Annotated in this window: 58 protein-coding genes (1 of these 58 running past the window's edge); 25 read left to right on the forward strand and 33 right to left on the reverse strand. The window is 63.2% G+C overall.

Features of this window, described 5'->3' with window-relative positions; all coding sequences use genetic code 11:
- Positions 1-106: 106 nt before the first annotated feature.
- From ACMV8A_RS11510 to ACMV8A_RS11600, 19 genes are all read right to left on the reverse strand, one after another.
- The gene (locus ACMV8A_RS11510) at positions 107-682 is read right to left on the reverse strand and encodes a hypothetical protein (protein WP_495325942.1); all 576 of its coding nucleotides are present in this window, start codon (positions 680-682) and stop codon (positions 107-109) included.
- Positions 683-763: 81 nt separating this feature from the next.
- Entirely contained in the window at positions 764-949 is a 186-nt protein-coding gene (locus ACMV8A_RS11515; RefSeq protein WP_495325943.1) for a hypothetical protein, read from the reverse strand.
- A gap of 97 nt (positions 950-1,046) precedes the next feature.
- On the reverse strand, positions 1,047-1,484 hold the full coding sequence (locus ACMV8A_RS11520) for a gp16 family protein (RefSeq protein ID WP_495325944.1): 438 nt from the start codon (positions 1,482-1,484) through the stop codon (positions 1,047-1,049).
- Positions 1,471-1,968 (reverse strand): hypothetical protein, encoded by a 498-nt coding sequence (locus tag ACMV8A_RS11525; protein ID WP_495325945.1) that lies wholly within the window; start codon positions 1,966-1,968, stop codon positions 1,471-1,473. Before ACMV8A_RS11525 ends, ACMV8A_RS11520 begins: the two co-directional genes overlap by 14 nt.
- A 33-nt stretch (positions 1,969-2,001) precedes the next feature.
- On the reverse strand, positions 2,002-2,655 hold the full coding sequence (locus ACMV8A_RS11530; RefSeq protein ID WP_495325946.1) for a hypothetical protein: 654 nt from the start codon (positions 2,653-2,655) through the stop codon (positions 2,002-2,004).
- Positions 2,656-2,731: 76 nt separating this feature from the next.
- Positions 2,732-3,001: a hypothetical protein gene (locus ACMV8A_RS11535; protein WP_495325947.1), complete on the reverse strand. Its 270-nt coding sequence runs from the start codon at positions 2,999-3,001 to the stop codon at positions 2,732-2,734.
- On the reverse strand, positions 2,998-3,237 hold the full coding sequence (locus ACMV8A_RS11540) for a hypothetical protein (protein WP_495325948.1): 240 nt from the start codon (positions 3,235-3,237) through the stop codon (positions 2,998-3,000). Before ACMV8A_RS11540 ends, ACMV8A_RS11535 begins: the two co-directional genes overlap by 4 nt.
- Positions 3,234-3,764 carry a host-nuclease inhibitor Gam family protein gene (locus ACMV8A_RS11545; protein ID WP_495325949.1) on the reverse strand — a complete coding sequence of 177 codons (531 nt, stop codon included), beginning with the start codon at positions 3,762-3,764 and terminating at the stop codon, positions 3,234-3,236. Before ACMV8A_RS11545 ends, ACMV8A_RS11540 begins: the two co-directional genes overlap by 4 nt.
- Position 3,765: 1 nt before the next feature.
- Entirely contained in the window at positions 3,766-3,993 is a 228-nt protein-coding gene (locus ACMV8A_RS11550; protein ID WP_495325950.1) for a hypothetical protein, read from the reverse strand.
- Positions 3,994-4,005: 12 nt separating this feature from the next.
- Positions 4,006-4,341 carry a hypothetical protein gene (locus ACMV8A_RS11555; RefSeq protein ID WP_495325951.1) on the reverse strand — a complete coding sequence of 112 codons (336 nt, stop codon included), beginning with the start codon at positions 4,339-4,341 and terminating at the stop codon, positions 4,006-4,008.
- Positions 4,341-4,544, reverse strand: a complete 204-nt coding sequence (locus ACMV8A_RS11560) for a hypothetical protein (protein ID WP_495325952.1) — start codon at positions 4,542-4,544, stop codon at positions 4,341-4,343. The genes ACMV8A_RS11555 and ACMV8A_RS11560 overlap by 1 nt, the downstream gene beginning before the upstream one ends.
- The gene (locus ACMV8A_RS11565; protein ID WP_495325953.1) at positions 4,544-4,834 is read right to left on the reverse strand and encodes a Kil protein family; all 291 of its coding nucleotides are present in this window, start codon (positions 4,832-4,834) and stop codon (positions 4,544-4,546) included. Before ACMV8A_RS11565 ends, ACMV8A_RS11560 begins: the two co-directional genes overlap by 1 nt.
- A gap of 2 nt (positions 4,835-4,836) precedes the next feature.
- Positions 4,837-5,193 carry a transcriptional regulator gene (locus tag ACMV8A_RS11570; protein WP_495325954.1) on the reverse strand — a complete coding sequence of 119 codons (357 nt, stop codon included), beginning with the start codon at positions 5,191-5,193 and terminating at the stop codon, positions 4,837-4,839.
- 8 nt (positions 5,194-5,201) lie between these two features.
- Entirely contained in the window at positions 5,202-5,801 is a 600-nt protein-coding gene (locus ACMV8A_RS11575; protein ID WP_495325955.1) for a hypothetical protein, read from the reverse strand.
- A gap of 2 nt (positions 5,802-5,803) precedes the next feature.
- Complete coding sequence (locus ACMV8A_RS11580) at positions 5,804-6,544, reverse strand: AAA family ATPase (RefSeq protein WP_495325956.1); 741 nt, start codon at positions 6,542-6,544, stop codon at positions 5,804-5,806.
- 52 nt (positions 6,545-6,596) lie between these two features.
- Positions 6,597-8,783, reverse strand: a complete 2,187-nt coding sequence (locus ACMV8A_RS11585; protein WP_495325957.1) for a Mu transposase C-terminal domain-containing protein — start codon at positions 8,781-8,783, stop codon at positions 6,597-6,599.
- Entirely contained in the window at positions 8,780-9,076 is a 297-nt protein-coding gene (locus ACMV8A_RS11590; protein ID WP_495325958.1) for a DNA-binding protein, read from the reverse strand. The genes ACMV8A_RS11585 and ACMV8A_RS11590 overlap by 4 nt, the downstream gene beginning before the upstream one ends.
- On the reverse strand, positions 9,073-9,513 hold the full coding sequence (locus tag ACMV8A_RS11595; RefSeq protein WP_495325959.1) for a hypothetical protein: 441 nt from the start codon (positions 9,511-9,513) through the stop codon (positions 9,073-9,075). Before ACMV8A_RS11595 ends, ACMV8A_RS11590 begins: the two co-directional genes overlap by 4 nt.
- A complete protein-coding gene (locus ACMV8A_RS11600; protein ID WP_495325960.1) occupies positions 9,510-9,881 on the reverse strand; it encodes a helix-turn-helix domain-containing protein in 372 nt (123 codons plus the stop codon). Before ACMV8A_RS11600 ends, ACMV8A_RS11595 begins: the two co-directional genes overlap by 4 nt.
- A gap of 104 nt (positions 9,882-9,985) precedes the next feature.
- Here ACMV8A_RS11600 and ACMV8A_RS11605 point away from each other — a divergent pair, with 104 nt between their 5' ends.
- The 5 genes from ACMV8A_RS11605 to ACMV8A_RS11625 all read left to right on the forward strand — a co-directional run bounded on the left by ACMV8A_RS11605 (position 9,986) and on the right by ACMV8A_RS11625 (position 16,381).
- Positions 9,986-10,750 (forward strand): helix-turn-helix domain-containing protein, encoded by a 765-nt coding sequence (locus ACMV8A_RS11605; RefSeq protein ID WP_495325961.1) that lies wholly within the window; start codon positions 9,986-9,988, stop codon positions 10,748-10,750.
- 661 nt (positions 10,751-11,411) lie between these two features.
- Positions 11,412-12,551, forward strand: coding sequence for a peptidase C39 family protein (locus tag ACMV8A_RS11610; RefSeq protein WP_495325962.1), 1,140 nt, complete (start codon positions 11,412-11,414; stop codon positions 12,549-12,551).
- The gene (locus ACMV8A_RS11615; RefSeq protein ID WP_495325963.1) at positions 12,548-14,029 is read left to right on the forward strand and encodes a RimK family ATP-grasp domain-containing protein; all 1,482 of its coding nucleotides are present in this window, start codon (positions 12,548-12,550) and stop codon (positions 14,027-14,029) included. The genes ACMV8A_RS11610 and ACMV8A_RS11615 overlap by 4 nt, the downstream gene beginning before the upstream one ends.
- A 90-nt stretch (positions 14,030-14,119) precedes the next feature.
- On the forward strand, positions 14,120-15,970 hold the full coding sequence (gene ilvD, locus ACMV8A_RS11620; protein ID WP_495325964.1) for a dihydroxy-acid dehydratase: 1,851 nt from the start codon (positions 14,120-14,122) through the stop codon (positions 15,968-15,970).
- 66 nt (positions 15,971-16,036) lie between these two features.
- Complete coding sequence (locus tag ACMV8A_RS11625) at positions 16,037-16,381, forward strand: hypothetical protein (RefSeq protein WP_495325965.1); 345 nt, start codon at positions 16,037-16,039, stop codon at positions 16,379-16,381.
- On the opposite strand, the gene ACMV8A_RS11630 is transcribed toward ACMV8A_RS11625, so the two are convergent.
- Entirely contained in the window at positions 16,370-16,999 is a 630-nt protein-coding gene (locus tag ACMV8A_RS11630; RefSeq protein WP_495326015.1) for a riboflavin synthase subunit alpha, read from the reverse strand. The genes ACMV8A_RS11625 and ACMV8A_RS11630 overlap by 12 nt on opposite strands.
- A 158-nt stretch (positions 17,000-17,157) precedes the next feature.
- Between ACMV8A_RS11630 and phoB the strand changes: the two genes are divergently transcribed.
- Entirely contained in the window at positions 17,158-17,850 is a 693-nt protein-coding gene (phoB, locus tag ACMV8A_RS11635) for a phosphate regulon transcriptional regulator PhoB (RefSeq protein WP_495325966.1), read from the forward strand.
- A 308-nt stretch (positions 17,851-18,158) separates the two neighbouring features.
- A complete protein-coding gene (gene phoR / locus ACMV8A_RS11640) occupies positions 18,159-19,472 on the forward strand; it encodes a phosphate regulon sensor histidine kinase PhoR (protein ID WP_495325968.1) in 1,314 nt (437 codons plus the stop codon).
- Positions 19,473-19,776: 304 nt separating this feature from the next.
- Here phoR and ACMV8A_RS11645 read toward each other — a convergent pair whose 3' ends face one another.
- Positions 19,777-20,172 carry a hypothetical protein gene (locus ACMV8A_RS11645; protein ID WP_495325969.1) on the reverse strand — a complete coding sequence of 132 codons (396 nt, stop codon included), beginning with the start codon at positions 20,170-20,172 and terminating at the stop codon, positions 19,777-19,779.
- Positions 20,173-20,462: 290 nt separating this feature from the next.
- Between ACMV8A_RS11645 and ACMV8A_RS11650 the strand changes: the two genes are divergently transcribed.
- Positions 20,463-21,746 (forward strand): thioredoxin family protein, encoded by a 1,284-nt coding sequence (locus tag ACMV8A_RS11650; protein ID WP_495325971.1) that lies wholly within the window; start codon positions 20,463-20,465, stop codon positions 21,744-21,746.
- Positions 21,747-21,765: 19 nt separating this feature from the next.
- Here the strand turns inward: ACMV8A_RS11650 and ACMV8A_RS11655 are convergent, their stop codons facing one another.
- Positions 21,766-22,551, reverse strand: a complete 786-nt coding sequence (locus ACMV8A_RS11655; protein ID WP_495325972.1) for a spermine/spermidine synthase domain-containing protein — start codon at positions 22,549-22,551, stop codon at positions 21,766-21,768.
- A 62-nt stretch (positions 22,552-22,613) separates the two neighbouring features.
- On the opposite strand from ACMV8A_RS11655, the gene ACMV8A_RS11660 reads away from it, so the two are divergent.
- A complete protein-coding gene (locus ACMV8A_RS11660) occupies positions 22,614-23,057 on the forward strand; it encodes a putative iron-sulfur cluster-binding metallochaperone (protein ID WP_495325973.1) in 444 nt (147 codons plus the stop codon).
- Positions 23,050-23,769: a M48 family metallopeptidase gene (locus ACMV8A_RS11665; RefSeq protein WP_495325974.1), complete on the forward strand. Its 720-nt coding sequence runs from the start codon at positions 23,050-23,052 to the stop codon at positions 23,767-23,769. The genes ACMV8A_RS11660 and ACMV8A_RS11665 overlap by 8 nt, the downstream gene beginning before the upstream one ends.
- A 45-nt stretch (positions 23,770-23,814) precedes the next feature.
- On the opposite strand, the gene ACMV8A_RS11670 is transcribed toward ACMV8A_RS11665, so the two are convergent.
- Both ACMV8A_RS11670 and ACMV8A_RS11675 read right to left on the reverse strand, forming a co-directional pair.
- Entirely contained in the window at positions 23,815-24,564 is a 750-nt protein-coding gene (locus ACMV8A_RS11670) for a cyclic nucleotide-binding domain-containing protein (protein WP_495325975.1), read from the reverse strand.
- Positions 24,561-24,866 (reverse strand): hypothetical protein, encoded by a 306-nt coding sequence (locus tag ACMV8A_RS11675; RefSeq protein ID WP_495325976.1) that lies wholly within the window; start codon positions 24,864-24,866, stop codon positions 24,561-24,563. Before ACMV8A_RS11675 ends, ACMV8A_RS11670 begins: the two co-directional genes overlap by 4 nt.
- 153 nt (positions 24,867-25,019) lie before the next feature.
- On the opposite strand from ACMV8A_RS11675, the gene ACMV8A_RS11680 reads away from it, so the two are divergent.
- From ACMV8A_RS11680 to phoU, 6 genes are all read left to right on the forward strand, one after another.
- Positions 25,020-25,997, forward strand: a complete 978-nt coding sequence (locus ACMV8A_RS11680) for a PstS family phosphate ABC transporter substrate-binding protein (RefSeq protein ID WP_495325977.1) — start codon at positions 25,020-25,022, stop codon at positions 25,995-25,997.
- Between the two features lie 64 nt (positions 25,998-26,061).
- Positions 26,062-26,661: a hypothetical protein gene (locus ACMV8A_RS11685; RefSeq protein ID WP_495325978.1), complete on the forward strand. Its 600-nt coding sequence runs from the start codon at positions 26,062-26,064 to the stop codon at positions 26,659-26,661.
- Between the two features lie 133 nt (positions 26,662-26,794).
- Entirely contained in the window at positions 26,795-29,092 is a 2,298-nt protein-coding gene (locus ACMV8A_RS11690; RefSeq protein ID WP_495325979.1) for an ABC transporter permease subunit, read from the forward strand.
- 17 nt (positions 29,093-29,109) lie between these two features.
- Positions 29,110-30,789, forward strand: coding sequence for a phosphate ABC transporter permease PstA (gene pstA, locus ACMV8A_RS11695; protein ID WP_495325980.1), 1,680 nt, complete (start codon positions 29,110-29,112; stop codon positions 30,787-30,789).
- A gap of 58 nt (positions 30,790-30,847) precedes the next feature.
- Positions 30,848-31,696 (forward strand): phosphate ABC transporter ATP-binding protein PstB, encoded by an 849-nt coding sequence (gene pstB, locus ACMV8A_RS11700; protein WP_495326016.1) that lies wholly within the window; start codon positions 30,848-30,850, stop codon positions 31,694-31,696.
- Positions 31,697-31,869: 173 nt separating this feature from the next.
- Positions 31,870-32,589, forward strand: a complete 720-nt coding sequence (gene phoU / locus ACMV8A_RS11705) for a phosphate signaling complex protein PhoU (RefSeq protein ID WP_495325981.1) — start codon at positions 31,870-31,872, stop codon at positions 32,587-32,589.
- Positions 32,590-32,697: 108 nt separating this feature from the next.
- On the opposite strand, the gene ACMV8A_RS11710 is transcribed toward phoU, so the two are convergent.
- A complete protein-coding gene (locus ACMV8A_RS11710) occupies positions 32,698-33,435 on the reverse strand; it encodes a class I SAM-dependent methyltransferase (protein WP_495325982.1) in 738 nt (245 codons plus the stop codon).
- A gap of 457 nt (positions 33,436-33,892) precedes the next feature.
- Here ACMV8A_RS11710 and ACMV8A_RS11715 point away from each other — a divergent pair, with 457 nt between their 5' ends.
- From ACMV8A_RS11715 to ACMV8A_RS11725, 3 genes are all read left to right on the forward strand, one after another.
- A complete protein-coding gene (locus tag ACMV8A_RS11715) occupies positions 33,893-35,596 on the forward strand; it encodes a hypothetical protein (protein ID WP_495325983.1) in 1,704 nt (567 codons plus the stop codon).
- 102 nt (positions 35,597-35,698) lie between these two features.
- Positions 35,699-37,963: a hypothetical protein gene (locus tag ACMV8A_RS11720; RefSeq protein ID WP_495325984.1), complete on the forward strand. Its 2,265-nt coding sequence runs from the start codon at positions 35,699-35,701 to the stop codon at positions 37,961-37,963.
- Positions 37,964-37,977: 14 nt separating this feature from the next.
- Entirely contained in the window at positions 37,978-38,625 is a 648-nt protein-coding gene (locus ACMV8A_RS11725) for a response regulator (RefSeq protein ID WP_495325985.1), read from the forward strand.
- A 28-nt stretch (positions 38,626-38,653) separates the two neighbouring features.
- Here the strand turns inward: ACMV8A_RS11725 and ACMV8A_RS11730 are convergent, their stop codons facing one another.
- The 4 genes from ACMV8A_RS11730 to ACMV8A_RS11745 form a co-directional block, all read right to left on the reverse strand.
- Complete coding sequence (locus tag ACMV8A_RS11730; RefSeq protein ID WP_495325987.1) at positions 38,654-39,838, reverse strand: efflux RND transporter periplasmic adaptor subunit; 1,185 nt, start codon at positions 39,836-39,838, stop codon at positions 38,654-38,656.
- Between the two features lie 2 nt (positions 39,839-39,840).
- Positions 39,841-42,204: an ABC transporter permease gene (locus tag ACMV8A_RS11735; protein ID WP_495325988.1), complete on the reverse strand. Its 2,364-nt coding sequence runs from the start codon at positions 42,202-42,204 to the stop codon at positions 39,841-39,843.
- Between the two features lie 7 nt (positions 42,205-42,211).
- Positions 42,212-42,934, reverse strand: a complete 723-nt coding sequence (locus tag ACMV8A_RS11740; RefSeq protein WP_495325990.1) for an ABC transporter ATP-binding protein — start codon at positions 42,932-42,934, stop codon at positions 42,212-42,214.
- A 279-nt stretch (positions 42,935-43,213) separates the two neighbouring features.
- On the reverse strand, positions 43,214-43,783 hold the full coding sequence (locus ACMV8A_RS11745; protein ID WP_495325991.1) for a tetratricopeptide repeat protein: 570 nt from the start codon (positions 43,781-43,783) through the stop codon (positions 43,214-43,216).
- 178 nt (positions 43,784-43,961) lie between these two features.
- On the opposite strand from ACMV8A_RS11745, the gene ycaO reads away from it, so the two are divergent.
- Positions 43,962-45,677: a 30S ribosomal protein S12 methylthiotransferase accessory factor YcaO gene (ycaO, locus tag ACMV8A_RS11750; protein ID WP_495325992.1), complete on the forward strand. Its 1,716-nt coding sequence runs from the start codon at positions 43,962-43,964 to the stop codon at positions 45,675-45,677.
- A gap of 14 nt (positions 45,678-45,691) precedes the next feature.
- Complete coding sequence (locus ACMV8A_RS11755; protein ID WP_495325993.1) at positions 45,692-46,180, forward strand: DUF5615 family PIN-like protein; 489 nt, start codon at positions 45,692-45,694, stop codon at positions 46,178-46,180.
- 26 nt (positions 46,181-46,206) lie between these two features.
- Here the strand turns inward: ACMV8A_RS11755 and ACMV8A_RS11760 are convergent, their stop codons facing one another.
- From ACMV8A_RS11760 to ACMV8A_RS11770, 3 genes are all read right to left on the reverse strand, one after another.
- A complete protein-coding gene (locus ACMV8A_RS11760; protein ID WP_495325994.1) occupies positions 46,207-48,330 on the reverse strand; it encodes a SulP family inorganic anion transporter in 2,124 nt (707 codons plus the stop codon).
- A 123-nt stretch (positions 48,331-48,453) separates the two neighbouring features.
- Entirely contained in the window at positions 48,454-49,806 is a 1,353-nt protein-coding gene (locus tag ACMV8A_RS11765; protein WP_495325995.1) for a sigma-54-dependent transcriptional regulator, read from the reverse strand.
- On the reverse strand, positions 49,803-51,245 hold the full coding sequence (locus tag ACMV8A_RS11770; RefSeq protein WP_495325996.1) for a sensor histidine kinase: 1,443 nt from the start codon (positions 51,243-51,245) through the stop codon (positions 49,803-49,805). Before ACMV8A_RS11770 ends, ACMV8A_RS11765 begins: the two co-directional genes overlap by 4 nt.
- Before the next feature lie 228 nt (positions 51,246-51,473).
- Here ACMV8A_RS11770 and ACMV8A_RS11775 point away from each other — a divergent pair, with 228 nt between their 5' ends.
- From ACMV8A_RS11775 to ACMV8A_RS11790, 4 genes are read left to right on the forward strand one after another with little or no spacing between them, the layout of a single operon-like run.
- Entirely contained in the window at positions 51,474-51,998 is a 525-nt protein-coding gene (locus tag ACMV8A_RS11775; RefSeq protein ID WP_495325998.1) for a hypothetical protein, read from the forward strand.
- A gap of 44 nt (positions 51,999-52,042) precedes the next feature.
- Positions 52,043-52,288, forward strand: coding sequence for a hypothetical protein (locus ACMV8A_RS11780; protein ID WP_495326000.1), 246 nt, complete (start codon positions 52,043-52,045; stop codon positions 52,286-52,288).
- A gap of 18 nt (positions 52,289-52,306) precedes the next feature.
- Complete coding sequence (locus ACMV8A_RS11785; protein WP_495326017.1) at positions 52,307-53,368, forward strand: sulfite exporter TauE/SafE family protein; 1,062 nt, start codon at positions 52,307-52,309, stop codon at positions 53,366-53,368.
- Positions 53,365-54,192, forward strand: coding sequence for a universal stress protein (locus ACMV8A_RS11790; RefSeq protein WP_495326001.1), 828 nt, complete (start codon positions 53,365-53,367; stop codon positions 54,190-54,192). The genes ACMV8A_RS11785 and ACMV8A_RS11790 overlap by 4 nt, the downstream gene beginning before the upstream one ends.
- 185 nt (positions 54,193-54,377) lie before the next feature.
- On the opposite strand, the gene argF is transcribed toward ACMV8A_RS11790, so the two are convergent.
- On the reverse strand, positions 54,378-54,698 hold the 3' end of the coding sequence (argF, locus tag ACMV8A_RS11795) for an ornithine carbamoyltransferase (protein WP_495326002.1). It continues 585 nt past the right edge of the window; 321 of the gene's 906 nt are visible here — the last part of the coding sequence; the start codon falls outside the window, past its right edge; the stop codon is at positions 54,378-54,380.

A 54,698-nucleotide genomic window follows, 5' to 3' on the forward strand; every position in this document is an offset into this window, starting at 1 on the left:
CGCCAGATCACGGGCCAGCACGTCCAAGTACATCTCATTTAGGTCTTTCATTTTCTTCTCCTTGCGCCGAAGCGCATAACAAGTCAATGCAGCGGATTCGCTGCGCTCACCGCTGATTTCCAGCGTTGTGCGCCTTACAGCGCGCTGCCAGTTCTGCAAGCCACTTCGCCAGCTCGGGCGGGGTGTGCTCGCGCTCTGCCTTCGTTATGTGCGGACGGTAGTCGGTGCGCTTCCGGCTCTGCACTACATAGTCCGCCTCGCCCATCGTGTAGGGCATGTCCGGTATTTGGCCGGGTTCGCAGCCCACCACATAAAACCATGTGTCCTTCTCTGCCTTGTGGCCCCACCACTTCTGCGGCGCGGCCAGCGTCCAACCGCCAAAGGAATCCCGGCTGCCAGGTGCAGGCAGGCCCTGTGCGCTCCACAGCGTCGAGCCGGCCGGGTGTTCCAGCACGCCGCCAAACTCGCGCACCAGGGCCACAGCCAGGCGGGCAAGGTTGCGCTCGTCGGGCCTCGGGTTCGCAAAGGCCCGCAGCCGTCCCCATGCGCGGCAGGGCGGGTGCGCCACAACCGGGTGCGGCCCGTCGTAGGTTCTGGCGTCCCGCTCCATGTCGTACACGTCACAGTCCGGCAGCGCCTTGTAATGGCTGTCGGCGCGTGCAAAAAGCACAGCTACGGTCATCTCGTTTCTCCAACGTCGGCGCACAACCCGGCGGTCGTGCGGGACTGGCCGCCTGCGGCGTCCAGCCCCACACCTTTGTCGTTATGCGGCTCGCTTGTTCGGGTCGAGCCAGTAGGCTACCAGCAGCCAAAGTGCCACGTTCGCATCGCTCACCAGAAGCCAGTACCAATCCGGGTTTTTGGTCAGCGCAGCCATGATCGTTCCGGCCATGCAAAATGCAAAAGCCATCAGGTAATTCGGTGCTGCAAAAAACATCTTGGTTAACATTCGTTCCTCCATTTAGTCCGCCGCATAACACGGCGTGCAAGCGGGACCTGCTTTCAGCCGGCCCCTTCACTCAGCGTTATGCGTCAGTTGATGGGTTTCACTTCGTTCCACCCATCCTACGTTTGGCGTCGTAGTTCAGCGCCGCGACGATGCGCCTGAGTTGTTCCGGGGTGGCCCATTCATACCTGTCCACCGTGAACATCTTCCGGGCCATGCCATCGGCGTATTCGTCCGGCCTGTTGGCGGCGGCGAGCTGCGCGCGGACCTTCGCCACCAGCGCCTGCTTGTCCGCCGCTGGCGTGGGCCGGCCGGGCCGCTTGAAGGTGGCGCCGCAGCGTGCCAGGTGCTGGATGACCTTTTGCCGGCCATAGCCGTCCAGATCGGAGGATGACCGCACGCGGGCAATGACCCACAGCATGTCGCGGTAAGCGCTGTTCGGGTTCTTGTCCGCCGGGTCCATGCCGAGCTGCTTGGCGCCCATATGGATCTTCGCCAGCTCGGTGCGCCGGGCCTGCTGGGCGTCAGGCTTTGGCATCGTTCACCATCTCCACAAAGGCTTCCTGCTGGCTGCCCTTGGCCGCCACTTCGCGGTCGTGGGTTTCCCGGTCGATAACTTGGATGTGGTCGTTGTGCTTTTTCAAATGGCGGATGAAGGCGGCAGGCGTGCCCCAGGTGGTCATGTAGTAGCGCCTCTTGTCGTAATATCCATCGGCCCGACAGCGACGCTTGCCGATAGCCTTCTCCATTGCCTTCACAAATTTCGGCGGGTAGCGCGTCTTGTCGACGGGCCGATAAAACCGCACCGCCTGTTCTGGGTAGGTGCCGTCTTCCGCTGACAGGAACCACGCACCGGCCAGCACGCCGTCCACAAAGAGCCGAATACCCAGCCTGTTTATTGACGCGCGCACCAGGCTGGCGTAGACCACGAAGCCATCGCAGCGCAGATAGACGCCATCGAACAGGCGGGACAGCTGCTTCTCCACCTCCTGCCATTGCTCTTTCGTCGGGTGCTGTTTCATCGCGTCGTCTCCGTTCGTCCAGGCTGATAACCGTCAGGCCGCCCGCGCCAGCCTGGTGTGGCGTGCGGCCGGGGTGGGGTTGCGCTGCGGCTCCTGCGGATCGCTGGCCTTGGCCTGGTGGGCCACGGCCAGGGTGCGGATGGCGATCACGCCCATGATCTGGAACAGCACCAGGGCGATGGCCTGCATGGCGATCACCGCCTGCCGCTGCCAGCTCATGCGCACCGGCTCGGCGGCTGCGGCGATCACCGCCGTCAGCTCGCTGCGCGCGGTGTCAAGGCGGGCCTGGGTGGCGTCGATGCGCTGCGCCCAGCCGACGCGGGCCGCGGAGTTTTTGAGATAGGCATTAAGGGCCGTTTCAAGGCTGGTTATCTCGGCGGCCAAGGCGGCGCGGCGCTCGACGTTGGCAACGGCGCTGCGATCAGTGGCCTGCCATTCGGCGATGAGCGGCGCGCTGACCTGGTACAGCGGGCCGGCCAGCACCAACACGGTGGCAACAAGGGCCAGGGCGCGCTGGGCGGCGTGACGGCTGGACCAGAGCCACAGGGCGGCGCCTTCGAGCAGCAGGGACCAGGCCCAGCCGGTGGCCCGGTCGACGTGCTCCGACCAGAACAGGATGGCGTGGTACTGCATCAGGCCGATGGCGGCCACCAGCAGGATCAGGGCTGTGATGTTGCGTGTGTTCATGATGTACCCCCGTTGCGTTGGTTGTGCACGTCTGCCCGTGCTGCCTCACCACTTGGCAGGTGACGCACCCCGGCGATTACGCTTTGCGCTTTTTGGCGCGGGCGACACGCTGAGGGGCTGAACTCTTTACCGCCGCCTCGGCGGCCTTGCAGATCGCGGCGCTGAGCGGCCCGGTGGCGGACAAGCTGGAGCCAAGGTGGCGCTGCATGGCATCCTCCGGGCGCGGCGCGCTGTGGACGGCGACGGAGATGCCCAGCGGATTGATCCAGATGCTCACCCAGTTGCCGGCATCCACCTGCTCGGCGATGCGCTGCGCAGCCTCGGCATCGATCTCGTAGCGGTTCATGCGACGGCCTTGATGACGAAGTTGCGCCAGGCGTCGGGCTGGCCACGACGCTCGCGCTTGAGGCGCTCGGCGAGCTTTTTGACTGACTTGGTGACCGCGTCACGGTCACCCCGCGTGGCGCCGGCCATCACCTCATTGCCCGGCAGCATCACCCGGTAGGCGTACCGGGCACCTTCCAGCCGTGGCGCCCAAGGCGCGTCGGCGTAGGGAACGATCTCGATCTCTGCGGTGTTCATGCTGCCTTCTCCGCCACGTTCTCGGCCTCGGCCAGCAGAGCGTTGACCAGTTTGTCCACCTCGCCATCCACCGGCTTGATCACCACGGCCTCGCCGTCGTCGGTGATGGTGATGCCGAGCCGCTTGAGATCGCCGGCGCTGAGGTCGTACACGGATGGCTTATGTACGCTCTCGGTGATTCGGATCAGAAGTTCGACCTGGTCTTTCGGCAGCAGCTTGCGCATGCGGGCGATCACGGCCTCTTCGTCCTCGATCACCACCTTGCCCTTTTGCTTCATGTAACCGACACGGACGCCGGCGATAGTGATGGTCTTGGGTTTGGTGAACAGCTCCGGCGCTGCCTCGACGGCCGCATAGAGCTTGCTGTGGGCCTCGCTGGTCTTGCCAACCGCCTCGCGTATCAGCGGCAGGGCCGGGTGCTTGACGCGCTCCAGCTCCTCCTGGAGGCGGCTGACGACGCCGGAGAGATAGGCCCGCGCCTCGGCGTAGTCGCGGGTAAGTTGTTCTATTTCGGTCATGGTGGCCATGTCAGATTGCCTCTTCATTCAACGCGGCCTTGCCGGCATCGGTCAGAATCGCGCCGAAGTACGGCACCTGATCCGTTCCATCGCCGTGATAGGCCTGTGGGTCGCAGATATCAACCAAACCGGGGCGACGCTGATCGATGATCCGCAGCGTTCGAGCCAAGGCGTAGCTATACACATCAGCTCCATCCTCAACGGCGCGCAGCGCCGCCTTTTCGTCTTCAGTAAGCATCGCTGTATCCTCTTACGTCGGTAGTCTGAGCTGCCCGCGCAGATCGGGCAGGCTGGTGTTCTTCATGCGGCTGACCTGGGTGAGCGAGGTCATGGCGCGCTCGTACAAAAAGACGCAGGTGTCGTTCAGCTCGGCTTCGCTCTCGGCGATGAAGTAGCCATCGCGCGGGTGGGCGCAGACGTGGTGCCCAGCCATGCGCAGCTCTACCACCAGATCACGCAGCCGCCGTTCTGCCACCGGGCCGCTGGCCCGGCCGGTGATCTCCATCACCAGCACGTCGGCGCGGGCGCCGTTGCCCTGGCCGATGTGGCGCGATAACGCCTTGAGTACGTCGTCGGTGCTGAACATCACTTCACCTCCTTGGCTGTAAACGTCGGCCGGCGCCGGCCCTCAAACTCACACCATCCCACCTGCACCACCAGCCCAGCGTTGTGCATGAGCAGCATTTCCGTGCGCACCTTCTCTCGCCTTTGTCCGATGCGGTAGGCCACCTCTGGAGTGGTCAGCGGCGTCACGCTGCAACGCAGGCAGGCGAGGATGGCGTCACGCATCAGCGGCTCTCTACCCATTGCACCTGGGCGCCACGCACCCGCGCAGCCATCACCTGTTCGCGGCCGTCTGCCGTGCCACGGGTGACGGTGGCCACGCCACGCAGCGAGGCGCAGCGGCGGCAGGGGGTGATCCAGATGCGCGGGTTGCGCGCGGCGATCTCGACCTTCTCGACCGTGAATCCGTCTTCGGCCAGCTGCAGCGCGGCCTGGTAGGCGACGGTGAGTGTGTCCAGCACGTGGCGGTTGCCCTCGCCGAGGGTACCGGGGTGTTCGATTTGCGGACGGCTCATGGTTATCCCCTCTTGTTGGGGCAGCCGCTGCGGCATGCCCGGTAGAGTTTCACGCGCTGCGCGTTGGTGCTGCGGAACGGCTGGCGCTGGTAGTCGAGACAGACGTGGGCGGGCAGTTCACCGGCCACCGGGCAGATCACGGTGGCGTCGAGCAGCGCACCACGCACGGCCTGTTCAACGGCGGTCAAATCGCCCTTGTAGGTGTGTTTGAGCACGGTGTTGACGACGGCCGGCGAGTAGCCGATACGCTCGGCAGCGGCCTTCTGGCTGCTCGCGTCGCACTGCTCAGCGAGCACCAGCACCCAGTTGGGGATGTCGTCGCCCCAGGCGGCACGTGCGGCGTCGGCGTTGGTTTTCATGACGGCGCTCATGCCGCACCTGCCTTGCCGGTCCAGACGACCTTTCCAGTATTCGGATCGAACACCTGGGGGATCTGTTGGATCACCGGCGGACGCGGGCCGGTATTTTTCACCAGGCGCCAGGCGCCGCCGCGCTGGCGCTGGACGATGTAGCCGGCCTTGGCCAGGTACTTGAGGTACTCGCGGGCGGAACCGAGCTTGATGGCGCAGTCTTCGGTGGTGGCGTGGACGATGAGGTCTTGCGTGGCGAAGCTGCCGAGGATGCGCATGGTCCGCCACAGCTGTTCGCGGATGCAGCCCTGGCGCGATTCCTCGCCCTTGGCATTGATACGCGGGGCATCAACACCGATGTCGTTGATCAGGGCGTAGCGGGCCTTGGCGATGTGGCCGCCCTGGCGCTGGCTGGCGTTGACGCGCTCCACGTAGCCGCCCTTGGTCAGGGCGGCGACATAGCCGTGGATGGTCGCGTCGCAGACGCGGGTGCGGTCTTCCAGCTCGCTGATCCCGAACTCGCGCAGTTCGCGCATCACGGTCCACAGCGCCTGGCGCATGTCGTGCTGGCCGTTGACGCTGACCAGGTGGACGGGTTTGCCTCCGGTGCGTCCCATCGTCAGACCCTCCGCTTCTGCGCGTGGCCGGTGAAGAAGCCCCGGTTGCCCCAGGCGGCGCGGGTGACCTTGTCCAGGCCCTCGGTGACGGCCAGGTTGTTGAAACGGTCGAGGTTGACGACGATGCGGCGCAGCTCGTGCTTGGAGGCGAGCAGGACCTCCTGCATCAGTTCCTGCTCCACCTGCAGGGCGGGGTAGTACAGGGCGCGCATGTGCTCGGCGTCGTTGAGGTCGGCCGGCTCGGCGGCCACCCATTCCAGGAAGCGGTTGTGCAGGCGCTCCAGGTCGGGGTCGCGGGCGATGTTGGCCTCCAGCAGCTCTTCGCCGATGACCATGATCCCGGTGTGAGAACCTTCGTAGATGTCCTTGACGGTGTTCGGGTAGCCCTTCTTCACGACGTGGTCAAACTCGTCGATGATCAGCGGGCGGCCGGACAGGGCCAGCTGCTGGGAAATCTGATCGACCATGTCGTAGTTGCGGCGCTCGGGCTTGATGCCCATCTCGGACAGGACGGCCTTGAGGAAGGCACCTTCCGGCCAGTTGCTTTTGACCTCGACGTAGTAGGCCTGGTAGCGGTTGGCGACGTAGGCGGCGGCGGTGGATTTGCCGAAGCCTGACGGGCCGTAGAAGCCGATCAGGCCAGGCAGGTGATCACGGCGCTCCATGACACGGCGCATGGCCTGCATGCAGTGGTGCACGTTCTGGAGCGGTGCTACGGTGTTGACGGTCGGTGGTTGGGTCATTATTCTTCCCTCTGTTGTTTACACACTTCTTAAGCCCGCTTCGGCGGGTTTTTTATTGGGCCTCCCGCCACTCGGGCGGGTGACCAAAATCGCTGTAAAAATCCTTCATGGCGCGGTATTCGGATGACTGCTGATAGCCCTCCAGCCAGCGCCGCTCGTTTTCCGTCAGCAGCGTCCCGCGCTCGATGCGCTGTTCCAGGCCGAAGGCGCGGCCGTAGCGCTGCTGCGGTGTTTCGCGCAGCGGCACCACCGGCGCGGCAGCCATGTCGCGCGCCAGTTCGGCGCGGTCGGTTTCGCTGATCGGGGCGGCGCGTTCCGGGGCGCGGCCGTGGCGTGCGGCGGCGGCGAGACCGGCCTGTTCCAGGGCGGGCGTGGTGTGGTTTTCGGTCGGGCGCGGCAGGCTGGTGACGTTGGCGGACTGTTCGATGCGGTGGCGCAGGATGGCACCGGGCACGTCGGCCGTGAGCGCCTTCTTGAAGCGGCGCATCTCCTCGGCCTGCTCGGCGATGAAGCGCTTCTGTTCCTTCTTGGCGACGGTGGCCCACTCGGCGCGGTCGATGCCGGTCAGTTCCGGGGCCTCGGCCCAGCAGATGAAGGTGCCATCGACGTAAACCGCGACACGACCCAGGTCTTGTTCGTCCAGGCGCAGGTGAGCCTTCTGGCCGACGTAGCGGCCCAGGTCCGGGTGGATGTAGTGGCGGTTGTTGTAGCGGATGCCCTTCTTTTCGATGTCGCGCGCGCCGGCGATCTCCAGCAGCAGCATGTCGAGGGCGCGTTCGTCGCCGACGGTGTAGACCCTGCCGGTCCACTCGTTGGCCATCTGCCAGGGCGTCTTGCCGTTGAGGCCGCCGTGTTCGTCGTGGGCGTAGACGTGATCGGCCCACTGGTCCAGCTTCTCCTGCAGCTCGGCGCTGGATAGCTGTACCTCGACCACCTCGCCGGGGGTCATGATGCGGTCGGCAAAGCTCTTGCGGGCCTCGATCACCTTGCGCTCGGCGACGTTGTGGCCGATGAATCCGGGCAGCAGGTCGAGGATGCCGTGGCTCATGGTGCGCATGGCGCGCTCGATGGTGCCCTTCTCCTCGGACGCGAAGGGCATGCAGACCGGATGCTCGATTTCCAGGTCGTTCAACACCCCGTCAAACAGCTCGGAAACGTAGTCCTTGCCGTTGTCTGTCAGCACGGCCTCGGGCTTGCCCCAGGCCAGCAGCGCCCGCCGGAACACCTGGCAGACGGCGGTGGCCTTGGAAGTCTTCGAGACGTAGAACTTGAGGCGGCGGGAATAGCGGTCGATGACGCCCAGGACACTGTGGCGGCCGTCGGTCAGCATCCAGTCACCCGGCGTGGAGTCCATTTCCCACACCTGGTTCAGGCGGGTGATGCCGTCGAAGTGGCTGCCGTGGGCCACCATGTAGACGTTTTTCCAGCGGTCGGGATGGGTCAGGTAGGTCCAGAGCTGGGCGTTTTCCTCGCGGAACACCTTGATGTAGCGCTCCAAGCCGCGCTCGCTGACGATGTCGAGATCAGGGTGGGCCGCTTCCAGGAAGGCCTTGAGCTTTTTGCCGGTGATGTTGGGATGCTTGACCATGCAGCCGAGCACGACCTTGCGCAGCTCGGGGTGGGTGTCGACCTTGCTCTTTCCCTTGTGCTGGCCGTAGTTGTCGACCAGGGCCATGATGCCGCGCAGGCGGTAGTCGTCGTCCCAGCGCTGCAGCGAGGCCTCGGAAAGGTTGCGCAGGCCGCGATAGCGCGGCATGTGATCCATCACGCTTGCGGGGATGGCAAAGCTGCCCTGGTTGAACGCCTCGACGAAGGCCAGACGCGCCCGCTCGCGTGCGCCGCCGTGGCTGCGCAGGTACAGCCAGAACGCCTCCACCACCCACTTCCGCGCCCGTGCCCGCGCCTTGCTGGCGCTTTCCGGCAGGGCGGCAAAGGTTTTGAGCCCCTCTTCCTTGAGGCGCAGCCGCGCTTCGCGCTCGGCCTCTTCCTGGCCAACCGCCGCATCGATGATGGACTGTCGCAAGTCATCTGACGCCGCGACCGTGGCCACGGTCTGCGCGGCAAAGTGCTGCCGGGTTTGCTGGGGGAGGCTGCTGATGTGGTATTCCCAACCCTTGCCGACCGGGCGCTTACGACGCTGCAGCTTCCCTGCATCACCCCACAGATTTACCACGCGGGCGTGGGTCGGCATGCCAGGTAGCCCAGCCAGTTCGGCGGCGCTGTACCACTCCTTGGTCATGATCTGGCCTCCGTGCGCAGTGCTTCCTTGATGACAGGACGGAGAAAGCTGGCCAGCCAGCGCACCAGCGGTGACGCCGGCCCGGCAGGAATGCGAATCACAACCACCCCGCGCAGATGCGCCTGGGTCTCGAAGGGGAGGCTGCTGATGTGGTATTCGTTGCCGCCGCCGCGTCCTGTACGCGGGCGGACGCGCCAATTTCCACGCTTCGCGGCGATATTCACTCCCTGAACTGTGCCCTGCATGCCGGGCAGCCCGGCCAGTTCGGCGGCGCTATACCATTCCTTGGTCATTCCATCTCTCCCATGACCTGCTTGAGCTGCTTGATCTTCTTGGCAGCCTCATCCCGCAGGCGCTCAAGCTTGCCCAGTTCGGCGTTCAGCGCCTCGCGCCCGATGAGCAGCCGACCGCCGCGCACGCCGGTCAGCCAGTTGGTCAGCAGGTGGCTATGGGCGGACTCTTCCAAGGCGGGGACTAGCCAGAACGGCAGGTTGAAGGTGTCGCGCGCCTCGCTTGAGTAGGCGTCGAGCATGTACTTGGTCACATCCGTACCGGTCAGCCGACTCATGCGGCCAGCCAATTCGTAGCGGTCGCCGTCGGCGTCCTTAAGCATCTGGCTGACCAGCCCGGACACCTGCGCCCGGTAATCCAGTCCGGCAGGTATCGGTGCCGCAGCCTGCGGCACCTCAAAGAGGTCCAGGGTCGCTGTGTCACGGGGGCGCCGGGTCATGCCGCCTTCTCCTGTCCATCATTTATGCGGCAATTGACATTGCGGCATCGCGTTTTTGCTGTATCTTTGGCGATAGACTTTTTCCGGTTTCCAGTAGGCCGCCCCATGCGGATCAGGCGCTCGCCGTTCGGTGCGTAGCGGTCTGGAAACAACTCATGCACCGGCACGCCTACAGCCTCCGCCAGAAGCCGCTCCATGCGCGGGTAGGGCCTTGCCAGGGCCGCCTGGGGAGATGAGCGAACCAGGCCAAGATCGCGCCCAAGGGAGGCGAGCGAGCGCCCCTGTAGACCGAGTTGATAAATGACCCATGCGCGCCTCTTGGCGGGGTCTTTGAAGAGCTTCTTCGTGGCGGCATCTATCTTCGTCATGGCGATAGATACTAGCCGCAGTTATTCGGGTTCGTCAAGCATGTATTCGTGATCCGATTCCTGCGTCACGAATATATGCAGATAAAAAACGGTAACTATCTGATATGGCAAGAAAAAAGAGGGAATCAGATCAGCGCGTGGAGAATCGGATCGGCGATCCGATTCCAGCCCCAGGAATCGGATCGCGCATAACTGCCGCAGCCAATCTGTTTACATCACGCATTGATGCGGCATCTTACTGCGGCATATCTTCTGACACCCTGCGGCGGTGGGAGAGGGACGAAACTGTGCCGTCTTTCGATGGGCTTGCGCGCCTTGCCCACGGGGCGAACGTATCTCTTGACTGGCTCGCCACAGGGAAAGGCCCTATGCGTGGTGGCTCAACCACACGTGAAGATGACGGAGATGACTGGGGCGATGGTTCGATCAGCGAGGAACTGACCCGATATGAGGGTGAGCTTGAAAGACTGGACAGGGTTCCTGTCACATCGAAAGATATTCAGGAAAACCAGTCGCTTGCTGACATGCGGAAACAGCTGCAGAGGATTGTTGGCGATCCGTACGTATTCACCAACCTCAGAAATCGCGCCAATCTCATCCTGCGCCTTGCCTTTGTAGACCAAGAGGCTGAGAAGCGCCACGAAGAGCAGCTGCATGAGGCGTTCGGCAAGGTTAAGGATGCTGCCAAGGTAGTCACTGATGCTGCTGACATCCTCGGCTGGCGCCCACCCAGCAGCTTCAGGGAGGCCCTAAAGTCCGCTATCATCGACCACCAGCTTTCGCCGGAAGCGGTATTGCGGCTCATGATGGCTGTCCGCGAGGACTGCGCACCCAGGCCAGATGGCGACAAATCTCCCTACGCTTGGTGAGGCCCTGCGGACTGGCGCTGTCTCCGCCTCAACTTAACTGTCGCTCACGCGTAACCGGCCATTTATGTACTGTCGGCTCACCGTGCATTCAATTCTAATTGAATCGCCGTTAACTCGTTGATTGACGCGACCTTCCCACGATAGCCCGCCCATTCCCATTTAATCCCGGATACCTCAACATAACTGACGGGTCACAGAATGCGCGCCATCCATGGCGCGCCCCCTGCGGGCAATTCCGCCCCGGGCTGCGTTGCTCGGCGAGACAAAGGGGTTTGAAAATCAAAGGCAGGCTCGCCTGCGGTATCGCGCTGGACAGTGTGCGCTGCACGCACACGATTTTGGGTTTTGATTTTGACTTTTGGGGTTCCCCCCGTCTGCCGCGCCGAGCATCGCAGCCCGAATCGGGAGAAGCCCGCAGGGGAGCCGCCAGGGAAGGCGGCTCCTCGCCTTCGTGTCAGGAAGACGCGTAGGCGAGCGCCGATTCGGGCGAGAAGCGCAGGGGACCCGCAGGGCGCGGGAGTCGGGCGGCCTTTCTTTTCGTTAGTTTTCTTTGGCCGAACAAAGAAAAGTAACACGTCGTACGGGGGCGGAACCCCGACTCAAATAATCCGCGCGCAGCGCACAAACCGTTGTGCTGTAACAGCATGATCGAGGCCACGACATGATCCGCCCCGCCACCCCCGAAGACATCGACGCCCTGGTGGCCATCGAAAACCTTTGCTTCGAAACCGACCGCCTGTCGCGGCGCAGCTTCCGCCACATGATCACCAAGGCCCATGCCGCCCTGCTGCTCGACGAAGAGGTGGGTGCGGTGCGCGGTTATGTGCTGCTGCTGTTCAACGCCGGCACCTCGCTGGCGCGCATGTATTCCATCGCCGTACACCCGGAGTTCCGCAGCCGCGGCATCGGCCGCCAGTTGATGATCGCCGCGGAGCAGGCAGCGCTGGCGCAGGATTGTGTCACGCTGCGGCTGGAGGTGCGCATGGATAATGCCTCGTCCATTGCCCTGTACGAATCCATGGGCTATCGCCGCTTCGGTTTTTACGACGACTACTATGAAGATCACATGGACGCGCTGCGCTACGAAAAGCGCCTGGTGCCGTCGCTGCGGCCGGACATGGCGCGGGTGCCCTATTACGAGCAGACTCTGGAGTTTACCTGCGGGCCGGCGGCCCTGATGATGGCCATGGGGGCGCTGGACCCGACCATCGAGCTGAACCGTCGCCTGGAGCTGCGCCTGTGGCGCGAGTCCACCACGGTATTCATGACCTCCGGCCACGGCGGCTGCGGCCCGTTCGGCCTGGCCCTGGCGGCCCACCACCGCGGCTTCGAGGTGGAGGCCTATGTCAATGACGAGGGTGCCCTGTTCGTCGACTCGGTGCGGGCGGAGGAAAAAAAGGAGGTCATTCGTCTGGTGCAGGATGACTTTACCGAGGAGATGGCGCAGGTCGGTGTGCCGCTGCACTACCGTCGTATCTCGGTCAGCGAGATGAAACAGGAATTCGCGCACGGTGCCATCCCGCTGGTGCTGATAAGCTCCTACCGCATCTACCAGGAGAAATTTCCGCACTGGGTGGTGGTGACCGGCTTCGATGACCATTTTATCTATGTGCATGACTCCTTCGTCGATCACGAGAAGGGCAAGACCGTCACCGATTGCGTGAATATGCCCATCCCGCACAAGGATTTCGAGCGCATGGCGCGTTACGGCAAGTCCGGCCAGCGTGCCGTGTTGATTATCCGCAAACCCAAGACAGCCGCGCGCAAACGGACGGCGCGCAAGAGGTCCGCAGCAGCATGACTACACAGATCATCGTGGTGGAGGACACCGCGGACTGGAAATTCGACGGTCTGGACTATCCGGTGGTCAACGTCGATGACTACTTCACCGGCAAGGAATACTTCAATCTCAAGCATGTACAGGTGATCAACCTGTGCCGCAGCTACAAGTATCTCAGTGTGGCCTATTACTGCTCGCTATTGGCCGAGGCGCGCAACCACAAGGTGATACCGTCGGTGAAGAGCATGCTGGATCTGTCCAGCAAGGCCATGTACAGCCTCAATGCCGTCAACCTGGACGAGGAAGTGGCAAAGAGCTTCCGCAAGTACCGCAAGGACAGTCCCGAGCGCGTGTTCGAGATGGATGTGTTCTTCGGCAAGTGCCTGTTCGAGCCCATGGCCGACCTGGCGCGGCAGATCTTCGAGACCTTTCCCTGCCCGCTGTTACGCGTCGGTTTCCGCCGTTCCGAGAGCGTCTGGCACATCGAGTCCATCAAGCCGCTGTCACTGCACAAGCTGGACAGCGAGAACCGCGCCTTTTTCTCCGAGCACCTGCATGGCTATCTGAAGAAGCGCTGGCGCTCGCCCAAGTCGCGCAGCCAGGCGCGTTACGACATGGCGATTCTGTACAACGACGACGACCCCTTGCCGCCGTCCAATCGCAAGGCGCTGCAGCGCTTCATCAAGGCCGGACAGAAGCTGGATGTCGATATCGAGATCATCGATCGCAAGGACTATTCGCGTCTGGCCGAGTACGACGCGCTGTTCATCCGCGAGACCACCAACATCAACCACTACACCTACCGTTTCGCCAAGAAGGCGGAGAGCGAGGGACTGGTGGTGATGGACGACCCGCAGTCGATCCTGCGCTGCACCAACAAGGTCTATCTGGCCGAGCTGCTGCGCGCCAACAAGGTGCCGACGCCGCGCACGGTGATCGCCGGGCGTGGCGACCTCAAGGCGGCGGAGGAGGCCATAGGTTACCCGATGGTGCTCAAGGTACCGGACGGCTCCTTCTCCCGCGGCGTGGTCAAGGCGGAGACGCCGGAGCAGATGCGGCAGGAGGCAGAGTTGTTGTTCAAGAGTTCGGAGCTGATCCTGGCGCAGGAGTATCTCTACACCGAATTCGACTGGCGCATCGGCATCCTCAACCGCAAGGCGATCTTCGCCTGCAAGTACTTCATGTCGAAGAAGCACTGGCAGATCGTGCACCACGAGTCCGACGGCACCTTCGAGGAGGGCGGCTGGAAGACCCTGGCCGTCGAGCAGGCGCCGGCCGAGGTGGTGGCCATTGCCCTCAAGGCGGCCAACCTCATCGGCGATGGCCTCTACGGCGTGGACCTCAAGCAGACCGAACGCGGCATCCATGTCATCGAGGTGAACGATAACCCCAATATCGATGCGGGTGTCGAGGACCAGGTGCTGAAGGAGGACCTGTACCGTCAGATCCTGGCGGAGTTCGTGCGCCGCCTGGAGTTGCAGCACCTGCGCCAGCGCTGAGGCCGAAAGTTTTGCCCGCCGTGATCCCCGAATGCCGGGGCCATCGTATAATGGCCGCCATTGACCCCGCCTTTGTTTCCGGAGAGACCGATGCCCGCTTACCGTTCCTGGACCACCACCCGCGGCCGCAACATGGCCGGCGCCCGCTCCCTGTGGCGCGCCACCGGCATGAAGGACGATGATTTCAACAAGCCGATCATCGCCATCGCCAACTCCTTCACCCAGTTCGTGCCGGGTCATGTGCACCTCAAGGACATGGGCCAGCTGGTGGCGCGCGAGATCGAGGCGGCGGGCGGTGTGGCCAAGGAATTCAATACCATCGCCATCGACGACGGCATCGCCATGGGCCATGGCGGCATGCTCTATTCGTTGCCCAGCCGCGAAATCATCGCCGACAGCGTCGAGTACATGGTGAATGCCCATTGCGCCGACGCGCTGGTGTGCATCAGTAATTGCGACAAGATCACCCCGGGCATGCTCAATGCCGCCCTGCGCCTGAACATCCCCGTCATCTTCGTCTCCGGCGGGCCGATGGAGGCGGGCAAGGCGGTGGTGCACGAAAAGACCCTGGCGCTGGACCTGGTCGATGCCATGATCATGGCCGCCGACTCCAAGGAGAGCGATGCCGACGTGGCGACGGTGGAGCGCAGCGCCTGCCCCACCTGCGGCTCCTGCTCCGGTATGTTCACCGCCAATTCCATGAACTGCCTCACCGAGGCGCTGGGCCTGTCGCTGCCCGGCAACGGCTCGCTGGTGGCGACCCATGCCGATCGCGAGCGTCTGTTCAAGGAGGCCGGCCGCATGATCGTGGCTCTGGCCAAGCGCTGGTACGAGCAGGATGACGCTGCGGTGCTGCCGCGTTCCATCGCCAGCTTCGAGGCCTTCGAGAACGCCATGTGCCTGGACATCGCCATGGGCGGCTCCACCAACACCATCCTGCATCTGCTCGCCGCGGCGGAAGAGGCTGGTGTCAAGTTCACCATGGCCGACATCGATCGCCTGTCGCGCAAGGTGCCGCACCTGTGCAAGGTGGCGCCCTCGATCCAGACCTACCACATGGAAGACGTGCACCGTGCCGGCGGCGTCATTGGCATCCTCGGCGAACTGGACCGTGCCGGTCTGCTGCACAACCAGTGCAAGACGGTGCATGCCGCCACCATGGCCGAGGCCATCGCGCTGTGGGATGTGCGTCTGACCACGGATCAGAAGCGCAAGGATTTCTTTCGTGCTGCCCCCGGCGGCGTGCCCACCACCGTCGCCTTCAGCCAGAGCAAGCGCTATGAAAGCCTGGACGTGGATCGCGAAAAGGGCTGCATCCGCGACGCCGCCCATGCCTACAGCCAGGACGGCGGCCTCGCCGTGCTCTACGGCAATATTGCGTTGGATGGCTGCGTGGTGAAGACCGCCGGCGTCGATGCCTCGATCCTCAAGTTCTCCGGGCCGGCGCGCATCTTCGAAAGCCAGGACAGTGCGGTGGAGGCGATCCTGGCCGATCGCATCAAGGCCGGCGATGTGGTGATCATCCGCTACGAAGGGCCGCGCGGCGGCCCCGGCATGCAGGAGATGCTGTATCCCACCAGCTATCTGAAATCCAAGGGGCTGGGCAAGGCCTGTGCCCTGATCACCGACGGCCGCTTCTCCGGCGGCACCTCCGGCCTGTCCATCGGCCACGTCTCGCCCGAGGCGGCGGAAGGCGGCGCCATCGGCCTCATCGTGGAAGGCGACACCATTGAGATCGACATCCCCAACCGCTCCATCCGCGTCGCCCTCAGCGACGACGAACTGGCCCAGCGCCGCGCGGCGATGGAGGCCAAGGGCAAGGCGGCGTGGAAGCCCGCCAACCGCGAGCGCCCTGTCTCTGCCGCCCTCAAGGCCTATGCCGCGATGACCACCTCCGCCGCGCGCGGTGCGGTGCGCGACGTATCGCAGCTGGATAAGTAAGGCGTCGTGCAGGCCGGACCGGCCCGGCCTGCACGGTCTGTGTCCTTTGCCCTTGGATGTGATGCGATGATCGTACTGAGCAAGTCTTTGGCGGCCTGGACTTCGCCGGCCTTCACCTCGGTATTGAAGGCGGAGATCGAGTCGCTGGACGGTAACAGCCTGCCCCTGCAACAGGGACTGGCGCGTACCAGCTATGCCATCCCCGAGGGCTTTAGCGCCATCATCCTCAACACCACCGAGCTGCCCGACGCGATTCGGGTCAAGGTGGGCCTGTCTTACCGCGGCATCATTCCCGGCTGCAGCTGTGCCGATGACCCGACCCCCGTCGATGAAGTGCCGGAGTATTGCGTGGTGCAGATGGAGATCGACAAGAAGACCGCCGTGACGACGGTGGTATTGCTAGCGGATTAGGCCGCCGCTTCCCAGCCGCTCCGCCAACACCCGCTCCACCGTATCGACGATGGCCTGGGTCTGCGGGTCGATCTCGATGTTGATGCGAGCGCCGGACCGACGTGTGGAGATGTTGGTGCGGGCCAGGGTCTCCGGGATCAGATTGACGCAGAATTCATCGCCGCGCACCTCGCCGATGGTGAGGCTGATGCCGTCGATGCCGATGTAGCCCTTGGTGAAGATATATTTGCGCAGAGCCTCCGGCACGCGGAACCACACCTGACGGTTGTTCTCGCTCTCCAGCACCTGGGTGACCTCCGCCGTGCCCATGATGTGGCCGGACATGGCGTGGCCGCCAATGTCGTCGCCGAAGCGGGCAGCGCGCTCCACGTTGACCCGGTCGCCCACCTGTAACATTCCCAGATTGGTGAGACGCAGGGTTTCGCCCATCAGATCGAAGGAAACCAGTTCGCCGTCGATGGCGGTGACGGTGAGGCAGCAGCCGTTGTGGGCCACCGAGGCACCCGTCTGCAGGCCGGGCAGCAACGCCGCCGGCAGGCGCACGGTATGGGTGCGGAAGTCCTGCTTTTCGACGATGGCGACGATTTCGGCGGTGCCTTGGATGATGCCGGTGAACATGGGATGCTCCGGGTCGATGCGATGCAAGTGGATGATACCACTGTCGTTACCGGCCCATGGATGGGCACGGGCAGTGGAACCCTTTATGATGCTGTCACGCGGGTGTCACATTTCCCGGCTTTAATGTTACCGGTGATTCATCATCAGGTTGCAGAAATATGACAGCCAATTCCATTCTGATTGTCGAAGACGAACCGGCCATCCGCGAGATGGTGGTGATGGCCCTGGAGCGTGCTGGCTACGACATGGCCCAGGCGGCCAGCGCCGAAGAGGCGGAGCGCGTACTCGCCAATGGCCTGCCGTCCCTGATCCTGCTCGACTGGATGTTGCCCGGCATGAGTGGCATCGAACTGGCGCGGCGCCTGCGCCGCGACGAGTATACCCGCGACGTGCCCATCATCATGCTCACCGCCCGCAGCGAAGAGGATGATCGCATCCGCGGCCTGGAAGTGGGCGCCGATGACTATATCGCCAAGCCGTTTTCCACCCGCGAGTTGCAGGCCCGCATCAAGGCGGTGCTGCGCCGCAGCCAGCCCCACGACGATGAGGGGGTGCTGGCGGTGGAGAATCTTAAGGTGGACACCTCCAGCCATCGTGTCAGCGCCGGTGAGCAGGCGGTGGAGATGGGGCCGACCGAATTCCGCCTGCTGCACTTCTTCATGTCGCACCCGGAGCGCGTGTACAGCCGCTCACAGTTGCTGGATATGGTGTGGGGGCGCGGCGCCTACGTGGAGGAGCGTACGGTCGACGTGCACATCCGCCGCCTGCGCAAGGCCTTGGAACCCAGCGGTCACGACAACCTGATCCAGACGGTGCGCGGCGCCGGTTACCGGTTTTCTCAGCAGGTATAATCGGAGGCGTCAGGTCCGCAAATGAACGCGAATGGACGCAGATTTGGCGGCATTTACTGTCGTCAATATGTCAAGAAAGCCGTAGGCAAGGCAGAGATAGCTACCGGCATCCTGCGTATTCATGCGCCCGTGATATATCGGCCATCCATGGACATAAGCTGGAGAGCATGCACCGATTGCGGTGGCTGCATGGGCTTCTTGCCCGGCGTGTTTGGCGTGTCGGCGAGATTGAATTGATGTGCTCAGATTCAATTCTTGATTTGCGTCCATTCGCGTTCCTTTGCGGACTGACCGAGTATTTTCGATAAATGCCCACCAACCCCTGGACTCCCGAGCTGTGGCGCCTGTTGTGGTCGTTCCTGGCGGCAACGCTGCTGGGCGCCGTGCTGGGCAAGTTCTGGCTCGGCTGGGGCCTGGGGTTGGCCGCCTATCTTGGTTTTCACATCTGGCAGTTGCGCCGCCTGGTGAACTGGCTGCGCAGCGGCAAGACGCGCAACATTCCCGAGGCGGGCGGCATCTGGGGCGAGGTGTTTCACTATATCTATGTGCGTCAGCGCAAGCATCAGCAACGCAAGCGGCAACTGGAGGAAATCCTCGAACGGTTCAATGAGGCGACCTCCGCCCTGCCCGACGCCACGGTGGTCATCGGGCGCAAGGACGAGATCCTCTGGTTCAACGAAGCGGCCGCCGGCCTGCTCGGGCTGCACTCATCGCAGGACAAGGGCCAGCCCATCGACAATCTGCTGCGTCACCCCGACTTCATCACCTACCTGAATCAGAACGGGCGCAGCGGCGAACCGCTGCGCATCCCGTCGCCGGTGGATGATGCCATGACACTCAGCATTCACCTGATCAATTACGGCCGCGACCAGCGCCTGCTGGTGGCACGCGACATCAGCCAGCAGCAGCGCCTGGAACAGATGCGGCGCGATTTCGTCGCCAATGTGTCCCATGAGCTGCGTACGCCGCTCACCGTGATCAGTGGTTTTCTGGAAACCCTGATGGACAGTGGTGATGAGTGCGCTGCGCGCTGGCAGCGTTCCCTTGACCTCATGCACCAGCAGGCTGCGCGCATGCAGCATTTGGTGGCCGACCTGCTGATGCTGTCGCGGCTGGAAACGGATCGTTCCAGTCCCCCGCGTGAGGTGGTGGAGGTGCCGGCCTTGCTGGCGGCGATCCGTGAGGATGCGCAACTGCTTTCCGGCGACAAGGGACAGCACATTACGCTGGAGGCAGAGGCGGATCTGCGCCTGTTCGGTGCCGAGCGCGAGCTGTACAGCGCCTTCTCCAACATCATCGGCAATGCGGTGCGCTATACGCCCGCCGGTGGCGAGATTGCCATCCGCTGGTGGAGCGATACCGGCGGTGCCCATTTCTCCGTCACTGATACCGGCATCGGTATTCCCCCTGAGCACATCCCGCGCCTCACCGAACGTTTCTATCGCGTCGACACCGGGCGTTCGCGCGAGGTGGGCGGCACCGGCCTGGGACTGGCCATCGTCAAGCACGTACTGACCCGCCACAGCGCCCGTCTGCGCATCGACAGCAAGCCCGGCAAGGGCAGTACCTTCACCATCGACTTCCCCCTGGAACGAATCGCCGGGAGCGATTCGTCGCTTTAGCCCCGGAGGGGCGAGTCCCAGGGATGGGACGAGCAACAATCGCCGGGAGCGATTCGTCGCTTTAGCCCCGGAGGGGCGAGTCCCAGGGATGGGACGAGCAACAATCGCCGGGAGCGATTCGTCGCTTTAGCCCCGGAGGGGCGAGTCCCAGGGATGGGACGAGCAACAATCGCCGGGAGCGATTCGTCGCTTTCCTGGCGTCCTCCTGGTTGAGAGCCTGCTCCATTTCCTCTGCGTGCATGCAAAAAAAGCGACGCCGGGAGGCGTCGCAATATTGCGGCAGTTGCCAAAAAAAGCGGCCGTTTCAGGCGAGACGGCCGCCGGGGGGAAGAGGGGGAGCCAGCCAGGCGGGGATGGGCAGGGTGCGGGCGTAGCGCGGCGCGGACTCGGCGCCTTCGCCGTCGACAAGGCGGCGCAGCACTTCGCGTGTGGCGCGGGCGTAGTCGGTAAAGGAGAGCACGGCGGTGCCGCGCGAGGACGCACTGACGCGGGCGCGCATACGGTGGGTGACGAATTCGTCCTGCTGGCGGTGGCTGAAGGACAGTTCCACCTCCGCCTGTTCGTCCAGGGTTATCATGCCGGTGTCCACGGTCATGCCGTCATAGCGCAACTGGCGCGCCGTGGCCCGTACCAGCCCCAGAGGGGCATAGGCCAGCATCACGTGGAACGGCAGGCCACCGTCGAGATTATCCTTGTGCATAATCACCCTCCCGCTATGGTCTATCCTTGGTCGCCCGTCGGGTCCGTCACAGGCTTGGGACGTGTAACGATAGCGGGTTATGGATGGCACGCCAGGGGGGTAAAACCCCTGAGAACGTGGATTACCGCAGCGTGACAGTAGGGCGTATCTTCGGCGCAACAGGTATCGCGGGCTAAAAACTGGTTCGCGGCGAAAGCTTAGGATATGAAGTTAAAGCGGCTTATCGTGCTCGTAGCGGGCCAACCACAAGTATTTGCTTAAGTAATTTAGTTACAGGATAAGAAAATAAAATGAAAAACCGTATCGCTCCGGGTGGGTTCCGCCTCTGGCTGGCCCTGTTCCTGTGCTGGCCGCTGCTGGCCGGCGCCGGACAGGCGCCCTGGTGGGAGGACGGCCCGGACGGTAGCGTGACCGTTGATTTGTACTTTTTCTGGTCGCAGACCTGCCCCCACTGCCTGGAGGCGCGCCCCGACGTGGCGGCCATGGCGGCGGAATTGCCTTGGTTGCGGGTACATGACCTGGAGGTCAGCCGCCACCCGGACAATGCGGCCCGTTACCGCGCCATGGCCGCCGGCTTGGGGCAAGAGGCCCAGTCGGTGCCGGGCTTTCTGTTTTGCGGCAGCATGGTGGTGGGCTATGACGATACCCACGGCATCGGCCGCTTTCTGCGCCAGGAGCTGCGGCGCTGTCATGAGAGTCTGACCGCCGGTGCGGGACTACCGACGCCGGCGGCACCGGGGACCGCCGAACTGCTGGCCCAGGCGGGACTGTCCGGTCTGGGCGGCGATGCCGGTTCCCTGCCTTTGGTGACTCTGGTGATCGCCGGGCTGGATGCGTTCAATCCCTGCGCCTTCTTTGTATTGTTGTTCCTGCTCAGCCTGCTGGTGCATGCCGGCGGACGCCGGCGCATGCTGCTGGTGGGCGGCGTATTCGTCGCCATCTCCGGTTTGGTGTATTTCGCCCTGATGGCCGCCTGGCTCAATGTGTTCCTGGTGGTGGGGCAGTTGTGGGTGGTGACGCTGCTGGCCGGTCTGCTGGCCGTGGGCATGGCCCTCATCAACATCAAGGACTACCTGCGCCCGGGGCGGGGGCCCAGCCTGTCGATACCGGAGGCCGCCAAGCCCGGCATCTATCAGCGGGTGCGCGGCCTGCTGCGTGCCGACAACACCCCGGCGCTGTTGCTGGGCACGGTGATCCTGGCGTTGGCTGTGAATAGCTATGAACTCCTCTGCACCGCCGGCTTCCCCATGCTCTACACCCGCCTGCTCACCCTGCACCAGTTGCCCACCACCACCTATTACCTCTATTTGGTCCTCTACAACATCATCTATGTGATCCCGCTGCTGGTCATCGTCGGCCTGTTCACCTGGAGCTTGGGTTCACGCAAGCTGCAGCCGCAGGAAGGCGCCCTGCTCAAGCTGTTGTCGGGCACCATGATGCTGGGTCTCGGCGTGGTGCTGTTGCTGGCCCCGGACAAGCTGGCCGACCTGCGCGTGGCGGCGGGGCTGCTGGGGTTGGCGCTGGGGGTGACGCTGCTGGCGTGGCTGGCGCAGCGCTTTCGTCGCTCGGGCTGACAATCTCGCGTAACGGTCGTCAAAAGCCGAAATAGCGGTTGTTCTTGCGCAGGCGGTTGAGAAAGACGGTGAATTCCACGCCGAGACGCTGCTGCAGTTCGGCCGCCTGTTTATCGAGGCGGCGCAGCTCGCGGCGCGGCTTGCCTTGCTGGGTCACAAGGGCGATGACATTGGCCTTGCCGTCCACCGGCAGGCGTAACAGGCGGCCGTCGAAGGCGTCATTGAGATCGCTGATCACGTCGTCCAGCTTGATACTGTCGGCCGACCACAGGTTGGCGGCCAGTACACCGTCGGCGGCGAGGCGGGTGCGGCAGGCCTCGAAAAAGGACAGGCCGCAGGTGCCCTGGGCGATGCCGTCGGCGGTGAAGGTATCGAGCAGGAGCAGGTCATAGCCGCTGAGGTCGGTATCGGCCTGACGGATGAAGTCGGCGGCATCGGCGAAATGCAGGGACAGCCGCGGGTCATCCGGCAGGTGGAAATAGGCCCGCGCCAACTGGTAGACACCTTCGCGGTATTCCACCGCGTCGATACGGCAGGCGGGAAAGTGGTGCAGCAGAAATTTGGCCAGCGAGCCGCCGCCGAGACCGAGCAGCAGGATGCGGCGCGGCGCGGCGTCGAACAGCAACGCGCTCAGCATGGCGCGGGTGTAGGACAGCGCCAGACGCAGCGGATCGTCCAGATCCATGGTGCTCTGCTTGGGTTCCGAACCGAAGTGCAGCGAGCGCTGATAACCGTTATCCACCACCTCGAGTGGACCCAGCGCATCCCGACTTTGATGTATGACGATGCCGCCGTATTTGTGCATGGTGGTATTCTACTCCGCGGCCGGTCGTAGTGAGCCGGCAGCCATCGCCCTTCAGGAACAGCATGTCGAATTGTTGCGCCCAGCTTCCCGAAACGTCCATGCCCTCCGGCAAGCGGCCCTGCCCGCTCTGCGGCGGGGAAGGGGTGGGCGTGACGCGGCAAACCCTGCTGCACCACCTTGCCCAACCCTGGCAATGGCAGGGAACGAGCCAGCAGTATTATTTCTGTGACACCCCCGGCTGTGAGGTCGTCTATTTTTCCGACGATGGCGCCACCATCCGCACGCAGGAACTGCGGACGGTGGTGGGCGTCAAGGAAACCATCCCCGATGCCCTGTTGTGTTACTGCTTCGGCGTCAGCCGGGCGGATGCCGCCGCCGACCCCGCGGCGCGGGAGTTCATCGTGCAGCAAACCCGGGCCGGGCTGTGCGCCTGCACCACGCGCAATCCCTCCGGCCGTTGTTGCCTGAAGGACATTCCGGCCCCGGCAAGCCAAGCCCATGACTGAGTTTCCCGCCATTGATTGGTCCGGTGCGGCACCGGAGACCAGCGTGCGCATCAGCGCGCGTGCCCGCCATGTGCGGCTGCGCGTGCTGCCGCCGGGGAAGGTGGAACTGGTGCTGCCCAAGCGTCACGACAGTCAGATGTTGCCGGACTTTGTGCGGCAGCACCGGCAGTGGCTCATCGACACGGTGGAGCGGGTGCGCCTCGAACATGGCCGGCAGCAGGCGTTGCGGGTGGCGCCGGCCGAGTTGCATCTGCCGGCGCTGGACGAGCGCTGGCAACTGGAATACCGCAACGGCGGGCGCAACATGTGGTGGGAGCGGGCCGGCCGCGGCCTGCTGGTGCAGCACAAGAACGATGAATGGGATCGGGTATTGCAGCGCTGGTTGGCCGAGCGTGCGCGCCAGACGCTGGGGCCGGCGCTGCTGGCCCTGGCGCAGGAGCTGGGATTTACCTGCCACGGCTACGCCATCCGTGGCCAGAAGACGCGCTGGGGCAGTTGTTCGTCCAAGAAGGTGATCAATCTCAACTGGCGCCTGCTGTTCCTGCCGCCGGAGCAGGTGCGCTATCTGATGGTGCACGAGTTGTGTCACACCGTGCACCTCAATCACTCCGCCCGTTTCTGGGCCCTGGTGGAGAAGAAACAACCGGACTACAAGGTGCTGGATGCGGCGATGCGCAAGGCCAGCCAACTGGTGCCAGCGTGGGCGGTGTGACACATGGTGCAAACGGTTGTTTCGATGTTTCTGAGCTTTGAGCGCCTACTCCTCAATCGGCAGCATCACCCGCAAGTCCTGTTCCAGCGTATCCAATAGTTGATCCACCCGGCAGAACGCACGTAGCTCGATCAGGTCGGTGATGCGTACCTCGTCACCGCGCACGTCCACGCCATGGCGGCGCAGTTCGGCGATGGCGCGGGAGAAGCTCTCCGGTGTCATGCCGAGGCGCGAGGCGAGCAGTTTCTTGTCATAGGGCAGGCGCGCGGCCTGGCCGCTGCCGTCGCTTTCCACCAGGTGCAGCAGATAGAGGGCGAGGCGCTGGGAGGCGGTGCGCAGGCGCAGGTCCTTGATCTCGCGCACCAGGTGGCGGTACTGCTGGGCCATGGAGCCGAGCAGGGCAACGGCGAGTTCGGGGTCGGCCTTGAGTTCAGTCAGCAACAGGCGTTGCGGGATGAGCAAGACGTGGGCCGGCTCCACGGCACGCGCCGACATCAGGTACGGTTGTGCAGTGAGGGCGGCGGCCAGGATGAAGGTCTCATAGGGGCGCAGTAGTTCCACCACCGCTTCGCGGCCATCAGGTGTTCCGGCGCTGAGCTGTATGCTGCCCTGGGCCAGTACGTGCAGGTATTCCGGTTGGTCACCGGCGTGAAACAACACAGCGTCGCGTTCATAGCGCCGGATAGTGGAGGCGGCCGCCAGGGTGTGCAGCGCCGCCGCGGAAACCGGTGTAAACAATGGCGCGCGCGTGAGCAGGGCCAGGGCGTCCTGGGTAAACGGCAAATTGTCGGTCATGAGGATGTCCCCCCGAATGCGTGCCGGCCACGGCGCAGACGCTTGTACTGGCGCACCATGATGATGGCCTTGTGTACCGTGGGGGCATCGAAGCAGTGTACATCAAGCACCACCGTCAGTTGGCGTCCCTGCGTACCTTCTGCGCCGATGTCGATGTAATTGTACGTCGCGCCGTGGTGCCGGCGGGTGATGAAGTGGGCGTCCCACAGTACCTCCTGTCCCTCGAACGGCCCGCGAAAGCGCAGACGCAATTCCGGCCCGCCCAGTGGGGTGAGGGGCTGGTAGTCGGGGGTGGGGTTCATGGCAGGGAAGGGGATCCGGCGGCGGCGCTGTCATAAAGGGGTAACAGTAGTGTCATACATATGACAACACCCGCACCCATACTGCAGGCCGTTACTAACTGGGTCGGGCACGGTTCGGCTCTTGTTCCACACCATGACAGAGGATAGACCTGTATGACTTTCAAGAAAGTATTCGTCGCGGCCGCGATGGCCTCGGCACTGGTCGCCGGCAGTGCGCTGGCCGCCATGCCGAAGGTTGACGCGGGCCTGCCGGAGTACCAGCGCGCCTCCGGCGTGTCCGGTAATTTCTCCAGCATCGGTTCCGACACCCTGAACAACCTGATGACGCTGTGGGCCGAGGAGTATGCCCGCTTCTACCCCAACGTCAACATCCAGATCCAGGGCGCGGGTTCCTCCACCGCTCCCCCGGCGCTGACCGAAGGCACCGCCAACTTCGGCCCCATGAGCCGTGCCATGAAATCCTCGGAAATCCAGGCCTTCGAGAACAAGTACGGCTACAAGCCGACCGCCGTGCCGGTCGCCATCGACGTGCTGGCCGTGTACGTCAACAAGGACAACCCGATCAAGGGCATGACCATGGCGCAGGTGGATGCGATCTTTTCCGCCACCCGCCGCTGCGGCGCCAAGGAAGACATCACCCGTTGGGGCCAGCTCGGTCTGACCGGCGCCTGGGCCAACCGCGACTTCACTCTGTACAGCCGTAACGCTGTGTCCGGCACCTACGGTTTCTTCAAGGAGAACGCGCTGTGCAACGGTGACTTCAAGCCGAGCATCAACGAGCAGCCGGGTTCGGCCTCCGTGGTGCAGGGTGTGACCGAGTCCATCAACGGTATCGGTTACTCCGGCATCGGCTACATCACCTCCGGCGTGCGCGCCGTGCCGCTGGCCAAGGCCGAAGGGCAGCCGTTTGCCCCCGCCGACGCCGATCACGCCGCCGACGGCAGCTACCCGATGGCCCGTTTCCTCTATGTCTACGTGAACAAGCACCCGAACCGCCCGCTGTCGCCGATGGAGCGCGAGTTCTTCAAGCTGGTGCTGTCCAAGCAGGGTCAGGAAGTGGTCGTCAAGGATGGCTACATCCCGCTGCCCGCCGCCGTGGCCAAGCGCGAGCTGGAAAAGCTCGGCCTGTAAGCCGCAATCATCAGGCCGCCCCGTCCGGGGCGGCCTGTTTTCAACGAATAATGGAGAAACGACGATGCTTGCCAACAAGAGCAGGATGATGTTCGCCGCCGTTGCGTTGCTGGGTCTGGGTTTGAGCGGTTGCGCCACGGAGCAGGGCGCGGCCAAGGGCGAGGCCAAGACCGAGACGGTCAAGGCCGCTGCCGTGGAAACCAAGGCCGCACTGCCGCAACAGTATTTCGAGGCGCATAAGGACGGCCGTATCTGGGTGTTCGGTAACGAGAAGGTCTACAAGGAGTTTCTGGCGGGCAAGGAAGTCGCTCTGGTGATGACCCGTATCGCCGCTGGCCCCAAGCGTGAAACCGTGATCTTCGGCCTGAACAAGGACGAGAGTAAGAAGATGCCCAACCTGCCCCAGGTCGCCCTGTTCGAGGGCAAGCAGGAAGGCGCGGCCGAGGGCTTCTATGGCGAGATCCACAAGGACGGCCGTCACTATGTGTTCGACGGCTGGAAGGAGATGAAGGACTTCCGCCACAGTGGCGAGGCCCCCTACGTCTTCACCTATGTCGGTGCCGGTCCCAAGCGCGCCACGGTGGTCTACGTACGCAACAAGGCGCAGAGCAAGACCGCCCCGGACGAACTGATTGCCAAGTTCCGTCAGTTCCACGGGCTGTAAGAAGCTGGGTCCAGGTGTCAGGGGCCAAGGGCTGATCCCTGGCCCCTGGCACCTGTAATTGATTTGTAACATTCATGTAATACCGTAACCGTCCTGTCATATATGCCGAGCGCTAGCGCGAGAACGCCGACCCATGACTGATTCCGTCGCCCCAGCTGTCCCCGTGGATGGCGCCCGTGTGTCCCTGCTGCCCAGCGGCGAGAAGCGCGCCAGCCTGCGGCGCTGGCGTTATGCCAAGGATCGCATCTCCCGTTACGGTGTTGCCATCGGTGGCCTGGGCGTGGTTTTCGCCCTGGCGCTGATCTTCGTTTATCTGTTCTGGGAAGTTTTCCCCATGCTGCGTCCGGCCAGCGTCGAGCCGGTCAGCGCCTATACCCTGCCCGTCGGTACCGCCGGCGACCAGGTGGTCGATATGGCCACCGAGCGCTATACCGAAGTGGCCGGCGTCTACAGCCGTGACGGCAGTGTTACCTTTCTCGAACCGCGTGCCGGCGCGCCCATCAATCGCATAAGCCTGCCGTTCCCCGCCGGCGTGGAGGTGGTGAGCAGCGCGCAGACGGAAATCAAGTACGGCGTCCTCGCCCACGGTCTGTCCAATGGCAGCGTGATGGTGACCAAGCACGAGTACACGCTGACCTATCCGGATGACGTGCGGCACATCGAGCCGGACATCACCTATCCCCTGGGGGCGCAACCGCTGTTGCTGGACGAGCAGGGCGCGCCGCTCACCGTGATCGGCATCCAGACCGCGGGTGAGGGCTATGCCCTGGCCGGCGCCACCGCCGACGGCCGTCTCACCCTGGCCATCTACCGCGCGGCGGTATCGTTCATGACGGGCGAGGTGGAGGTGAGGCGCAGCTCCTATATCCTGCCGCCGGTGCCGGGTTGTCCCACCCACATCCTGATCAACAAGACCACGCGCAATCTGTTCGTGGCCGATGACGCCGGCTATATCCACCACTACGACATCGTCCATCCCGACGAGGCGAAGCTGGTGGAGAGTGTGCGGGCGGTGGCGGATGGCACGCGCATCACGGCCATGCGTTATCTCTCCGGCACGGTGTCCATCATCATCGGCGGATCCGATGGCAGTGTGGCGCAGTGGTTCCCGGTGCGCGACGAGCAGAACAAGTATCACCTGACCCGCATCCGGCAGTTCCAGCAGCATCCGGCGGCGATTACCTTCATCGCGCCGGAATATGCACGCAAGGGTTTCATCGTCGGTGATGAGTCCGGCCATGTTGGTGTCCACTTCACCACTTCTGGCCGCACCCTGCTGCTGGAAAAGTTGGCCGATGCTGCCATCACCGGTCTGGCCGTCTCGCCGGTGAACGACACCCTGCTGGTGACCGACGCCGGCAATCAGATGCACTTTGTCGATCTCTACAATCCACACCCGGAGATTTCCCTCAAGGCGTTGTGGGGCAAGGTGTGGTACGAGAACCGCGCCGGTGAAGAATATGTGTGGCAGGCATCTTCCGGCAGCGACGACTTTGAGCCCAAGCTGAGTCTGGCGCCTCTGACCCTGGGCACCATCAAGGCCGCCTTCTTCGCCATGATGTTCGCCATTCCGCTCGCCATCATGGGCGCGCTGTACACCGCCTATTTCATGACCCCGCGCCTACGCGGTTTCGTCAAGCCGAGCATCGAGATCATGGAGGCGCTGCCGACGGTGATCCTCGGCTTCCTCGCCGGTCTGTGGCTGGCACCGTTCATGGAGAACAATCTGCCGGCGGTGTTCAGCATCCTGCTGCTGATGCCGCTGGCCATGTTGCTGGTCGCCTATGCCTGGGCCAACCTGCCGGCACGGCTGCGCCTGCTGGTGCCGCCAGGTTGGGAGGCGGCGATCCTGACACCGGTGATCCTGGGCGTGGGCTGGTTGTGCATCGTCATGAGTCCGGCGATGGAGGTGTGGTTCTTCAACGGCAGCATGCGCCAATGGCTGACCGATGTGGGTATCACCTACGACCAGCGCAATGCCCTGGTGGTAGGCATCGCCATGGGTTTCGCCGTCATCCCCACCATATTCTCCATCGCCGAGGATGCGGTGTTCACCGTGCCGCGTCACCTTACCCAGGGTTCGCTGGCGCTGGGCGCCACGCCGTGGCAGACGATGATGGGAGTAGTGCTGCCCACTGCCAGCCCCGGCATTTTCGCCGCAGTGATGATGGGCTTCGGTCGCGCCGTGGGCGAGACCATGATCGTGCTGATGGCTACCGGCAACAGCCCGGTGATGAACTTCAATATCTTCGAAGGCATGCGCACCCTGTCGGCCAACATCGCCGTGGAACTGCCGGAAACGCCGCTGGGCAGCACCCACTTCCGCGTGCTGTTCCTCGCCGCCCTGGTGCTGCTGGTGCTGACCTTCGTGGTCAACACCCTGGCGGAAATCGTGCGCCAGCGTCTGCGCAAGCGTTACAGCACCCTCTGATCCGGAGCGAAGCGTAAATGAGTTTGGTGAACGTCAAAACCTGGACCAAGAGCGGCGCACCCTGGATCTGGCTCAACGCCGGTGCGGTGGCCGCCAGCATGGTGATGGTGCTGGGCCTGCTGCTGCTCATCGCCGTGCGCGGCTTCGGTCACTTCTGGCCCCACGATCTGATGGAAGTGGATATCACCAATCCCGACGGTAGCGTACAGCGCGTCCTGGGCGAGTTGACCCGCAGCGAGGAACTGGCTGCCTCGGTGCTGCGCGAGGCCGGAGTGCAGATCCCCAAGGATGCGCTGATCGTCGAACGCCACCTGATCAAGCAGGGCAACCGCGACACTTTGGGCCGCGACTTCGTCTGGTATCTTGAGCCGCGTATGGGTGAGCCGCGTTATCCTATCAATGCCGTGATGCTGGAGCGGCGTGAGTGGGGTAATTTCTACGGCTATCCGCTGGAGCTGAAGGAAGCGGGGCGCACCATCGCGCAGGGCGATGCGCTGTGGCCTGAGTTGCTGCTGCGCATCAAGCGCGCCAACGACATTCACGACGCCATCCGTAAGATCGAGCGGCAGGACATCGGCAAGGTCAACTTCCGCATGGAGCGCCTGCGCCTGGACGAGCGCCGCATGGCCCTGGACCCGAACCTGCCTACCGAAGAGGTGGCGCGGCGCAAGGCGGCCATGGCCGCCGAGCGGGCCGAGCTGGACGAAGAATACGCGCGCTACGCCGAGGAGCTGGAAAAGCTGTACCGCGACGTGCGCCGCGACACCCTGGTGGCGGAGATCATGGATGGGCGCAAGGTGAACGTGCCGGTGGCCAACATCGTGCGCGCCTCGCAGCCCAACAACATGTCGGTGTTCGCCAAGATTGGCTATTACTTCGAACGCTTCGGCGAATTCGTCGGCGGCTATCCGCGTGAGGCCAATACCGAGGGCGGCATATTCCCCGCCATCTTCGGCACCGTGACCATGGTGATGGTGATGTCCATCATCGTCACCCCCTTCGGCATCCTCGCCGCCATCTACCTGCGCGAGTATGCCAAACAGGGGCCGCTGCTGCGCTTGATCCGCGTTTCCGTCTACAACCTGGCCGGCGTGCCTTCCATTGTGTTCGGCGTGTTCGGTCTCGGTTTCTTTGTCTACTTCCTCGGTGGCAATCTCGACGCGCTGTTCTATCCCGAGGCGCTGCCGTCGCCCACCTTTGGCACGCCGGGCCTGTTCTGGGCCTCGCTGACCCTGGCCCTGCTCACCCTGCCGGTGGTGATCGTTGCCACCGAAGAAGGTCTGTCGCGCATCCCCAGTACCATCCGTATGGGCAGTCTGGCGTTGGGCGCCACCAAGGCCGAGACGCTGTGGAAGGTGGTGGTGCCGCTGTCCACGCCGGCGATGATGACCGGGCTGATCCTGGCCATCGCCCGCGCCGCTGGCGAGGTGGCACCGCTGATGCTGGTGGGCGTGGTCAAGCTGGCGCCGACCCTGCCCATCGACGGCAACGCGCCCTTCATCCACATGGAGCGCAAGATCATGCATCTCGGCTTCCACATCTACGATGTCGGTTTCCAGAGTCCCAACGTGGAGGCGGCCCGTCCGCTGGTGTACGCCACGGCCCTGACCCTGGTGGTGCTGATCGTGCTGCTCAATCTGACCGCGATCAGCATCCGCAACCATCTGCGCGAGAAGTACCGCAGCGAATCCGATTGATGCGTCAGCGCACGCAACGGAGCAACGAATCATGAACGCTATAGGCAAGGCTATGGACATGACCAGCAGCAACCCATCCGTACCCCGCACCCATGCCGTCGGTGCCCACCTGTTCGAGGGCGAGGAGCGGCAGAAGCTCAGTCTCGACGACGAGACGGTGAGCCTCGACGTGCGTAACCTGAATCTGTACTACGGCAATGATCTGGCACTGAAAAACATCAGCCTGAAGATCCCGGCCCAGCGCGTCACCGCCTTCATCGGCCCCAGCGGCTGCGGCAAGTCCACCCTGCTGCGCTGCTTCAACCGCATGAACGACCTTATCGACATCTGCCGCATCCAGGGCGAGATCATCCTTGATGGTGAGGATATCTATCGTCGCGGCATCGATGTCGCTGAGTTGCGCCGCAAGGTAGGCATGGTGTTCCAGAAGCCGAATCCGTTCCCCAAGTCCATCTACGAGAACGTGGCCTACGGTCTGCGCCTGCAGGGCGTCAACAACCGCCGCATCCTCGACGAGGCGGTGGAGAAGGCGCTGCGTGGCGCCGCGCTGTGGGATGAGGTCAAGGACCGCCTGCAGGACAACGCCATGGGCCTGTCCGGCGGCCAGCAGCAGCGTCTGGTCATCGCCCGCGCCATCGCCATCGAGCCGGAGGTCCTGCTGCTGGACGAACCGGCCTCGGCCCTGGACCCGATCTCCACCCTGAAGATCGAAGAACTGATCAACGAGTTGAAGTCGCAGTACACCATTGTCATCGTCACCCACAACATGCAGCAGGCGGCGCGCGTCTCCGACTACACTGCCTTCATGTACATGGGCGACATGATCGAGTACAACGACACCGACACCATCTTCACCAACCCGGCCAAGAAGCAGACCGAGGATTACATCACCGGCCGCTACGGTTGATGGAATACATTTGTTCCCTCCCCACATCGTGGGGAGGGAAGTCAGTACACACTGCGGAGCAAGACAGATTTATAGGGCGGGCTGCGGCCCGCCAACTGTGGAAGGCGGCAGGATCCCGTGCCGCACGATAGGGCAGTTACAACACGCGTATTCAGCGAGAAGGAACAGCAGCAATGGACAAGATGAGCCTCGGTCAACATATCTCCCAGCAGTTCAACGTCGAGCTGGAAGACATCCGCACCCGCGTGTTGAACATGGGCGGCCTGGTGGAGCAGCAACTCGCCGACGCCCTCACCGCGGTGATGGACGAAAACGTGGAGATGGCGGAGCTGGTGATCAACGGCGACCTCAAGGTCAACGCCATGGAAGTCACCATCGACGAGGAATGCTCGCGCATCCTGGCCCGTCGCCAGCCGGCCGCCGGCGACCTGCGCCTGATCGTCGCGGTGATCAAGACCATCACCGACCTGGAACGCTGCGGCGACCAGGCCGAGCGCGTCGCCAGCATCGCCATGCGCCTGACCGGCGGCCGCGAACAGCACCGCAACCACTACGAAGACCTGGTGCACCTCGGCAACCACGTGCGCCAGTTGCTGCACGATGCCCTCGATGCCTTCGCCCGCATGGACCCGGAGGCGGCCGTGCAGGTGGCGCGCGACGATATCAACGTCGACAAGGAATACGACGCCCTGACCCGCCAGCTCATCACCTACATGATGGAAGACCCGCGCACCATCACGCGCTCGCTCGACGTGCTGTGGGCCGCCCGCGCCCTGGAACGTATCGGCGACCACGCCCGCAATATCTGCGAATACGTGATCTATCTGGTCCGTGGCAAGGACGTGCGCCACGTGTCGCTGGACGAGATGGAGGAGGAGGCGCGCAGGCGCTGACTCTGGATTCCCTCCCCACTCAGGGGGGGAAGGTTGGGCTGACGCAGGAAGCCCAACACATCGAGCCTGCCATGTTGGGCTGCGTACCTCAGCCCAACCAACTACTCGTTATCCTGTTTTGACACAGGCAAACACCGTGTACTCATCTTCCCCCGATGAGTAGCGCCCCTCGTGTACCTCGAAACCTGTGTCGCGCAGCACCTGTCTCCAGGTGTCCAGGGAGAATAGCCCCAGGGTCCAGTGATCGGCCTTGATGCGCAGGTGGCCGTGCTCGCGGATAAGATACAGTACCGTCGTTTCGTACTGCTCATCGGTGGGGTCGGGGTCATACACGTTCTCGACGAAGACGACGTCCAACCCGTCCCGCGAGGCGGTAGTGCTGCTGGTATCGTTCTGCCGGAAGGTCTCGGTCGTCACGTCCGGCGTGGCGATCAGGACCCCGCCCGGGTTCAGATGGGCATGGGCGGTGCGGAATGCCGCCACGAAGTCTCCCAGGCAGTTCATGTACGAGATCGCGTCGTCCATCAGCACGGCATCAAACGTCCTGCCGAGCCGGAGTGTGCGCATATCGCCCTGAACAAACACGCACTCCGGATTCAGCGCCCGCGCCTGCGCCAGCATGGTGGGGCTCAGATCGACCCCGGTAACGTCGAACTGCTGCTTCAGGTTGAGGACGTTCTTGCCGCCGCCGCAACCAATGTCCAGCAAGGTGTGTGCCGGGCGCCTGGTGTACTGCTGAATCAGCGCGCTGACGTGCCGGCAATAGTGCGCGTATTCGGTGGTGGCATCGCCCCACAGAGGCCATAGCCATGCCAGGTCCGTGTAGAGGTGGCAGGTGTCTTTCATTGCCTGTTTGAGGTCTTCATGTTGTCAGCATGCCGATGGGCAGGGATATGCACGACAGAAAATTCGTTGGAAAGAACTGTCGAGCTATTACGCCGAGCACATAACTCCGAGCAATTCTCTTGTCTGGCCGACACTCATTTCCTCACAGTGTCTGAGACACGGTGTAGCCGCCGTTAATCGCCAAGCTGGTGGCATGATGCCTGAATTGCATTGTAAAAGTACGCCTTGCCATCTGTGAACTCATTTTTTGTGTGGGATATAGGTGGGACCCGGATTTGACAAGGCGAGATCGACAGTTATATCCCGAGAACGCGGGATACCTCTAACCCATCCCCCGCCAATATACTGATTTCGCCCCAATGGAATGGCCGCGCCCGTGAATTATCTCGCATGTGGATATCCGGTCTGCAGTCACTTTGCTCGCAGTAAAAACTGCGCAAATCAGAGGAGAAGGAGAATGCAGATGCCGATAGGTACACTAGCAGAGCGTGTATTGTTAGCGCTGATATTCAGTATCGTTCTAGCTGGGTGTGGAGGCTCCGGGGGCTCCAGTAACTCCGGCACGGTTTCGCCGTTAGCTGGTGGCGCCTTCATCAAGACCGTGGAAGGTGGCGGCGACAGTGAGATTTTTTTGTTCGGCACGTTTAGCGCTCAGGCGCGGAGCATGTTTCTTCTCCCTGCGGGAGATATCGCAGCTTCCGGTATGCTGTCCGCGTTGCGGCTTCAGTTAAGCGGCAATGTGAACGATGAATTCACCTGTTCCGGCGTCACTATCAGGGTTGGCCATACGAGCGTTGGTGATTTGAGCACCGATTTTAATGCCAATGTCGACAGCAAGGGTTCTTTGGTCACGGTGCTCGATAATTCGACGCTGAATTTCTCATCCGGAAATGCTGGCGATTTCATTGATGTGCCGTTCACCACGGCCGCCTATTACAATGGGGTTGATAATCTGCTCGTTGATATAACCCGAACGCAACTCTGCTCCGGTAGTGCCGATATCAGCGTCCAGGATTCAGTTGGTTACACCGCCGTGGTCAGGTCGTTGGACGTGGAGGCGGGTGTGGGAGTTGGCAGCGCGCACAGATTGTCGGCTACGTTGGTGTTTTCCGGTGGAGATGCTCGCGTGGTTGCCGGTGACCGATCGGGCGATAACTCGAAGTCTATTGCCCCCGCCAGTGCTGGTCGCTCACAGTTCCTGATTCTGGCCAGCGACGTCGATGGTATGGGGGCCATTACGGGCATCCAATTCCTGCTGGACAGTGAGTTGGTGGATCCTCTGACGGGAACCTATACAGTCACGTTCGCCCATGTGTCTCCTGACAAGACGGCATTTACTGAAACCGAATTCGCAGCAAATGTCGGTAGTGCGCTGACTGTGGTGGCCAGCGATGTCGGGGTCACCGTTCCGGCCGGAGCTAGCGAGTTCTGGCTGCCGTTGAACAAAAGTTTCAGTTACGACGGTGTTAGCAACCTGTTGATCGATGTTAAGGCCAGAGATGTGACTGGCGGCGTTGCGCTTCGTTATCAGAACGTGTCAGGCAACAGGGTCGTTGCCAATCAAGGCGATCCGAATGCCGCAACCGGCAGTATTTTTCCCCTTCGCGGTCTGGAGCCGCGGTTACGGTTCCACGGCAGCACCATAGACTTGGTCAGTACCGACGGCGCCGGCGACCCCTGGGTCTTTCCTATCACTGCCTCGGGCCTGTCCAGTCAGGTGCTATACCGTTCCACGGATCTTGGAACAGGGGGTACCATTACCAAGCTGGCCTGTCGCATGAACACTGTCGCTTCTACGGAAATCGAATATACGAACTTCCAGGTGATCATGTCACATACGGAGGCGACGGCCCTGGTTGAGGATATGGCGTCAAATCTTAGCGCCCCGCAGGTAGTCTACGAGGGCAGCTATACGGTGCGTGCGGGTCTCATCCGGGGTGACTGGCTCGAGATACCGCTATCGACTGGATTTGCATACGATGGTTTCCGCAACCTGGTCATCCAGACCCGTTCGGATGCGGGGACCATGAGCCACGCGTGTATCGCAAAGGAGAATGCCACCCGGTATGCCAATCACTACGGTGCCGGCATAACCCGGAATAGCCCTACTGTTGGTCTGATCGACTTCCAGCGCGATCTGCGCCTCTGGATCAGCAAGTAGTCAGCCTTGGCTCATCGCCGACGGGAGTGATTCCCGTCGGCGGTGACGTAGTGTTTCACTATCACATGACTTGGCGGGTTGCGGTAGCGCACGATTGGCTTTATGTTTGTACCAAAGCGGGAGCTGGATGCTTCCGTTACCTATATGACGGATTTGCCTGTGAAGGCCATACCCACTCGATTGACGCCGCAATCCACTTTCAGCATCGCCGCAGCCATTGCGGCTGGCGGTGTCGTTTTTTGCTTCTGGTTGGTGCAACAGGCGCCTTGGTTCGGAATCCATCTCGATGCGACTTCCGAAGACGTGGGGCGGATCATTTCGTTGGATGATACAGCCCGCACAGCGGGCTTGGTTCGGGGCGATCGGGTTATCGCATTTTCCGAGCTGGGTGGTCCTCCGGTTCACCTGCAATCACACAGCTTGGTAAGTGACGTGGATCAGCTGGGAAGTTTTGCCGGCTTGCGTCAGCTATTTGTCCACGCTGCCATGCTATATCGCGCCACAGATGGAGAGGCGGTGACACTGCATCTTGAGGATGGCCGCATGGCGCATCTCCCGCGGATCAGCCGGCCACTGAGCAACTTGCCCGCAGGGGCGTGGGTCATGGCGGCCGGGGTCATACCTTTTATGGTCGGCGCGGGCGTGTGGAGCTATCGGCGGCGGGAACCGGCGAGTCAACTGTTGCTGTTGGCGGGCGCAAGTTTCATGGTGATCGCGCTTAGTAACTTGGTCTATGCCTACCGCCAACCTAGCCTGGAACCACTGATCTTCGAATTCGCCGTCTATATCAATCGCCTCAGCAGCTTATTGTTCTACTTCTCGTACATAGCCGTATTCTGGGTCTATCCGCGTCGGCTCGGATCGCAGCTAGTGGTGATTGGCGCACTGGTAATTGCTCTCCTGTTTTTCATCAATGAACTGACACAGACAGTGCACTGGCCAGGTGACCCATTTGCCTTTCCGCTGGTGGCTACGTTTCCGTTATCTCTCATTCTTATCGGTGTACAGTGGCGACTCTCGCGGCATAATCCAGTGGACCGGGCTGCGCTGCAGTGGTTCGTATTCGCATTGATGACCGGTATGATTCTGGTGACCGGTCTCTATTTCCTTCCCGGGCTGGTCGGTGCAGCGACTATGTTGCCTCTGGAATTGGCGTTCGCCACTGGAATAGTTAGCTATCTAGGGCTGATTCTGGCGGTCGTGCGGTTTCGTCTATTCCAGCTTGGTGAATGGTGGCTGACGGCCTGGATGTGGCTTCTTGGCGGGGTGACGGTGATCGCGCTAGATATGCTTATCGCCTATCTGATCAACGTTGCACCCGCCTATGTCATCGCGCTGTCGCTCGTTCTTGTGGGCTGGGTTTATTTTCCTATGCGTCAGTGGCTTTGGCTTCGCTACTTTTGGCACGGTAATTCGCCGATGACCTGGGTTCCTGGGGAACTGCTCGAAACGGTGGTAAGCAGTCCCGACAATGCCGCCCTGACCGGTAATTGGCATATCCTGCTAGGTCGGCTTTTCAGGCCATTGCACATGGAGCCGGTGGCAGAAGACGAACACGAGCCTAGAGTCGGCGAGGAGGGGATCAATTTGTATGTTCCCGATCTGGTTGGGGGCGGGGGAGTACGGCTAGCCTATCGCAACAACGGTAGTCAGCTGTTCAGTCCGTCCGACATCGATCTGGTTAGGTCGTTGCTGCATATGGCTAGGCCGGCGGTTAATGCGCGGCTGACTCGCCAGGCCGCCACGCAGCGCGAACGGGAACGGATCATGCGTGATCTGCACGATGATGTCAGCTCGCGTTTGCTGACGCTTAGTCACCGTTTGCGGGATCCCGATGATGTGGAGATGGTCAACTGCGCCATGCAGGCATTGCGCGAGACCATCTACAGCCTGAATCGCCCGGAGGGTGTGCCGCTGGAGAATGCATTGGCTGACTGGCGGCACGAGATACTTGAGCGACTGGATAGTTTGAATGTCGAGCTTGATTGGTTGGTGGATGAGGATCTGCCCCGGATCAAGCTTAGCGTGGCCCAGCGGGCGAATCTGAATCAGATCCTGCGGGAGGCGGTATCTAATGCAGTGCGGCACGGCCATCCACAGCGGCTGTGGTTACGCTGCACGGTGGCTGGTGAAAAGCTCCTAATCGAGCTTGGTAATGATGGGGGGCGCGGTGAGGATCCTGCGGAGTGGCGATGTGGCGTCGGTCAGATGAGCATGCGGCGCCGTATGGATGAGTTGAAAGGAACGATCGAGTGGAAAACGGTGCAGAATGGATGCGTGTTAGTGCTTGAATTGCCTTTGGGTTCGTTCGAAAGTATGGTAGTTGCAGATAACAGATTGCATGTGGAAGTGACTCAAGAAGCCTGAATGGAGTTCTGATCGTGGCGAGTGAACCATCCAACATTCTGATCATTGAAGACATGAATGAGACTCGCCACTGGCTTCGTTGTGTCGCGCAGTCCGTTTTTCCATCTGCGGAAATTTACGAAGCCGCGCACCTGCAACAAGCACATGAGATATTGGAAGAGGGTCGAAACGTCGATTTTGCGCTGATTGATATCCATCTTCCTGACGGGTGCGGTATTGACATGGTGCGAGAGATACGGAGACGCTCATCGACCATTTACTGCGTTATTACCACTGTCTTCGATGATGATTCACACCTATTCAATGCCCTGCGTGCGGGCGCGCAGGGTTATCTGCTCAAGGAGCAGACGAGCGATCAGATCGCCGCGCAGCTCCGTGGCGTTTTGAATGGGCAGCCGCCCCTGTCGCCGGCTGTTGCACGCCGCCTGTTGCACCATTTCTCCGTGCCGCCCGAGGATGATCTTACCCCCCGTGAGGTTGATGTTCTTACGCTAATTGCCCGTGGTTTGCGCTTGAAGGACGTTGCTGACGAATTCGGCATTAGCGTTCATACGGTGGGCGATCACGTCAAGAACATCTACCGCAAGCTGCAGGTCAGCAATCGTGCTGAGGCGACACTGCACGCGGTTCGCCGTGGCCTGATCAATGAAGGTCACGGCTGAACCAGCCCCCTTTTGTTGATGATCGGTTCTACCGCTCCGCAATCCTCACCCCATCCCCCACCGTTTCATCGGGATGGATGATCACGCTCTCACCCTGTTTTAGTCCCTCCACGATCTGCGCGGCCAGGCCGCTGCGTTGGCCTGGTGTGACTTCACGCAGTTGGGCGCGGCCGTCTTCTGCGACGAACACGGCCCAGCCGTCGTTGCGGCGGAACAGGGCGCTGGCAGGAACCTGCAGCACGGCTGCGTTTTCCCACAGGATGAAGCGGGCGTCGACGCGGTAGCCGTCGCCGAGGGCGAGCCATTGCTGCGGCGGGGCGGCGATATCGGCGATGACGAGGACGCGTTGCTCTTCCACGCCGAGGGCAGAGATCTTGGTGTAGCCCACCGGCTCGATGAGGCGCACGCGGCCTTCCAGCGGAGCGCCACCCCAGCGTTCGAACAGCACGCGCATGCCGGGCTGGATGCGCACGGCGTTGGAGGACAGGGCCTCGATGGCGACCTCCAGGCGTTGGGGGTCGCCCACTTCCAGCAGCGGCTGCCCTGCGTTCACCACGCCTTCGCTTTGCTGATAGAGCTTGAGCACGCGGCCGTCGACCGGGGTGGTGATGGCGACGCGGGCGCCGCTCACGGTTTCGCCGCCGGCGTAGTGCAGAGCGGTGCGCGCGGCCTCCAGTTCGTGGCGGCTGACTTCCACCGCGAAGCGGCTGGAGCGCTCGGTGGCCGTGGCGGCGGCGGCGCGGGCGCGGGCGCGTTCCAGGTCGTTGGGCGAGACGTGCTGGGCCTTGCTCAGTTCCAGCAGGCGCTGGTATTCGGCCTCGGCCTGCGCCGCCTCGGCGGCGGCGGCACGGGCCTGTTCGCCGGCGGCCTGTTGCGCGGCCTGGGCGGCGGCGACGCGGGCCTCGGCGGTGGCGCGGCTGCGCGCATCCAGCGCCGCCGGACGCAACGGCTCCAGTTGCACGATGGTTTCGCCGCGCTGGACGGAGTCGCCCACGCGCTGGGTGATGCGTGGCGTGTAGCCGGCCACCGGCGCGGAGATGACGTAGCGGTCGATGACGCGGGTCTTGCCTTCCTCCTGCACCGTGACCTGCAACGGCCCGATGTGGACCTGCGCCAGGCTGACCAGGCTGGGTGGCTTGCGGAAGCCGAGGGCGATGACGGCGACGAGGCCGAGGGTGATGAGGGCGAAGATGAGATTGCGGCGCCAGTGCATGTTCATTCCTTGGTTTTGAGTACCGCGATGAGGTCGAGTTTATCCAGTTTGCGTCGCACCAGCAGTGCCGAGATGGCCGTGGCGGCGACGACCACTGCAGCGGAGAAGGCGTATGTCTCGGTGGCGATCACCAGCGGCACGCGGTACAGCTCATTCTGCAGTGTACTGGCAATATAGCCGCACAGTGCATAACCGAGCCACAGACCGAGCGGCAGGGCTGCGAGGGTGAGCAGGGCCAGTTCGCCGAGCAGGATGTAGGATATCTCGCCGCGGGTGAAGCCGAGCACGCGCAGACTGGCCAGTTCACGGCCGCGCTCGGTGAGGATGATGCGCGCACTGTTGTAGACCACGCCGACGGCGATGATGCAGGAGAATACGGTGGAGATGAAGGCCACGAACAGCATCGTCTCCTCCATGATGCGGTTGAAGTTGTCCATGTCCTGGGTGCGCTCCACCACACTGGCAACGCGCGGCGTGGTCTTGAAGCGGCGGTGCAGCTCGGCATACGCGCGTTCGTCCACCGCCAGCCAGGCGCCGGAGATGGCGCGTCCCTCGCCCAGCATCTGGTTCAACGCGGCGATGTCCATGTAGGCGAACAGGGCGAGGTATTCCTTCACCAGGCCGACCACGGGCACTTCATAGCTGCGCCGGTTGCCTTCCAGTACCTCCACGGTGAGGGTGTCGCCGGGTCGCACGCCGAGCAGGTCGCCGAGGTAGTCGGTGAGCAGCACGCCCTCGGTGGGGAGTTGCAGGGGACGCAGATCGGCATCGAGCAGACGTTTGACGTGGTTGTCCGGCTCGACGCCGCGGATCGAGGTGCGGTAGCTGCGGTGCTCGTGGCGCAGCAGCACCGGCACGTTGCGGAACACCTCGCCGTATTCCACGCCGGGCAGGCTGGTCAGCTCGTGCAGGGCGCGGCGCGAACCGGGCTCGGTGAAGCTCACCGCCAGGTCCTCGCGCGAGGCGACGTTGTAGTGGATGTCCATCATGTAGCCCACTGTGTCGCCCTGAAACAGGCCGGTGGTGGTGATGGCGCCGGCCAGGGCGATGCCGACCACGGTGAGCGCCGATTTGAACGGGCGGTGGCCGATGTGGCGGAAGATCATGCGTGTGGGTTGCGCCAGCGCGCGCTTGAAGCCGATGCGCTCCAGCAGGGTTTCGCGGTAGCGCGCCGGCGGTTCCGGGCGCATGGCCTCGGCCGGGCGCAGGTGCGCCGCGGCGCGCACCGCGAGCAGGGTACCGAGGCTGGCGGCGGCGGTGGTGAACAGTGTGGCGTAGATGACCAGCGACGGCCGCAGCATGAACGTCAGGTAGGGCAGGCGATAAAAGCCCATGTAGATGGTGCTGAGGCCGCGTCCCAGCCAGACGCCGGCGGCGACGCCGACCAAAATGGCGACGGCCACCACCACCAGCACCAGCTGGATGTAGTGCAGGGCGATGGTGACGTTGCTGTAGCCGAAGGCCTTGAGCACCGCCACCTGCTCGCGCTGGGTGGTGACCAGACGGTTGACCACGATGTTGAGCAGGAAGGCGGCGACGCCGAGAAAGATCACCGGGAAGATGCGGGTGATGGTTTCCAGCTGCTTGAATTCCTCGCTGAGAAACTTGTGCGACAGCTGATCGGCGCGGGCATAGGCACCGAGGCCGCCATAAGGTGCGAGGATATCGTCGATGTGGTCGATGACATCCTCCACACTGCGGCTGCCGTCGAGGCGGAACACCGCGCTGTTGAAGGCGCCCTTCATCTCATAGGCGGTGCCGAGCGGCAGGCGCGCCATCCACATCACGCCGAAGCGCTGCTCGTCGGGAAAGAAGGCGCCGGGGCGCAGCTGATAGACGGACTCCGGCGACATGGCAGTGCCGACGATGGTGAGCACGCGGCGTTTGCCCTTGATGATCAGCGGCAGCTGATCGCCGGGACGCAACTGGTGCGCGGTGGCGAAGGTGTGGTCGATGACCACCTCGTCGTCGCGCCCCGGCTCCACGCTGCGGCCCTGGCGCAGGTACAGCGCGTTGAGCAATGGCGGGCCGTCGTCGGGCAGCGAGGTGATGTGGGCGGTGATGGTCTCCGGGAAATCTGCCAGGTCCACCGAGGCCCAGGCGCTCACCCGCGTCTCCGCCACCATTACGCCGGGGATCTCCGCCAGCCGTTCGGCCACCACCAGCGGCGCGCGCTTGAGCGAGACGAAGACCTCGGCGAAGCGGTAGTCGCGGTAATAGTCGTTGCGGCTCTGCTGCAGCGAGTCGAGGGTGCTGCCGAACATGATGTGGGTGGCGACGCCACAGGCCATCACCAGCATGATGGCGAACATCTGTGTGCGCAGTTGCCACAGGTCACGCCACAGCTTGCGGTGCAGGGCGGTCATGCCAGCGCTACCAGTGCAGCTGGCTCGGGTCCAGCTTGTGCGTGTTGTGCTCGGCGCTGGCGATGCGGCCGTCGCTGATGTGGATCACGCGATCGGCGATGGCGGCGATGTCGCTGTTGTGGGTGATCACCACGGTGGTGGTGCCCAGCGTGCGGTTGACGCGGCTGATCGCCTCCAGCACCACGATGCCGGTGGTGACGTCCAGCGCGCCGGTGGGTTCGTCGCACAGCAGCACGGCGGGGTTCTTGGCGATGGCGCGGGCGATGGCCACGCGCTGTTGCTCGCCGCCGGAGAGCTGGGCGGGGAAGTGATCGAGTCGGTCGCCCAGGCCCACCAGGCGCAGCGCGTCGTCCGGCGCCATGGGGTGCGTGGCGATCTCGGTGACCAGGGCCACGTTCTCGCGCGCGGTGAGCGAGGGGATTAGGTTGTAGAACTGGAACACGAAGCCGACGTGCTCGCGCCGGTAGCGGGTGAGGGCGGCATCGTTGTAGACGGAGAGGTCGTGATCCTGGTAGCGCACCGTGCCGTGGGTGGGTACGTCGAGGCCGCCGAGGATGTTGAGCAGGGTGGACTTGCCGCTGCCGGAGGGGCCGAGCATCACCACGAACTCCCCCAGCCACAGGTCGAGGTCGACGCCACGCAAGGCCTGCACCTGCACCTCGCCCATCTGATAGACCTTGGTCAGCCCACGGGCCTCGAAGACGGCCGGGGCTGCGCTCGATGATTCCATGTCGACATTCCTGTCTCGGCTAAGGAAGGTCTGAATAAGTCCATCCTGGACTTCTCAGCCCACGCGAATCGAAAAGAGTGATTTTCGATTCGCTTCATGTTCCAACGACTTATGGTCGTTGGAACATGGCGGCACATCCCTGTGCCGCGGAAGCTCTGAACTTATTCAGAGCTTCCCTAAACGAAGGCGCGGCCAGGCCGCAATTGCGCATCAACTACCCCAGGCGGTGAATCGCGCCAGAGGCGTTCCTACAGGCGACCTCGTTCTACGCCGGCACGCTCACTTCTGGCTGCGCCACTGCGCCGCCTTGGCCGGGTCGGGTGCCAGGCCCATCAGGCCCTGCTCGTAGGCCTGCACCAGGGCGTCCCGCGCCTCACGGCTGCCCTTGGCGACCGCCTGTTCCCACAACTCGACGGCCTTGGCCGCGTCCTGCCCAGTGCCCATGCCATAGGCATACATCACGCCCAGGTTGTACATGGCCGGTACGTGGCCGCGCGCCGCCGCGTGCTCGAACAGCGACAGGGCCTGGCGATCGCTGCGGAACACGCCGTCGCCGGAGACGTACATCACGCCCAGGTTGTACATGGCGTCGGTCTGCCCCTGATTGGCGGCCCGGGTGTACCACTCCTGCGCCTGTTTCACATCGCGCGCCACGCCCCAGCCGCGGTGGTAGAGCAGTCCCAGGTTGTACTGGGCGTCGGCATTGCCTTCCTGTGCCAGCGGTTGCCACAGGCGGAGCGCCTTGGCGTAGTCCTGGGCCTTGAAGGCGGCGACACCCTCCTCCAGCGGGCCGGCCAGGGCGGCGGTGGAGCAGGTCAGGGCGAGCAGGAGGAGTGCAAAGCGTTTCATGGGCTCTATTTGAACATGCCCTAACCCGATTGTGAAACCATGCCGAACATCGGGCGATGGTGCCGTGCGCGGTCGGCGCCGGGCGGATCGGCGTATACTCCCGTCATATTCGCACCGAGCGTTTTCCCTGCCGCTCCGGCCCCTCCTCCATCAAGCGCACCGACGCACCAGGAACCTCATGACCACTGAACATTTCATCGCCGGCAAAGACGCCTCGCTGGAGGCCTCCATCAACGCCATGCAGGCGCGGCTGGCCGCCCTCGGTTTTGCGCTGGAGGAGCGCTCCTGGCTGAATCCGGTGGAGGGCATCTGGTCGGTGCATGTGCGCGAGGTGGAGTGCCCGCTGCTGTTCACCAACGGCAAGGGCGCTACCAAGCTGGCGGCGCTGGCCAGCGCGCTGGGCGAGTTCTTCGAGCGCCTGGGCAGCAATTACTTCTGGAACCATTACTACCTGGGTGAGGCGAACGCCAATGCCGCCTTTACCCATTATCCGCAGGAGCGCTGGTTTGCGCTGCCCAAGGGCGGGGCCTGGCCGGCGGACCTGCTGACGCCGGAGCTGCGCGCGTTCTACGACCCGGAGCAGACGCTGGAGCTGCGCAGCCTGATCGACTTCAACAGCGGCAACGCGGCGCGCGGGATCTGTGCGATTCCCTATGTGCGCCAGCGCGACGGCGTCACGGTGTGGTTCCCGGTCAACATCATCAGCAATCTGTACGTCAGCAATGGCATGTCGGCGGGCAATACGCCTACCGAGGCGCGCACCCAGGCGCTGTCGGAGATCTTCGAGCGCCATGTGAAGTTCCGCATCATCGCCGACGGGCTGTGCCTGCCCGATGTGCCGGGGGCGGTGATCGCCCGCTATCCGCGCATCGCCGCCGGCGTCGCGGCATTGCGTGCGGCGGGTTTCGGCATCCTGGTGAAGGATGCCTCGCTGGGCGGCCGGTATCCGGTGATGTGCGTGACCCTGCTCAATCCGGGCGACCAGGGCTGTTATGCCAGCTTCGGCGCCCATCCGTGTTTCGAGGTGGCACTGGAGCGCGCGCTGACCGAGTTGCTGCAGGGCCGCGCGCTGGAGGCGCTGGGCGGTTTCCCGCCGCCGTCGCACGACCTCGACGAGGTGGCCAGCCCGCAGAATCTGGAGGCCCATTTCGTCGATTCCAGCGGCCTGATCGGCTGGGGCTTTCTCGGCAACGAACCGGAGCACGAATTCAGCGACTGGGACTACAGCGGCAGCACGGCGCAGGAATATGACTGGCTAGTACAGCGCATTCACAGCGAAGGGCACGATGTGTACATCGCCGATTTCACCCATCTTGGCGTCTATGCTTGCCGCATCCTGGTGCCAGGAATGTCGGAGATCTATCCGGTGGATGATCTGGAGTGGGAGAACAACAGTGTCGGCAATCAGGTGCGTGCGGCGCTGCTGCGCCTGCCGGAGCTGGACGATGATGCGTGCGCGGAACTGCTCGATACGCTCGATGATCTCGGTCTCGATGAATTACGCCCCATCGCGCCGCTCATCGGCCTTGCCGCCGATGCGGGCACGCCGTGGGCGCAACTGCGCGTGGGTGAGGTCAAGCTGCTGCTCGGTTTGGCGCTGGGCGATGACGAGGTAATCCGCGAGGGCTGCGACTGGGTGCGCCATTTCGGTCAGGGCAGCGAGGAACGCCGGCGCGTGTATCGTTGCGTCGAGGATCTGCTCAACCTGGACGGTGCCAAAGGCTACGAGACGGCGCTGGCGCAGTTGTACGGCGCCGCTGTCCTGTGCCAGGCGCAGGCGCTGCTGGACGGCAAGGAACGCTTCTTCGGGCTGCCCGCGCCGGGTCTGACGCTGGCAGGCTGCGACATGCATCAACGCCTGCTGGCGGCCTACGCCAAGGTGCATGCGCACTGAGTTGCAGGATGGACATGGCCGCGCCGCATTTTCTCTGTGATGAAATGCTGCAACGGCTGGGGCGCTGGCTGCGCGCCGCCGGTTACGACACGGCGATTGCCTCGGCAGGGGTGGATGATCGGGAGCTGGTACAGCAGGCCGTGGCCGAGGGGCGTTGGCTGCTGACCCGCGATCGGGAGATGGCCGAGCTGCGCAATGGCCATGGACATATTGTGTGGTTGGCAGAGGCGGCGTTGCCGGAGCAGATCGCCGCGCTGACGGCGCACTTTGCCATCGACTGGCAGCTCAGGCCGTTTTCCCGCTGTCTCGACTGCAATACGCCCATCGTGCCGGCCACGCCGACGCAGTATGCGCAACTACCGGAAGGGGCACTGCTGAACTCGCCGCAGGCGTGGTATTGCCCGCAGTGCGACCAACTCTACTGGGAGGGCAGTCATGTGCGGCGCATGCGCCACACGCTGGAGAATTTCTCCCGTGGCGTGTGGCGCATTGCCGTCGATTGAGCGGCTGGCGTGAAGCCAGCCGTGGTTCAGGCGTGGCGGGTTGTCAGCGGGCAGAACAGGTCGTCGGCCGCTTCGTCGCCGAGGCGCTCGTAGATGGCGCTGATGGCCTGATCCTCGGTGGCAAAGATGTTGTCCTGGCCGATGAGTTCATACAGGCCGGTGGCGCGCATCACATCCAACACCTGTTTCTTCAGGCCGGAGAACACCAGTTGCACACCGGAGCTGTGCAGCCGCTCCACCAGGCTGTGCAGCATCTCTTCACCCGAGGCGTCCATTTGGTTGATGGCATCGCCCACCACCAGCAGATACTTGGCGTTGGGTTTGTCCGCTACCATTTCCAGCACCGTGTCCTCGAAGTACGAAACGTTGGCGAAGTACAGCGAGCCGTCGAAGCGCATGGCGATCATGTGCGGGCTGGTGGGCAGATCCGGATTTACCTTGATGTCGCGCAGGGTGCCGTCCTTGTAGCGGCCAAGCTGGGCCACGCGCGGTTTCATGGTGCGGTACAGGTAGAGCACGATGGCCAGCACAGCGCCCACCATGATGCCTTTGTCCAGATGCGGCGCCGCCAGCAGGGTGACCACGAAGGTGGTCAGCGCGACGATGCCGTCGGCGCGACTGGCCTGCCAGGTGTGCTTGAGCGCCTTGGGGGTGATCAGGCCGGTGACCGCCAGCAGGATGATTACCGCCAGCACCGCCTTGGGCAGGTGATACAGATAGGGCGTAAGCAGCAACAGGGTGACGGCCACGAACAGGCCGTTGAATACCATGGCAAAGCCGGTCTTGGCGCCTGCCTGCAGGTTGATGGCAGAGCCGGTGAAAGAGCCGCAGGCGGGGTAGGCCTGGAAGAAGGCACCACCGAGGTTGGCCATGCCCTGACCGACCAGTTCCTGATTGGGATCGATCTTTTGCTTGGACTTGGTGGCCATCGCCTTGGCCATGGAAATGGATTCCATGAAGGCCACCAGCGCAATGATCAGTGCGGCGGTCATCAGCGACATCATCGCATCCAGGGTCAGCGTGGGCAGGCGGAACGAGGGCAGGCCAGCAGGGATGTTGCCGACCACGTCGCCGCCGCCGACCAGGCGTACTGCATTGCTCTCGACCTTCTTGATGTGCCACAGGCGGCCATCGGTCTCGACGCCGGCCGGAACCGCGCCCTGTACGTACAAGGTGGCTGCCTGATCTTCGGGCGCCTGAGCGCGCTCGAATTGCAGCAGACGGATCTGGTGCAGGCGGCTCTTGTTGGCCGCCTCCAGGCTGGCCATATCCAGCTTGTCCACCTCGATCTGGTGGCGCAGGTTTACCGCCTCGCGCAGATTGCCATCCTTTTCCAGGGCCCGCAGCCGCCCCGCGCTGGCGGTGATGCTGGACATCAGCTCATTGATGCGTACGCTGGATTCGGCATAGCCCATCACCAGCTCACGGGCGGCATCATCGGCAATGTGCTCGGGGCTGGCACTGGTCTTGTGCTCGTAGCCGATGACCACGCTGACGACAATGGTGATCACCACAGCGATCAGCACGCTGGGCTTGGGCGCATATTTCTTCAGCACCAGCATCAGCACCAGGGCAAACACCGACATGGCCAGGGTGGGCAGATGGGTCAGCGGCAGATAGCTGAACATCTCCCAGATGTCGACCAGGAAGGAATCGCTGCGTCCCTTGGGTATGCCGAGCAGCATATCGAGCTGGGACAGGGCGATGATGATCGCCGCGGCATTCATGAAGCCGAGGATCACAGGGTGTGATACGAAGTTGACGATGGTGCCCAGCTTGAGTGTGCCGAGGCCGAACTGAATCACGCCGACCATCAGGGTGAGTAGCAGCACCAGGCCGATGAACTCTTCGGTCATCGGCACCGCCAGCGGCGCCACGGCGGCAGCGGTCATCAGTGAGATGATGGCCACCGGGCCGGTGGCGAGCTGCCGCGATGAGCCCCATAGGGCGCCAAGAATTGCGGGAATGAAAGCGGTGTACAGGCCGAAATACACCGGCAGGCCGGCCAGCTGGGCATAGGCCATGGCCTTGGGGACCAGCACCAGGGCGCCGGTGATGCCGGCGATCAGATCGCCGCGCAGGATGATCGAATTGATGGGAAACCAGGCCAGAAACGGAAAAAACCGTAGCATTAGTTTGTTGGTGAACATGTGATACGCCTTCAGTCGAGTTATCCGTCAGCAAAGACGGTGTAGTTGTAATAGGTACTGCCCTGCCTCCGGGGTGCTCCACTTCCAAACCGGAGTTGCTGCTCTTTGGTATCTATGCCGTGCTCATGGCTGACCCTCGATACGTTTGATCTTGCGCCATAGCGAGACACGGTCGATGCCCAGGATCTCCGCGGCCTGGCTGCGGTTGCCGCCGGTATGCTCCAGCACCTGGCGGATATAGTCGGCCTCGAACTCATCCAGGGTCGGCAGTTTGCTACCGGGAGTCTGCAGAATGCGTATCTTCAGTTCGCGCAGCGCCTCGGGCAGATGCGCCACTTCGATGAGTTCGCCCCGTGCCAGAGCCACGCCGCGTTCGACCACATTGGCCAGTTCGCGCACGTTGCCCGGCCAGTCGTAATTGCTCAACAGCTGCATGGCGTCGGGCGCGATGTCGATCACCTCGCGCCCCATGGCCAGGGCATGCTTGCGCAGGAAGTAGTAGGCCAGCAGCGGAATGTCGTCGCGCCGCTCACGCAATGGTGGCAGCAGCAGATGGACCACATTGAGGCGGAACCACAGATCGGAACGGAAGCGACCGTTATCCACCGCCTCCGGCAGATCGACATTGGTGGCGGCGATGATGCGCACGTCAACCTTGACCGGTTCGGTGCCGCCGACGCGGAACAGTTCGCGTTCCTGCAACACGCGCAGCAGTTTCACCTGCATGGGCAGACTCATCTCGCCGATTTCGTCGAGGAACAGCGTGCCCTGGTTGGCGACTTCGAACAGACCATGCTTGACGCGGTCGGCGCCGGTGAAGGCGCCCTTTTCGTGGCCGAACAGTTCATTGGCCAGAAGTTCGTCCTGGAAGGCGCCACAGTTGATGGCGACAAAGGGGCCGCTGGCGCGGCTGCTGTGCAGGTGCAGGTAGCGCGCCAGCAATTCCTTGCCGGTGCCGGATTCGCCACTGATCACCACGTTGCAATCGGTGGGCGCCACTTGCCGCGCCGCATCGAGCAGGCGCAGCATGTTCATGTCCTGGGTGATGAAATTGACCTGTCCCTGCAGGCCCTCGATGTGGCGGCGCAGTTCGCGGTTTTCCTGCTTGAGTGTGGTCACCTCGACGGCGGCGCGCACCACCTGGCGCACCTCGTCGAGGCGGAAGGGTTTGGCGATGTAATGGAAGGCGCCCTGTTTCATGGCGTCGATGGCCGACTCCAGCGAGGCATAGCCGGTGATGACGATCACCTCGCAGTCGGGCAGCAACTCGCGGGCGCGGCGCAGGATCGTCATGCCGTCCACCTTCTCCATGCGCAGATCGGTGAGCACCACATCGAAGTGCCCCTGCTCCAGTTCCTTCAGGCCGCCGGGGCCGCTCTGGCGCGTGGTGATGTCATAGCCTTCCTTTTGCAGGATGTGCGCCAGATTGCGCAGGGCAATGGCCTCGTCGTCGATGAGCAGCAGGCGCGCGTTCATGCGGCGGCCTCCGCGGCGGGCAGCCACAGGCTGAAGCGGGCGCCGCCCTGCGCCAGACTCTCGGCGGCGACGCAGCCGTCATGCTCGGAGATGATCTCCTCGACGATGTACAGACCGAGACCGACGCCGTGGCCTGGCTCACGGGTGGTAAAGAACGGATCGAAGACGTGCGGCAGCGTCGCGGCAGGGATGCCGGGGCCGTCGTCGCTGACTGTGATCACCACGCCAGCGCGCTCCTCCGTGTGCGCCGCGCCGATGACGTGGGCTGACGCGGGCGGCGGCCAGTTGTCTGCCGTCGCCCGGCTGGCACTGAGGTGAATGTGCTGCGCGCCGGCATCGGCGGCATTCTTGATCAGGTTGATGAACACCTGTTGCAGGCGCTGCGCGTCGGCCAGCACGGACAACCCGGCTGGCACCTCGGCGTGCAATTCCACGTCGCGCAGCGAGCGGCGCAACAGCACCAGGTTCTGTGCCACCACCGACTTCAGCTCCACAGCGGCGGTGTTGCAGGTGCCGCGCCGCGCGTAGTCGAGCAGGCTGCGTACGATCAGTTGCGCACGGCGGGTCTCGCCATCGATCTGTTCCAGCCACTGGCGCAGGGTGGCGGGGTCGGTGCTGTCGAGCTCTTCCAGCAGGATCTGGCAGGAGGACGAGATATTGCCCAGCGGGTTGTTGAGCTCGTGGGCGACGCCGGAGGCGAGCACACCGATGGAGGCCAGCTTCTCCGCGTGCAGCACCTGACGGCGGCGCGCCTCAAGCTCGTCGAGCATGCGGTTCAGCGCGGCGGTGAGAGAGACGATCTCGCGGTCGTCCGACACCTGGGGGAAGTGGGCGAAGTCGCCGGCGGCGATGGGCTTGAGCTGTGCCTCAAGCTGGCGCAGTGGCCGCACCGTGACGCGCGACAGCACCTGGCCGCCGACGATGCCGAGCAGGATCACCACGCCGACGCCGAGAAACAGCAGACGCTGGGAATGCTGTACGGTGGCGGCCAGGGCGGTGCGCTCATGGGCGGCCAGATAATCGGCGGCGGTGCTGATCTCATGGCCGACGTTGCGGATCTTCTGTGCCAGGGCCGCCGCGGGGGCTTGCTGTTGCTCCGTCAACAGGCTGCGGTACCGTTCCAGCGCCTGACTCAGGGCGGTGGTATCCAGTTCCGGGGCGACGACGGCAAAGGCCTCGCGCCACTCCCCCAGACGCGCGCCCGTTTCCGCGGCTAGTTGCAGCGCCTGCTCCAGCTCTTCCGCGCCGCCATAGAGAAAATGGTTCTTTTCGTGGCGGCGCATCTCCAGCGCGCTTTCCTGAAACGCAGAAACGGCGATGCCTTCCTCGATGCGTTGTTCCAGCCAGCGCAGATCGGCCCAGGCGAGCAGGGCGAACGCGGCCACCCCCCCCGCCAACAGGGAGTAGCCGAAGATGATCTTGCGCCGGATGCTGCTCATGAGTGTTACAGAAAGCAATACAGGTGTTGCAATTCTAAACACCCAAACAATCCCTTACAACTCAATTAGTTGGCGTATCCCATTGAGGATATGTTGCATTATGTAACGCAGGCTGTGCTGATGGTTTTAATAAAACCAATAAGATCAATATGTTGTGTGCAGTGCAGGGCCTGGCACGCCCCCTGCTATGGGTTCGACGTGATCCATTTTTCCAACGTCGAGGCCGTCATGAAACGACTCACCGAAAAGCTCAAGACCACCCTGGCTGATTTGGCGCGAGACCATGCGGGCGAAATGCTGTCCACTGGCCGCAAGGCGCGCCTGCTGTCCGGCGTGGGCGAGGTGCCCCCCGCCAATCCGCGTGCGCAACGGCGCGAGGTGGTGCTGTCCGTGGGCAGCGTGCTGTCGCCGCGCGTGATGCGCTACGCCATCGGCGTGTGCCGGCAGAACGATGCCGATCTGTATGTTCTGGCGCGTGATGCAGCGAGCGTCGGCCACATGCTGGCGCCGTCCCGTGATGACCGCCTCGCTGCCGGAGTGGAATGCCGGGTTGAGGAGGTAAGCGGCAGCGGTGCCGTGCCCCGCTTCTTCCAGCGCCATCCGCGGGTGCTGTGCGCCGTCGTCACTGGCGGTGACGACCCCGTCAGCGACACCTACCACGGCAGACGCCGGCCGCCGGTGCCCCTGGTCGTCGTCGAAGACGAGACCGCGGCACCCGCCACCACCGGCCAGCGCATTGCGCTGGCCGACTGATTAAACACACAAAACTATTACTACCAGCACTCTCGGGAGACACCATGTCAGAAAGAAAGAAAACTGCAATTGCCACTGCCGTGTTTGGCATCGGCAGCCTGCTGCTTTATATGTTGCTGTTTGCCTATGCCGATCAGTTGGTGGCCTGGGCGACGGAGACGCGTCAGGGAAACAAGCTGTTGTTCCTGATCCCCATCGTCATCGCCTTCCTGTTTTCCTGGGTCCATGGCAGCTTCACCGGCCACTTCTGGGAATTGCTCGGCGTGCGCGCGGCCGGCAAGCACAAGTAAGCGGAGAGACGAAAAATGATGGACTCAATTTCCTTCATCGAACTGACCGTCGCCAGCGCCACCGCGCTATTCATCGTCGGTTTCGTCGGTGGCATGGTGTCCGGTTTCATCGGCTCCGGCGGTGCCTTCGTGATGACCCCGGCGATGATGACCCTGGGCGTGCCCGGTATCGTCGCGGTGGCCTCCAACATCTGCCACAAGTTTCCCAAGGCGCTGGTCGGCGCCATGAAGCGCAACAAATACGGTCAGGTGGACGTGAAGCTCGGCATCATCATGGGCATCTTCGCCGAGTTGGGCATGCTGGCGGGCAAGAACGTGATGACCGGCATCAAGAACACCTACGGTGATATGGGCACCAGCCTGTATGTGTCGGTGGTGTTTGTGGTGGTGCTGGCTATCGTCGGCGGCTTTGTGCTGCGCGATGCCTGGCGCATGCATAAGGCGGAGATAAGCGGCCAAAGTGATGGCACACACAAGGCGACCAAACTGGCGCGCTGGGTGCAGTCGCTGCACATCCCCGGCACCATGATGCACTTCAACAGCATCAATGCCCGTGTGTCGCTGCTGATCGTCGCACCGCTGGGCTTTGCCACCGGCGCGTTGGCCTCGACCATCGCCGTTGGCGGCTTCATTGGTGTGCCGGCGATGATGTATATCCTCGGTGCACCGGCGCTGATGGCTTCGGCCACCGAACTGGTGATCGCCTTTGTCATGGGCCTGGGCGGCTCCATTTTGTATGCGCTCGATGGTGTGGTGGATATCCGCCTTGCCATGATCATCCTGGCCGGTTCGCTGTTTGGTATCCAGATCGGCGCCATTGGTACCACCTACGTCAAGGATGCCGTGGTGAAGCTGGTGATGGGCCTGATCATGGTGATCGTGCTGTTCTCGCGCTTCTTCTATGTGCCGGGCTATCTGTCCCGCCTGGAACTGATCGATCCCCTCCCCGAGGCCACCATCACCACTCTCAAGATGTTCGGTGATGCGACCCTGGTACTGGCCCTGGCTACCGGCGGCTTGACCATCGTGGTGGCGCTGATCAAGGGCATGGTCGCCCATCGTCGGGAACAATTGACATGAGTGCCGTGCCGCCGCGGCAGGCCCTGGTCGCCAGTGATGCGTCGCCCTATACCGAGAGCGCCGTGCGGGTCGCCATCGACATGGCAAAGCAGTACGGTGTCAAACTGACGGCCATGGCGATGGTGTTGTTTGCCGACGACCTGGAGGCGGTGGGTACCGGTGCCTTGCTGGAGGATCAGGATCAGGCCATGCAGGAACACCTGGATGCCATCGCCCAGCAGGCACATGGCGCCGGTGTTCCCTGCGAGACCTTGTTGTGCCACGGCGAGCAACCCCATACCGAAATCGCGGCGGCGGCGGAAGAGACGCACGCGGACCTGATCGTGATGGGGCGGCGCGGCAAGCGCGGGCTGGCGCAACTGATGGTGGGTGATGCCACCGCCAAGGTCATCGGCCTGGCGGCGGCCAATGTGCTGGTGGTGCCGCGCGGCAGCACGTTGTGGCGCAAGCGCATCCTGCTGGCCACCGACGGCACCGAATACAGTGTTGCCGCCGTCGGTACTGCGATCAATCTGGCGCAAGCCTGGCACCTGCCGCTGACGGTGGTGCATGCGGTGGCGGTAGGGCAGGACACTGCCGCCGCCCAGGAAGTGGTGGACGCCATCTGTCGCCGCACTGCGGTGCTGGAGATCGAGTGTGAGGCACGGCTCGAGATCGGCCGTGCCGATGAGGTGATCGCCAGGGTGGCGCAGGCGTGTGGCGTCGACCTGATCGTGGTCGGCAGTCATGGCCGCAGCGGCCTCATGAGCGTGATTCATGGCAGCGTATCGGCCCAGGTGATCGGCGCCGCGACCTGCCCGGTATGGGTGGCGCGCAGCGCCTGAAGAATTTTTTTCCGGTGCAAGCCGGGGAAAAATGTGCGATGTACCCAGCATCGCGCGGCCGGTCCGTAAGGTCCGGCCTATGCGTACGCAACGCAGTCGATTGGCCGCCCCTCGGGGCGGCATTTTTTTTGCGCGGGAGTGGTGCGTGTACGGGAGAGTGGCCGCAGCAGTGCGGCACTGCAGTGTCAGCCGAGGAGCAGGAACTCGAGTAGTGCCTTCTGCGCATGCAGGCGGTTCTCCGCCTGATCCCATACCTGGCTGTGGGGACCGTCGATGACCGAGGCCGCCACTTCCTCGCCGCGGTGGGCGGGCAGGCAGTGCAGGAACAGGGCATCGGCGTTGGCGGCGCTCATGATGGCGTCGTTGACCTGATAGGAGGCGAAGTCGCGCAGGCGTTGCTGCTGCTCGTCTTCCATACCCATGCTGGCCCACACGTCGGTGGTGACCAGATCGGCGCCGCTGGCAGCCTGCAGCGGGTCATTGAACAGCCGCACGCTGTCACCGGC

The sequence above is a fragment of the Sulfurivermis sp. genome (assembly GCF_059410345.1).

Coding starts and splice junctions, on each gene's coding strand:
- ACMV8A_RS11580 (WP_495325956.1), bottom strand. CDS start 6,544: ATGACCCAACCACCGACCGTCAACACCGTAGCACCGCTCCAGAACGTG.
- ACMV8A_RS11770 (WP_495325996.1), bottom strand. CDS start 51,245: ATGAGCAGCATCCGGCGCAAGATCATCTTCGGCTACTCCCTGTTGGCG.
- phoR (WP_495325968.1), top strand. CDS start 18,159: ATGCCCACCAACCCCTGGACTCCCGAGCTGTGGCGCCTGTTGTGGTCG.
- phoU (WP_495325981.1), top strand. CDS start 31,870: ATGGACAAGATGAGCCTCGGTCAACATATCTCCCAGCAGTTCAACGTC.
- ACMV8A_RS11545 (WP_495325949.1), bottom strand. CDS start 3,764: ATGGCCACCATGACCGAAATAGAACAACTTACCCGCGACTACGCCGAG.
- ACMV8A_RS11740 (WP_495325990.1), bottom strand. CDS start 42,934: ATGGAATCATCGAGCGCAGCCCCGGCCGTCTTCGAGGCCCGTGGGCTG.
- ACMV8A_RS11715 (WP_495325983.1), top strand. CDS start 33,893: ATGCAGATGCCGATAGGTACACTAGCAGAGCGTGTATTGTTAGCGCTG.
- ACMV8A_RS11665 (WP_495325974.1), top strand. CDS start 23,050: ATGACTGAGTTTCCCGCCATTGATTGGTCCGGTGCGGCACCGGAGACC.
- ACMV8A_RS11675 (WP_495325976.1), bottom strand. CDS start 24,866: ATGAACCCCACCCCCGACTACCAGCCCCTCACCCCACTGGGCGGGCCG.
- ACMV8A_RS11790 (WP_495326001.1), top strand. CDS start 53,365: ATGAGTGCCGTGCCGCCGCGGCAGGCCCTGGTCGCCAGTGATGCGTCG.
- pstB (WP_495326016.1), top strand. CDS start 30,848: ATGACCAGCAGCAACCCATCCGTACCCCGCACCCATGCCGTCGGTGCC.
- ACMV8A_RS11600 (WP_495325960.1), bottom strand. CDS start 9,881: ATGACGAAGATAGATGCCGCCACGAAGAAGCTCTTCAAAGACCCCGCC.
- ACMV8A_RS11630 (WP_495326015.1), bottom strand. CDS start 16,999: ATGTTCACCGGCATCATCCAAGGCACCGCCGAAATCGTCGCCATCGTC.
- ACMV8A_RS11785 (WP_495326017.1), top strand. CDS start 52,307: ATGGACTCAATTTCCTTCATCGAACTGACCGTCGCCAGCGCCACCGCG.
- ACMV8A_RS11550 (WP_495325950.1), bottom strand. CDS start 3,993: ATGCTTACTGAAGACGAAAAGGCGGCGCTGCGCGCCGTTGAGGATGGA.
- ACMV8A_RS11710 (WP_495325982.1), bottom strand. CDS start 33,435: ATGAAAGACACCTGCCACCTCTACACGGACCTGGCATGGCTATGGCCT.
- ACMV8A_RS11760 (WP_495325994.1), bottom strand. CDS start 48,330: ATGTTCACCAACAAACTAATGCTACGGTTTTTTCCGTTTCTGGCCTGG.
- ACMV8A_RS11645 (WP_495325969.1), bottom strand. CDS start 20,172: ATGCACAAGGATAATCTCGACGGTGGCCTGCCGTTCCACGTGATGCTG.
- ACMV8A_RS11680 (WP_495325977.1), top strand. CDS start 25,020: ATGACTTTCAAGAAAGTATTCGTCGCGGCCGCGATGGCCTCGGCACTG.
- ACMV8A_RS11595 (WP_495325959.1), bottom strand. CDS start 9,513: ATGACCCGGCGCCCCCGTGACACAGCGACCCTGGACCTCTTTGAGGTG.
- ACMV8A_RS11530 (WP_495325946.1), bottom strand. CDS start 2,655: ATGAACACACGCAACATCACAGCCCTGATCCTGCTGGTGGCCGCCATC.
- ACMV8A_RS11540 (WP_495325948.1), bottom strand. CDS start 3,237: ATGAACACCGCAGAGATCGAGATCGTTCCCTACGCCGACGCGCCTTGG.
- ACMV8A_RS11510 (WP_495325942.1), bottom strand. CDS start 682: ATGACCGTAGCTGTGCTTTTTGCACGCGCCGACAGCCATTACAAGGCG.
- ACMV8A_RS11570 (WP_495325954.1), bottom strand. CDS start 5,193: ATGAAAACCAACGCCGACGCCGCACGTGCCGCCTGGGGCGACGACATC.
- ilvD (WP_495325964.1), top strand. CDS start 14,120: ATGCCCGCTTACCGTTCCTGGACCACCACCCGCGGCCGCAACATGGCC.
- ACMV8A_RS11555 (WP_495325951.1), bottom strand. CDS start 4,341: ATGTTCAGCACCGACGACGTACTCAAGGCGTTATCGCGCCACATCGGC.
- ACMV8A_RS11585 (WP_495325957.1), bottom strand. CDS start 8,783: ATGACCAAGGAGTGGTACAGCGCCGCCGAACTGGCTGGGCTACCTGGC.
- ACMV8A_RS11735 (WP_495325988.1), bottom strand. CDS start 42,204: ATGACCGCCCTGCACCGCAAGCTGTGGCGTGACCTGTGGCAACTGCGC.
- ACMV8A_RS11720 (WP_495325984.1), top strand. CDS start 35,699: ATGTTTGTACCAAAGCGGGAGCTGGATGCTTCCGTTACCTATATGACG.
- ACMV8A_RS11765 (WP_495325995.1), bottom strand. CDS start 49,806: ATGAACGCGCGCCTGCTGCTCATCGACGACGAGGCCATTGCCCTGCGC.
- ACMV8A_RS11535 (WP_495325947.1), bottom strand. CDS start 3,001: ATGAACCGCTACGAGATCGATGCCGAGGCTGCGCAGCGCATCGCCGAG.
- pstA (WP_495325980.1), top strand. CDS start 29,110: ATGAGTTTGGTGAACGTCAAAACCTGGACCAAGAGCGGCGCACCCTGG.
- ACMV8A_RS11560 (WP_495325952.1), bottom strand. CDS start 4,544: ATGCGTGACGCCATCCTCGCCTGCCTGCGTTGCAGCGTGACGCCGCTG.
- ycaO (WP_495325992.1), top strand. CDS start 43,962: ATGACCACTGAACATTTCATCGCCGGCAAAGACGCCTCGCTGGAGGCC.
- ACMV8A_RS11660 (WP_495325973.1), top strand. CDS start 22,614: ATGTCGAATTGTTGCGCCCAGCTTCCCGAAACGTCCATGCCCTCCGGC.
- ACMV8A_RS11615 (WP_495325963.1), top strand. CDS start 12,548: ATGACTACACAGATCATCGTGGTGGAGGACACCGCGGACTGGAAATTC.
- ACMV8A_RS11590 (WP_495325958.1), bottom strand. CDS start 9,076: ATGACCAAGGAATGGTATAGCGCCGCCGAACTGGCCGGGCTGCCCGGC.
- ACMV8A_RS11525 (WP_495325945.1), bottom strand. CDS start 1,968: ATGAAACAGCACCCGACGAAAGAGCAATGGCAGGAGGTGGAGAAGCAG.
- ACMV8A_RS11780 (WP_495326000.1), top strand. CDS start 52,043: ATGTCAGAAAGAAAGAAAACTGCAATTGCCACTGCCGTGTTTGGCATC.
- ACMV8A_RS11515 (WP_495325943.1), bottom strand. CDS start 949: ATGTTAACCAAGATGTTTTTTGCAGCACCGAATTACCTGATGGCTTTT.
- ACMV8A_RS11520 (WP_495325944.1), bottom strand. CDS start 1,484: ATGCCAAAGCCTGACGCCCAGCAGGCCCGGCGCACCGAGCTGGCGAAG.
- ACMV8A_RS11775 (WP_495325998.1), top strand. CDS start 51,474: ATGAAACGACTCACCGAAAAGCTCAAGACCACCCTGGCTGATTTGGCG.
- ACMV8A_RS11670 (WP_495325975.1), bottom strand. CDS start 24,564: ATGACCGACAATTTGCCGTTTACCCAGGACGCCCTGGCCCTGCTCACG.
- ACMV8A_RS11690 (WP_495325979.1), top strand. CDS start 26,795: ATGACTGATTCCGTCGCCCCAGCTGTCCCCGTGGATGGCGCCCGTGTG.
- ACMV8A_RS11655 (WP_495325972.1), bottom strand. CDS start 22,551: ATGCACAAATACGGCGGCATCGTCATACATCAAAGTCGGGATGCGCTG.
- ACMV8A_RS11755 (WP_495325993.1), top strand. CDS start 45,692: ATGGCCGCGCCGCATTTTCTCTGTGATGAAATGCTGCAACGGCTGGGG.
- ACMV8A_RS11625 (WP_495325965.1), top strand. CDS start 16,037: ATGATCGTACTGAGCAAGTCTTTGGCGGCCTGGACTTCGCCGGCCTTC.
- ACMV8A_RS11745 (WP_495325991.1), bottom strand. CDS start 43,783: ATGAAACGCTTTGCACTCCTCCTGCTCGCCCTGACCTGCTCCACCGCC.
- ACMV8A_RS11650 (WP_495325971.1), top strand. CDS start 20,463: ATGAAAAACCGTATCGCTCCGGGTGGGTTCCGCCTCTGGCTGGCCCTG.
- ACMV8A_RS11730 (WP_495325987.1), bottom strand. CDS start 39,838: ATGCACTGGCGCCGCAATCTCATCTTCGCCCTCATCACCCTCGGCCTC.
- phoB (WP_495325966.1), top strand. CDS start 17,158: ATGACAGCCAATTCCATTCTGATTGTCGAAGACGAACCGGCCATCCGC.
- ACMV8A_RS11605 (WP_495325961.1), top strand. CDS start 9,986: ATGGCAAGAAAAAAGAGGGAATCAGATCAGCGCGTGGAGAATCGGATC.
- ACMV8A_RS11575 (WP_495325955.1), bottom strand. CDS start 5,801: ATGGGACGCACCGGAGGCAAACCCGTCCACCTGGTCAGCGTCAACGGC.
- ACMV8A_RS11610 (WP_495325962.1), top strand. CDS start 11,412: ATGATCCGCCCCGCCACCCCCGAAGACATCGACGCCCTGGTGGCCATC.
- ACMV8A_RS11685 (WP_495325978.1), top strand. CDS start 26,062: ATGCTTGCCAACAAGAGCAGGATGATGTTCGCCGCCGTTGCGTTGCTG.
- ACMV8A_RS11565 (WP_495325953.1), bottom strand. CDS start 4,834: ATGAGCCGTCCGCAAATCGAACACCCCGGTACCCTCGGCGAGGGCAAC.